This is a genomic window from Marinifilum caeruleilacunae (assembly GCF_013141825.1).
GTDB lineage: Bacteria > Bacteroidota > Bacteroidia > Bacteroidales > Marinifilaceae > Marinifilum > Marinifilum caeruleilacunae.
This window is the reverse complement of the sequence record NZ_RZNH01000001.1, coordinates 57,672-115,342: the sequence shown is the minus strand read 5'-3', so window position 1 is coordinate 115,342 and position 57,671 is coordinate 57,672. Positions and strand designations below refer to the sequence as shown.

At 37.0% G+C, this 57,671-nt stretch carries 57 protein-coding genes (1 of these 57 only partly in view); 15 read left to right on the top strand and 42 right to left on the bottom strand.

All coding sequences use genetic code 11. The features are described from left to right. Positions 1–69: 69 nt before the first annotated feature. The 12 genes from ELS83_RS00555 to ELS83_RS00500 all read right to left on the bottom strand — a co-directional run bounded on the left by ELS83_RS00555 (position 70) and on the right by ELS83_RS00500 (position 8,709). A complete protein-coding gene (locus ELS83_RS00555) occupies positions 70–1,500 on the bottom strand; it encodes an ankyrin repeat domain-containing protein (RefSeq protein WP_171593547.1) in 1,431 nt (476 codons plus the stop codon). A 12-nt stretch (positions 1,501–1,512) separates the two neighbouring features. Beyond that, a complete protein-coding gene (locus ELS83_RS00550; protein WP_171593546.1) occupies positions 1,513–2,244 on the bottom strand; it encodes an SDR family NAD(P)-dependent oxidoreductase in 732 nt (243 codons plus the stop codon). Between the two features lie 78 nt (positions 2,245–2,322). Further along, positions 2,323–2,910 (bottom strand): hypothetical protein, encoded by a 588-nt coding sequence (locus ELS83_RS22055; RefSeq protein ID WP_216616272.1) that lies wholly within the window; start codon positions 2,908–2,910, stop codon positions 2,323–2,325. A gap of 38 nt (positions 2,911–2,948) precedes the next feature. Continuing rightward, positions 2,949–3,539 carry a flavodoxin family protein gene (locus ELS83_RS00540; RefSeq protein WP_171593545.1) on the bottom strand — a complete coding sequence of 197 codons (591 nt, stop codon included), beginning with the start codon at positions 3,537–3,539 and terminating at the stop codon, positions 2,949–2,951. Positions 3,540–3,544: 5 nt separating this feature from the next. Continuing rightward, positions 3,545–3,829 (bottom strand): putative quinol monooxygenase, encoded by a 285-nt coding sequence (locus ELS83_RS00535; RefSeq protein WP_171593544.1) that lies wholly within the window; start codon positions 3,827–3,829, stop codon positions 3,545–3,547. Positions 3,830–3,971: 142 nt separating this feature from the next. After that, positions 3,972–4,430 (bottom strand): Rossmann-fold NAD(P)-binding domain-containing protein, encoded by a 459-nt coding sequence (locus ELS83_RS00530; RefSeq protein WP_249414385.1) that lies wholly within the window; start codon positions 4,428–4,430, stop codon positions 3,972–3,974. Positions 4,431–4,493: 63 nt separating this feature from the next. Beyond that, the gene (locus ELS83_RS00525; RefSeq protein WP_171593543.1) at positions 4,494–4,853 is read right to left on the bottom strand and encodes an SDR family oxidoreductase; all 360 of its coding nucleotides are present in this window, start codon (positions 4,851–4,853) and stop codon (positions 4,494–4,496) included. Between the two features lie 8 nt (positions 4,854–4,861). Beyond that, positions 4,862–5,962, bottom strand: coding sequence for an NADH:flavin oxidoreductase (locus ELS83_RS00520; RefSeq protein WP_171593542.1), 1,101 nt, complete (start codon positions 5,960–5,962; stop codon positions 4,862–4,864). Positions 5,963–5,968: 6 nt separating this feature from the next. Beyond that, positions 5,969–6,376, bottom strand: coding sequence for a nuclear transport factor 2 family protein (locus ELS83_RS00515; protein ID WP_171593541.1), 408 nt, complete (start codon positions 6,374–6,376; stop codon positions 5,969–5,971). A 47-nt stretch (positions 6,377–6,423) separates the two neighbouring features. Continuing rightward, complete coding sequence (locus ELS83_RS00510) at positions 6,424–7,362, bottom strand: NAD(P)H-dependent oxidoreductase (protein ID WP_171593540.1); 939 nt, start codon at positions 7,360–7,362, stop codon at positions 6,424–6,426. 98 nt (positions 7,363–7,460) lie between these two features. Next, entirely contained in the window at positions 7,461–7,892 is a 432-nt protein-coding gene (locus ELS83_RS00505) for a MarR family winged helix-turn-helix transcriptional regulator (protein ID WP_171593539.1), read from the bottom strand. A gap of 106 nt (positions 7,893–7,998) precedes the next feature. Then, entirely contained in the window at positions 7,999–8,709 is a 711-nt protein-coding gene (locus tag ELS83_RS00500) for an XRE family transcriptional regulator (protein WP_171593538.1), read from the bottom strand. 72 nt (positions 8,710–8,781) lie between these two features. Between ELS83_RS00500 and dinB the strand changes: the two genes are divergently transcribed. The 9 genes from dinB to ELS83_RS00455 all read left to right on the top strand — a co-directional run bounded on the left by dinB (position 8,782) and on the right by ELS83_RS00455 (position 18,367). Continuing rightward, complete coding sequence (dinB, locus tag ELS83_RS00495) at positions 8,782–9,996, top strand: DNA polymerase IV (protein WP_171593537.1); 1,215 nt, start codon at positions 8,782–8,784, stop codon at positions 9,994–9,996. Between the two features lie 40 nt (positions 9,997–10,036). Next, the gene (locus ELS83_RS00490) at positions 10,037–13,051 is read left to right on the top strand and encodes a DNA polymerase III subunit alpha (protein WP_249414384.1); all 3,015 of its coding nucleotides are present in this window, start codon (positions 10,037–10,039) and stop codon (positions 13,049–13,051) included. Positions 13,052–13,415: 364 nt separating this feature from the next. Beyond that, complete coding sequence (locus tag ELS83_RS00485) at positions 13,416–14,324, top strand: YitT family protein (RefSeq protein WP_171593536.1); 909 nt, start codon at positions 13,416–13,418, stop codon at positions 14,322–14,324. Between the two features lie 280 nt (positions 14,325–14,604). Continuing rightward, positions 14,605–14,847 (top strand): 50S ribosomal protein L28, encoded by a 243-nt coding sequence (gene rpmB / locus ELS83_RS00480; protein WP_171593535.1) that lies wholly within the window; start codon positions 14,605–14,607, stop codon positions 14,845–14,847. Between the two features lie 15 nt (positions 14,848–14,862). Next, positions 14,863–15,045, top strand: a complete 183-nt coding sequence (rpmG, locus tag ELS83_RS00475) for a 50S ribosomal protein L33 (RefSeq protein WP_054721833.1) — start codon at positions 14,863–14,865, stop codon at positions 15,043–15,045. Between the two features lie 9 nt (positions 15,046–15,054). Beyond that, positions 15,055–15,210 (top strand): DUF4295 domain-containing protein, encoded by a 156-nt coding sequence (locus ELS83_RS00470; protein ID WP_083464733.1) that lies wholly within the window; start codon positions 15,055–15,057, stop codon positions 15,208–15,210. 160 nt (positions 15,211–15,370) lie between these two features. Continuing rightward, a complete protein-coding gene (gene ftsY, locus ELS83_RS00465) occupies positions 15,371–16,321 on the top strand; it encodes a signal recognition particle-docking protein FtsY (RefSeq protein ID WP_171593534.1) in 951 nt (316 codons plus the stop codon). Positions 16,322–16,459: 138 nt separating this feature from the next. Further along, on the top strand, positions 16,460–17,758 hold the full coding sequence (gene rimO, locus ELS83_RS00460) for a 30S ribosomal protein S12 methylthiotransferase RimO (RefSeq protein WP_171593533.1): 1,299 nt from the start codon (positions 16,460–16,462) through the stop codon (positions 17,756–17,758). A 219-nt stretch (positions 17,759–17,977) separates the two neighbouring features. Continuing rightward, on the top strand, positions 17,978–18,367 hold the full coding sequence (locus ELS83_RS00455; RefSeq protein ID WP_171593532.1) for an HU family DNA-binding protein: 390 nt from the start codon (positions 17,978–17,980) through the stop codon (positions 18,365–18,367). Between the two features lie 139 nt (positions 18,368–18,506). Here the strand turns inward: ELS83_RS00455 and tpx are convergent, their stop codons facing one another. After that, the gene (gene tpx / locus ELS83_RS00450; RefSeq protein WP_171593531.1) at positions 18,507–19,022 is read right to left on the bottom strand and encodes a thiol peroxidase; all 516 of its coding nucleotides are present in this window, start codon (positions 19,020–19,022) and stop codon (positions 18,507–18,509) included. 121 nt (positions 19,023–19,143) lie between these two features. Beyond that, positions 19,144–21,642 carry an ATP-dependent Clp protease ATP-binding subunit gene (locus ELS83_RS00445; protein ID WP_171593530.1) on the bottom strand — a complete coding sequence of 833 codons (2,499 nt, stop codon included), beginning with the start codon at positions 21,640–21,642 and terminating at the stop codon, positions 19,144–19,146. Positions 21,643–21,942: 300 nt separating this feature from the next. Here ELS83_RS00445 and gyrA point away from each other — a divergent pair, with 300 nt between their 5' ends. The 3 genes from gyrA to ELS83_RS00430 all read left to right on the top strand — a co-directional run bounded on the left by gyrA (position 21,943) and on the right by ELS83_RS00430 (position 26,980). After that, positions 21,943–24,441, top strand: a complete 2,499-nt coding sequence (gene gyrA / locus ELS83_RS00440) for a DNA gyrase subunit A (RefSeq protein ID WP_171593529.1) — start codon at positions 21,943–21,945, stop codon at positions 24,439–24,441. Positions 24,442–24,542: 101 nt separating this feature from the next. After that, positions 24,543–25,712 carry a tetratricopeptide repeat protein gene (locus ELS83_RS00435; RefSeq protein WP_171593528.1) on the top strand — a complete coding sequence of 390 codons (1,170 nt, stop codon included), beginning with the start codon at positions 24,543–24,545 and terminating at the stop codon, positions 25,710–25,712. Positions 25,713–25,810: 98 nt separating this feature from the next. After that, entirely contained in the window at positions 25,811–26,980 is a 1,170-nt protein-coding gene (locus tag ELS83_RS00430) for a tetratricopeptide repeat protein (RefSeq protein WP_171593527.1), read from the top strand. A gap of 120 nt (positions 26,981–27,100) precedes the next feature. Here ELS83_RS00430 and ELS83_RS00425 read toward each other — a convergent pair whose 3' ends face one another. From ELS83_RS00425 to ELS83_RS00410, 4 genes are all read right to left on the bottom strand, one after another. Continuing rightward, complete coding sequence (locus ELS83_RS00425) at positions 27,101–28,807, bottom strand: hybrid sensor histidine kinase/response regulator (RefSeq protein WP_171593526.1); 1,707 nt, start codon at positions 28,805–28,807, stop codon at positions 27,101–27,103. A gap of 9 nt (positions 28,808–28,816) precedes the next feature. Further along, positions 28,817–29,914, bottom strand: coding sequence for an FIST signal transduction protein (locus ELS83_RS00420; protein WP_171593525.1), 1,098 nt, complete (start codon positions 29,912–29,914; stop codon positions 28,817–28,819). A 158-nt stretch (positions 29,915–30,072) separates the two neighbouring features. Further along, entirely contained in the window at positions 30,073–31,242 is a 1,170-nt protein-coding gene (locus ELS83_RS00415) for an adenylate kinase (protein WP_171593524.1), read from the bottom strand. 93 nt (positions 31,243–31,335) lie between these two features. Next, positions 31,336–31,710, bottom strand: coding sequence for a DUF7670 domain-containing protein (locus ELS83_RS00410; protein WP_171593523.1), 375 nt, complete (start codon positions 31,708–31,710; stop codon positions 31,336–31,338). A gap of 214 nt (positions 31,711–31,924) precedes the next feature. Between ELS83_RS00410 and ELS83_RS00405 the strand changes: the two genes are divergently transcribed. Genes ELS83_RS00405 through ELS83_RS00395 form a run of 3 tightly spaced genes read left to right on the top strand, consistent with a single transcriptional unit; the run spans position 31,925 to position 34,532 of the window. Continuing rightward, entirely contained in the window at positions 31,925–32,326 is a 402-nt protein-coding gene (locus ELS83_RS00405; RefSeq protein WP_171593522.1) for a hypothetical protein, read from the top strand. Between the two features lie 5 nt (positions 32,327–32,331). Next, on the top strand, positions 32,332–33,363 hold the full coding sequence (locus ELS83_RS00400; protein WP_171593521.1) for a glycoside hydrolase family 130 protein: 1,032 nt from the start codon (positions 32,332–32,334) through the stop codon (positions 33,361–33,363). Between the two features lie 8 nt (positions 33,364–33,371). Further along, positions 33,372–34,532 carry a glycosyltransferase gene (locus ELS83_RS00395; protein ID WP_171593520.1) on the top strand — a complete coding sequence of 387 codons (1,161 nt, stop codon included), beginning with the start codon at positions 33,372–33,374 and terminating at the stop codon, positions 34,530–34,532. Here the strand turns inward: ELS83_RS00395 and ELS83_RS00390 are convergent. From ELS83_RS00390 to ELS83_RS00275, 24 genes are all read right to left on the bottom strand, one after another. Beyond that, a complete protein-coding gene (locus ELS83_RS00390) occupies positions 34,529–36,016 on the bottom strand; it encodes a glycoside hydrolase family 130 protein (RefSeq protein ID WP_171593519.1) in 1,488 nt (495 codons plus the stop codon). The two genes, ELS83_RS00395 and ELS83_RS00390, sit on opposite strands and share 4 nt — an antisense overlap. Positions 36,017–36,099: 83 nt before the next feature. Further along, positions 36,100–36,705 (bottom strand): trimeric intracellular cation channel family protein, encoded by a 606-nt coding sequence (locus tag ELS83_RS00385; protein ID WP_171593518.1) that lies wholly within the window; start codon positions 36,703–36,705, stop codon positions 36,100–36,102. 199 nt (positions 36,706–36,904) lie between these two features. Beyond that, positions 36,905–39,166, bottom strand: coding sequence for an NADP-dependent malic enzyme (locus ELS83_RS22650; RefSeq protein ID WP_171593517.1), 2,262 nt, complete (start codon positions 39,164–39,166; stop codon positions 36,905–36,907). Positions 39,167–39,358: 192 nt separating this feature from the next. Continuing rightward, entirely contained in the window at positions 39,359–39,826 is a 468-nt protein-coding gene (locus ELS83_RS00375) for a hypothetical protein (protein WP_171593516.1), read from the bottom strand. 98 nt (positions 39,827–39,924) lie between these two features. Beyond that, positions 39,925–40,659, bottom strand: a complete 735-nt coding sequence (locus ELS83_RS00370; RefSeq protein ID WP_171593515.1) for a tetratricopeptide repeat protein — start codon at positions 40,657–40,659, stop codon at positions 39,925–39,927. Between the two features lie 105 nt (positions 40,660–40,764). After that, positions 40,765–41,634, bottom strand: coding sequence for a glucosaminidase domain-containing protein (locus ELS83_RS00365; RefSeq protein ID WP_171593514.1), 870 nt, complete (start codon positions 41,632–41,634; stop codon positions 40,765–40,767). A gap of 223 nt (positions 41,635–41,857) precedes the next feature. Continuing rightward, a complete protein-coding gene (gene cobC / locus ELS83_RS00360) occupies positions 41,858–42,388 on the bottom strand; it encodes an alpha-ribazole phosphatase (RefSeq protein WP_171593513.1) in 531 nt (176 codons plus the stop codon). A 5-nt stretch (positions 42,389–42,393) separates the two neighbouring features. Beyond that, positions 42,394–43,152, bottom strand: coding sequence for an adenosylcobinamide-GDP ribazoletransferase (cobS, locus tag ELS83_RS00355; RefSeq protein ID WP_171593512.1), 759 nt, complete (start codon positions 43,150–43,152; stop codon positions 42,394–42,396). A 31-nt stretch (positions 43,153–43,183) separates the two neighbouring features. Beyond that, a complete protein-coding gene (cobT, locus tag ELS83_RS00350) occupies positions 43,184–44,233 on the bottom strand; it encodes a nicotinate-nucleotide--dimethylbenzimidazole phosphoribosyltransferase (protein ID WP_171593511.1) in 1,050 nt (349 codons plus the stop codon). A 30-nt stretch (positions 44,234–44,263) separates the two neighbouring features. Beyond that, positions 44,264–45,304: a nicotinate-nucleotide--dimethylbenzimidazole phosphoribosyltransferase gene (gene cobT / locus ELS83_RS00345; RefSeq protein WP_171593510.1), complete on the bottom strand. Its 1,041-nt coding sequence runs from the start codon at positions 45,302–45,304 to the stop codon at positions 44,264–44,266. A gap of 3 nt (positions 45,305–45,307) precedes the next feature. Further along, positions 45,308–46,456, bottom strand: a complete 1,149-nt coding sequence (locus tag ELS83_RS00340; protein WP_171593509.1) for a BPL-N domain-containing protein — start codon at positions 46,454–46,456, stop codon at positions 45,308–45,310. Positions 46,457–46,474: 18 nt separating this feature from the next. Continuing rightward, positions 46,475–46,990, bottom strand: a complete 516-nt coding sequence (locus ELS83_RS00335; protein ID WP_171593508.1) for a bifunctional adenosylcobinamide kinase/adenosylcobinamide-phosphate guanylyltransferase — start codon at positions 46,988–46,990, stop codon at positions 46,475–46,477. A gap of 85 nt (positions 46,991–47,075) precedes the next feature. Continuing rightward, positions 47,076–48,023 carry an adenosylcobinamide-phosphate synthase CbiB gene (gene cbiB / locus ELS83_RS00330; RefSeq protein ID WP_171593507.1) on the bottom strand — a complete coding sequence of 316 codons (948 nt, stop codon included), beginning with the start codon at positions 48,021–48,023 and terminating at the stop codon, positions 47,076–47,078. Then, positions 48,005–49,030 (bottom strand): pyridoxal phosphate-dependent aminotransferase, encoded by a 1,026-nt coding sequence (locus ELS83_RS00325; protein WP_171593506.1) that lies wholly within the window; start codon positions 49,028–49,030, stop codon positions 48,005–48,007. The genes cbiB and ELS83_RS00325 overlap by 19 nt, the downstream gene beginning before the upstream one ends. Before the next feature lie 149 nt (positions 49,031–49,179). Beyond that, positions 49,180–50,094 carry a dihydroorotate dehydrogenase gene (locus ELS83_RS00320; protein WP_171593505.1) on the bottom strand — a complete coding sequence of 305 codons (915 nt, stop codon included), beginning with the start codon at positions 50,092–50,094 and terminating at the stop codon, positions 49,180–49,182. After that, positions 50,088–50,852, bottom strand: a complete 765-nt coding sequence (locus tag ELS83_RS00315; protein WP_171593504.1) for a dihydroorotate dehydrogenase electron transfer subunit — start codon at positions 50,850–50,852, stop codon at positions 50,088–50,090. The genes ELS83_RS00320 and ELS83_RS00315 overlap by 7 nt, the downstream gene beginning before the upstream one ends. A gap of 61 nt (positions 50,853–50,913) precedes the next feature. Then, positions 50,914–51,351 carry a helix-turn-helix transcriptional regulator gene (locus tag ELS83_RS00310; RefSeq protein ID WP_171593503.1) on the bottom strand — a complete coding sequence of 146 codons (438 nt, stop codon included), beginning with the start codon at positions 51,349–51,351 and terminating at the stop codon, positions 50,914–50,916. Positions 51,352–52,356: 1,005 nt separating this feature from the next. Then, positions 52,357–52,704, bottom strand: a complete 348-nt coding sequence (locus ELS83_RS00305) for an MFS transporter (protein ID WP_171593502.1) — start codon at positions 52,702–52,704, stop codon at positions 52,357–52,359. Beyond that, positions 52,705–53,427, bottom strand: coding sequence for a M48 family metallopeptidase (locus ELS83_RS00300; protein ID WP_171593501.1), 723 nt, complete (start codon positions 53,425–53,427; stop codon positions 52,705–52,707). Positions 53,428–53,477: 50 nt separating this feature from the next. Beyond that, positions 53,478–53,765 (bottom strand): hypothetical protein, encoded by a 288-nt coding sequence (locus tag ELS83_RS00295; RefSeq protein WP_171593500.1) that lies wholly within the window; start codon positions 53,763–53,765, stop codon positions 53,478–53,480. Positions 53,766–53,873: 108 nt separating this feature from the next. Beyond that, a complete protein-coding gene (locus tag ELS83_RS00290; RefSeq protein WP_171593499.1) occupies positions 53,874–54,368 on the bottom strand; it encodes an RNA polymerase sigma factor in 495 nt (164 codons plus the stop codon). A gap of 185 nt (positions 54,369–54,553) precedes the next feature. Continuing rightward, positions 54,554–55,444 (bottom strand): MerR family transcriptional regulator, encoded by an 891-nt coding sequence (locus ELS83_RS00285; protein ID WP_171593498.1) that lies wholly within the window; start codon positions 55,442–55,444, stop codon positions 54,554–54,556. Positions 55,445–55,547: 103 nt separating this feature from the next. After that, positions 55,548–57,335 (bottom strand): fasciclin domain-containing protein, encoded by a 1,788-nt coding sequence (locus ELS83_RS00280; protein ID WP_171593497.1) that lies wholly within the window; start codon positions 57,333–57,335, stop codon positions 55,548–55,550. A 120-nt stretch (positions 57,336–57,455) separates the two neighbouring features. Further along, a protein-coding gene (locus ELS83_RS00275; RefSeq protein ID WP_171593496.1) for a dicarboxylate/amino acid:cation symporter crosses the window boundary here: on the bottom strand, positions 57,456–57,671 show its 3' portion. The gene runs 1,089 nt beyond the window's last position; the window shows 216 of its 1,305 coding nt (coding positions 1,090–1,305); its start codon lies beyond the right edge, outside the window — the gene reads right to left on this strand; the stop codon is at positions 57,456–57,458.

Here is a 57,671-nt window from a genome sequence, read left to right as displayed (position 1 = left end):
CACCTGTTATAGTTACACAAATGTGTATTTTAAAGATTCACAGATAAATAGTGTGCTGTTAATGAAAAGTTAATCCTTTAGTAGCTTCATAATGTCTGAATAGTGTAGCTTTTTGGCCAAATCGTATGGAGTCATTCCATCCCACGCTACAATAGAGGTATCTACACCAGCATCAATTAAAATTTTTGCCGTTTGGGTATGACCATGCCAAATGGCATCGTGCAGTGGGGTGTAGCCATTGGTAGGACCTTGTGCATTTTTAATTTTCTCAAAATCCGGATGTTTTACGATTAAGGCCATGATTTCGGGATTTCCCATATATGCTGCTTTGTGCGCAACAATTGCTTTCATGTATTCACCATCCGCAGTTAAATCGGCTCCATTGTTAATCATTTCTTTAAAGAGCTTAATTTTATTGTCTCTAGCTGCAACCAATGCAGCAGTGTGCTGGCCGGCACCAACCTCATTATTTGGAATTCTTAAATTTACATCTTCAGGTAAATTTTTAGGTGTTGTTTTATCAGCTTCAAATTTATCTTGCATATAAGAATTATACTTGGCAAAATAATTTTTGTAAATCGATTGGATTTCTTTGTCAATTTTATGATAATCATCATAACCCTTTGCGATAGCTGGAAATTGATCTGCGCGACGCCCAAACTGATCTTTCAAATTCGGATTAATATGTTCCAGACTCAAAAGATATTTTATCATTTCAGGGTTTTGATACCATGTTGCTACCATTAAAGGGGAAAAGCTATTGCTGGCAGCTTGTAAGTTAATGATGGCTTCGGCACCATTATCCACCAATGTTTTCATTACATCAACATTGCCTCCCTGGGCAGCAAAATGAAGCACACTTGTGCCTGTAAGAGGATCGAGAGTAAATAGATTAGCTCCCTTTTCAATCAAGTCTTTTACCAATTCAGCATTGCCATTTCCTGCAGCTTTCATTAAGGCTGTTAAATGTGTATCCTGATGCTTGATATCCTTCATATAGGCTTTATGCTGTGTTATCTGTAAAATATCTTTTTTGCGAATCAATTCTACATCCTGATGAATGATCATCTCAAAGTGCTGATTTTGTTTGCCAATCGCTTTCCATTCTACATCATAGCTGGCTTTCCAGCCATCTTTTTCGTTTCCGCTAACCTGGATATTTCGAAGTGCATGACTGTTCCATGTAATATTGTCTTCAACACCCTTGTACCACCTTTTAAAATCATCTTTTGATTTAATTGGAAAATCAGGAAAATGCATATCGACAGGCTCTGCAATATGCTCTAGATAGTAATCAACTTCTTTTTGATGGTCGAAGGCTGCGAACCATTGATAAATAAATGCGATTACATCATTCACACTATATTCAGTACGAGCTTTCTGATCGTAGTCTGATTTACCTTCAAGCTTGCTGGCAACATTTGTTTGAGCATTGCTTAGGAAACTTACAAATAGGATGATAGAGAGCGATATAGTTATTCTTTTGGTTAATGTGTTCATATGCTTATGGTTTTAATAGTTATGTACTGCGGTAAGGCCTCCATCAATTAGGATGTCCTGACCATTAATATAACTGGCATCAGAAGAGGCAAGAAAATACACCATGCCACTTATTTCTTCAGGTTTTCCAAAACGCTTTACCGGAACTTGCAGCTTGCGTGCCTGGGCTGCTTTTTCCCCCAGCATCTCTTCATTAAATTGTTCTGTATTGATATAGCCAGGACTAATGGCATTGATATTAATTCCTCTGTCTGCCAGTTCGATAGATAAAGATTTAACCAGGTGACTAATGGCAGCTTTTGTTGATCCATAAAGGGCAGAGGAGTATAAGCCCCGGTGATGTGTCCAGGAACTGTTCACAATAATTCTGCTGTTATCAGGCATAATTTTTAAAGCTTCCTGAATGAAGAAAAAAGTGCCCTTGTAGTTGACGTTCACCAACTTATCGAACTCATCTTCTGAAATTTCTGTTAATGGTTTAAAAATTCCAACTCCAACATTGGAGAACAAAATATCAATATGGCCGAACTTCTTTTGTATTTCAATCATTAATGCCTTTCGTTCTTCACTAATGGAAACATCGGAAGCAATGGTATATATGTTCGGATATTTTTGTTTTACTTCTTCTAATTTTTCGCGATTACGTCCAGTAATAATTACCTGGTCGCCATTTTCAGCAAATTTGATAGCGGTACTTAAGCCCATACCTGCTGATCCACCAGTAATTAAGATATTTCTTTTCATTCTTCGTGTTTTTTTATTTTGGGTAAAGATATTTGCAAGCTATGCTCAACACTTATACTAATTGAGGGAATAATGGTATTAATTAGCGATTACCATTGGGTCATTAACTTTCGCAATATATTTTTCGATTACAGGAAGTTGTTTTCCTTCTTCTTCTCTCATAATCCATACTTGTCGAATCGTATTATCAAGATAAGTACCATCTTTGAACAAACCACGCCAGCGTACATCAAAAGTGACCTGATATTTTCCATTAACAAGAAATTCCACGTTTATCTTCTCGATATTATGATCATCGGACTCCAAAAGATTATGAATCCATTGATGCCATTCTACGTAGTCCTTCCATGATCTAATTTGATAATCAGGAAAGTCCACGTAAATATTTTCATCAATAAAGGGTTTGAATTCATCTACATTAACATGTACATTTTCACAAGTAGCTCTTTCGTACATGGCAAATACCTTATACACAAAACTTTTGATGTCATTTCTGGTAAATTGTCGGTTTCTGACTTCTTTCATTAAAGTGACATAACCTACTGTTGGTTCCAGGTATTTGTCTTGTTTAATTTTATTATTCTGTGCACTCATCGTATTTGTGTTCATGGTAAATACTACAATTAGTAAGATAGGTTTGAAGTATTGTGTCATCGTTTTATTCATTGAAATTTATTATTTGACTGAAAATCAAAGCCATGATCTTAAAAAGTATGCGTTCCATATGAGTAATGATTATGCATAGAGAATGGTGTTTCTTCTGATGTTTGCATCAATTTAATGGCTTCAACCATTTTTATCCCTAGCTGTTTTGCGGACTCAATACCTTTGCTTAGCTCTTGCTCTGTGTTGTAAGCAGAAACAAAGCCAAGATTGGCTATTCCTTGTACAAGAAAGAAGTTGCTGATCGTATTGATTGCACCCATATGTCTTAAACTTCCAGCTGTGATAATTGATGCTCCAAGCTTATTTCCGTTTAAGGGTTGAACGGCATAACTTCGGTCAATTATGATTTTACATTGTGCGTTAACGTCATAGAAATATACAGGACTAACCATTAGAATTCCATCTGCAGCTTTCATTTTCTCATGAAGTTCAATCATATCATCTTTTAATATGCACTTGTGTTTATTCACACAAGCCATACAGCCCGCACATACTTGGTGTTTTTTGTTTCTTACATGATAGATCTCCACCTCAATACCATTTTCCTTCAAGGCATTGATGCTGTGTTGTGCCAATGCCAGACTCGAAGATTTTGCTCTTGGACTACATGAAATAACTAATACTTTCATTGATGTTATTTCACTTCGTAAACTTGCATGTCATTTTCACTCTCAAACCATGGAGACACTTGTGCAAAGAAATCTTCCATGTGCTTTGTTTTTAAATGAGCATCCAATGCTTCCTTTGATTCCCAACGCTCGAAAAGAAACAAATCATTCGATTTTTCGTCTTTTTGGTAGATTTCATATTCAATACATCCTTCTTCCTTATACACCAATTCGGATACAGACTTAAAAGCCGATAAAAAATCTTCCTTATGCTCACGTTTAGGTGAGGCTTTAACAGTTACAATGATCATTTTATAATGTTTTTATTGATTTTGATACAAAGCTATGGTTTCGATAATGCAAAGAGATTTGTAACACAGGCCTTTCTTAGTTACATAAATGTGTAAAATGCACGTTTAAAGAGAATTAAGCCTGTGTTAATGACTTGTTAAACTATTTACCAAGCAATTCACTCTTATGAATTTTCACCCACTCTCTAAAGCTGGTAGAAGGAGTACCTGTTACATAAGGCACATCATCTCTGATGGTTCCCATATAGGTCATTCGCCCATCTTGAATTTGATGCATAATGTCAACTGCATTTTTTGCGTAGGTAATTTCTATATCCGTTTTCCCGCTATTAAAAAGAGCTTCTAATTCTTCTGGTTCCCTGGTATCACAAGTAATTTTAGTGCCCAGTTCTTCGCTAAGAATTTCAGCAGCTTCATCGCCGTTTAAAGCTTCAGTGCTTAACCAATAAGATTTGCTCGCATGTTTCTTTTCACCTTCTTCCAATACTCTTGCAGCAACTCGAGCCGCATCATCCAGTGCAGTCCAACCCCAACGTGCTTTCCCCGAAAACATAACAAACTGATTGTCTACAATAGGGGTAACATGAAGTAAATTTTCCATGAAGTAATTGGGATGCAGGTTGGTCCAGGCAATTCCGCTGGCCTTAATATAAGTTTCGACCAGCTAGTGCCATGCAAAATGACCTTCGGTACAATCCCAATTGGCAAATATTCCCCAATGTACAATGTGCGATACGCCAGCCTTTACAGCAGCATCGGTTAATGTTTTGCTTTGTAGAAGCATATCTACGGTATATCCCGTTAAAATAAAAAGTCGGTCGATACCAGCTAATGCAATTCCAAAAGTTCTGGGTTCATTTAAATCCAGATAAACCGCATCTTTTCCTTCGCTCTGCCACCTGTTCACTTGCTCTTGTCTTCTGGAGCAATACCTCACATCAACCAAATTATTATTCTCCAGCTGCTCAACAATTAGGCTACCGGTTTGTCCGGTACAACCAACTACTAACACTTTTGCTTTCATGATTCTACTTACTTTTTTCGATTCAAAACACATGATACAGGGACAGTATCCCAGCATCGATTACAGGATACACACTTTAACTGATAGGATTGGTTTTTCTGCCATTTATTAACCAAATCCGGTTCAGCAATAAATGGTCTGGCCATGGAAAAGAATTCGATGTTTGAATCATTTAAGATCTCTTCCATAAGGTCTGGCGTTCTATTTCCTCCTACAAATGAAATTGGAGCTTTCACCTGCGATGAAATTTTGATGGCGGCCTCTTTATAGTATGATTGTGCTTCAGGCGACTTTAATTTAGTTCTAACAATAGGAAGATCTGGTTTCCCCGATAGACTTCCTGCACTTAGTTCGATTAAATCGATTCCTATCTCATCCAATCTCTGACAAAGCTGTTGAGCTTCTTTAAATGTCATTCCTTCACCATTTTCCAGTAAATCATCAAAGTTCATTTTAATCATTACGGGAAAATCGCTACCAACTCTGTTCTGTACTTCTTGAACAATCTCATAGACTAACTTTGCCCTGCCATGAATATCACCGCCATATTCATCGCTTCTTCTATTGAAATAAGGAGTGAGTAACATGCTCAAAAAGTAGCCATGTGCGGCATGAAATTGAACGGCATCATAACCAGCTTGCTTTGCACGGAATGCTGCATCTCCAAAAGCTTTGGTAATTCTCCGAAAATCTTCAATAGTTGCTTCTTTTGGTGTAATACCTGTCATTCGGTTTTGTATAGCAGAAGGTCCAATAAATTTCATAGATCCTGCATTGGGATGAGTGCTAGCTGAGCCTCCATACACAATTTGAAGTCCAATTTTGGAACCATTTTCATGTACAAGGGATGTTAACTTTTTATGCTCTTCAATCAAATCATCGCTGTAAATTCCCAGCATATGTGGGTTTGGCTGTTCTTCCTTCAGGATATAAGCATATCCCGTCATCACCAGTCCGGCACCTCCTTTAGCCAAATCTTCATAAATCTTTAGAGTTTGTTCGTTTATCTTACCATTATCCTCGGCAGCATTCATCCATGCTGCCGATCGGATAATTCTATTTTTAAGCTCTAAAGAGTTGATTTTTACAGGCTCAAATAATCGTTTCATAGAATATTAATTTAGGCTGCCCGATTGATGTTTACACTGAAAAATCTCACCAACAATCTTCCAATGGCCATCCAGCTTACTAAGTTTGAATTCATAGTTTCCTACTACTTCCCAAACGTTACCATCGGTTTTGTAGTGGGTTGACCTACCATAGCAAGTTAAAATTGCAGATTGTTCATCCATACTTCTTAAAAGCATATTGCCAATTTGGTGATGAACCGATTGAAATTGCTCCATAATTGGACGCCATGCCGAAACAATCTCATTTGGAGTCATCCTGTGCTCACTTTCATTTCCTTCCAACAGGTGAAGCATGCTAACTTCAGGGGCAAAAACCGATGCCAGGCCTTCCCAGTTGTGTTCGTCGTTGTACACAAACATTTTTGTTACAACATCTTCTATCTCTCTTCTCATAATTTGTTTTAAAAGCCAGGTGGAGGATGTAAAACCCTCCTTTATACTTACACTGTTTTTACTATATATTCGTGGATTTTTACTCTGCCATCGCGGGTAATTTCTACCTTCCAGTTTTCTTTGGCATTAATCTGTATGCTTTCTCCCTCGAAAGTTTCAGCTTTTAATTTCACCGCCAGGTCAACATCAAAATGACCATTGTTTGCTGATACATTAATGGATTCGATGCGGTGTTCATTATTCGGTTTAATGTTTTTCTTCATGTTTGCATACCACTGGCTGAATCCTTCATGCCCAATAAATTCTCCTTCCGGAAACTGAAGTTTGGCACCATTGGCAATGTAATTGTTGAAATAGCCATCGTCAGCCATCAGGTCGAAATGTTCAAACCAGTCTTTTGCAAACTTTTTAATTTTGTTTTCCGGATTTTCATTTGCCAGGGCATCTAATCTTTCTACTAATCTTTGAACCTGAACATCAGATTTTTCCTCTACAGCTTCCTTGGTGTTGTAAACGCCAGGAATGTAAACCATTCCATGTTCGTAAACCGGTTCCAGGTAATTCATTTGTGCCAAATAGGCCGATTGTTCCATTGGTTTCAAAAAATCAGGAATTCTAAAATGATTGTAGCCCAAAGGAGAGTAGGCATCATCAGGACCACCAATGGTGAAGCTTAGCATGAAATTTTTTCCTTTTAATTTATCTCCTTCAGGACCATAGGCAAAATTGAAATTGAATACTTCGTCGAACCACACCTTTAAAATGGCTGGCATGTTGTACCAATAGAAAGGATATTGAAAAATTACGGTATCAGCATCAATTAATGCGTTTTGCTCTGCTTTAATATCAATTTTGTAGTCAGGGTATAAGTTAAAGATATCTCTGACTTCCAGCTTTTCAACTTTTGCTGATAATTGTTCTGCAATTCTTTTGTTTGCAATGGATTCATCCAGATTTGGATGTGCTAAAATTACAAGTGTCTTCATATTTTTATTTTCTTAGTTGTACATACAATAAAATGGATAAAAGTAAAAATATTTACATTAGTTGTACATACAAATTATATATTAAAAAATAAAGGATTTTACTCCTTTAATATTGTATTTGCTTTGTGGATATCTGCTGTCAGTTTCACGGCAAAATCTTTGCCCATCACTTCACAGTAATTATCGAATAGTATGCTTAAAGCCTGGTTAATCGATTTCTTTAGGCTCTTGCCACTTTCAGTAGGGTAGATATAAACCGATCTTCCTTCCTGCACTCTCTCTACATATCCTTTTTGCATCAATTTATCGATAAAGCGGGTCATGGTAGATGCTTTTAAATTCATGCGATCGCTTAATATGTTTTGACTTAAGCCTGGCTCTTCGATGAGCAATAGCATTAAATGTGCATAAGATGGCGCCAGGCCAGTAATTTTAAATGCATCTTCAGCCATTTCATTAACTTGTCGGGCCAGTGAATTTGCCGTAAAATACAGGCAGCATTCGTGATATGTGTTGCAAGATTCGCTCATTTTTTATCCTTTTGATGTGACAAATATATAGACATTAGTTGTACATACAAATAAAATATATACTTTTTTGGATCTTTTAACAATTTAGGATCATATTTAGAGGAGCTTACTCGATATCAAACCCATTATAAGTCTCAAATTTCCAAATTTCTACCACTTTTCCAATTGCCAGTTCATAAGGCTTGTAATTTCGGTTGGTCGATACCAAAAGAAGACTCTGGTTTTTCTCAAGTTGCTTGTATACTACTTTAAAAACGATTCCGTCATCTTGTGTAACAATAATACAAGGCGTACCATCTTTAATACTTTCCCAGTTTTGAATGTAGGAAGCCGTAACCCATGATCCTTCAGGAATTGGAAGCATTGAATCTCCTTCAATTTGAAAGCTTCGATAGGTTTTATCCTTTGGCAAAAAAGGAAGCGAGAATTTTGGCAGCGATTCGATAAAATCCAAGTCGCCATAGCTGTTTGTATATCCTGCCTGGGCTTTTAAAGGAACCATTTCAATGTTTTCATCTCCATTCTGGTTTACCGATATGGTAAGCAGTCGAAGTTTCTTTCCTGTTACATCGATGTCGAATCCATCTTCGATCTGCGAAAGCTGAAATTCCGATAATTCCTGCAAATTATACCTTATTAATGCATCAATGGATACATTAAAGTATTCGGCAAATTTCACCAGTACTTTAAAAGGGGGCTGAACATTTTTTTCGTAGCCGGCCAGTGTGGTTCGTGTAATCTCCAATTGCTCAGCCAAATCGGCCTGAGATTTCTTTCTTCTCTTGCGAAGAAACTTGATATTTTCTGCAAAAAACATGCTTTTTTCTTTCAAATATACGAACAATAGACTAAATTATTGACAGGATTATGACGAAAATATCGACATTTAATGAAAAGGACAATATTACATATGGATTTAGACACATTTTTTGTGTCGTGTGAGAGGTTGTTGGACAGTAGGTTGAACAACCGACCGGTATTGATTGGGGGAACATCAGACAGGGGAGTAGTAGCAGCTTGCTCTTACGAAGCGCGTACCTATGGCATTCATTCGGCCATGCCCATGAAAATGGCTCGAATGCTTTGTCCCGAAGCTGTAGTAATTAGGGGGAATAGCGGAACTTACAGTAAATTTTCCGACCAGGTAACGGAAATCATTCGGGAGCGTTCGCCTTTGTTCGAAAAATCATCTATCGATGAGTTTTATATGGACATTACAGGCATGGATCGTTTTGTGAAGGAGAGCTACCTGTGGTCAAAAGAACTTAGAGACAAGATTATAAAAGAAACGCATTTGCCCATTTCTTTTGGTTTATCAACCAGTAAAACGGTATCTAAGGTGGGAACGGGCGAGGCCAAGCCCAATAATCATATCAATATTAACAGTGGCGAAGAGATGCCTTTTTTGGCCCCGCTTTCCATTAAAAAAATTCCGATGGTGGGCGATAAAACTTACCACAAGTTGCGAAGCATGGGAATCGAAAAAGTGCGAACCGTACAAGAAATGCCTATGGAGTTAATGGAACGGGTGCTGGGGAAAAACGGACAAGTGATTTGGAAAAAAGCACAAGGTATCGATAACACTCCTGTGATTGCCTGGAACGAGAGAAAATCGATATCTACAGAACGAACTTTTGAACGAGATACCACCGATGTTGTGAAACTGCGCAGTATTTTGGTTGCAATGGCCGAAAATATGGCTTACCAGCTTCGAAATGGAAACAAACTAACTGCTTGTGTGACGGTTAAGATTCGTTATTCCGATTTTCAAACCTACACCAAACAGAAGCGAATTCCCTACACATCGCTCGATCATACGCTAATCGCTACAGTGCTCGACCTCTTCGATAAAATGTATGAACGCCGGGTTTTGATCCGACTCATCGGGGTTCGCTTTAGCAATTTGGTAGGCGGAACTTACCAGATTCGCCTGTTCGAAGACTCTGAAAAACTCATTAAACTGTACCAAAAAATGGATCATTTGCGAAACCGATTTGGAAAAAATGCAGTGAAACGAGCCATAGGAATGGATGTAAAAACCATTGGAGGAATGAATCCTTTTAACGGACAAGCACCAATTATTCCTGCTCATCGCCGACAGTAGTATCAATTAATAATTAAGAATGAATAATGAATAATGTGTAATGATACAAAACTCCAAACAAGGATTTACGAATTACTCATTATTAATTACTCATTATGCATTGCGTATGTTGTTGAATTGCCATTCATATTACAGTTTTAAATACGGAGCCCTTTCTGTAGAGGAGGTTTTAAAGGAAAGCCAGGCAGGAGGGCACGATGCCATTGTATTGACTGATATTAATAATACGGCAGTAAGCCTCGATTTTTTGCGGCAGGCAAAAGAGTTTAAAGTGCGGCCGCTTGTTGGAGTCGATATCAGGAACAGGGCAAAACAGCAGTATGTTTTACTGGCTAAAAATGCCGATGGATTTCGGGAAATCAACGAGTTTTTATCGGGAAATCTTCACACCAGTAAGATATTCGCGCCAGAAGCTCCCAATTTAAATGATGTTTTTGTGATCTATCCATACCAGGGCAGCCACAGAGAACTAAAAGCAAATGAATACATCGGAATCAGACCGCAGGATTTGCCGCACCTGCCTTTCTCGGAATGGATTGAGCAGCAGGAAAAACTGGTGATGCTGCAAACCGCCAGCTTTCGAAACAAGAAAGATTACAACATCCATAGGCTCATGAGGGCCATAGATGGAAACACTTTGCTGAGTAAGCTTTCGAAAGAGGAGCAGGCAGTTTTCGAAGATCAATACAGGAGCAAATCCGATTTGCTGGAGCTCTACAAAAATTATCCGAAAATTATTGAAAATACCGAGCTTTTACTGGCAAGCTGCAGTATGGATTTCGAATTTGGAACCAACAAAAACAAGAAGCTTTTTACCCAGTCGGAAGAGGAAGATTTCAAATTGCTCATGAAATTGGCCTGCGATGGTTTGGGCTATCGATACCATGATGTAACAGATGAAATTTTAGATCGCCTGAATAAGGAACTGAAAGTGATTCGACAGCTTGGATTTTGTTCCTACTTCCTGATCAATTGGGATTTGGTTCGCTATGCGCAAAGCCAGGGATATTATCATGTTGGAAGAGGAAGTGGCGCCAATAGTCTTGTTGCTTACTTGTTGAAAATCACTAATGTTGACCCGGTTGACTTAGACCTTTACTTTGAGCGATTTATCAACCCCTTTCGAACATCGCCTCCCGATTTTGATATCGACTTTTCGTGGACCGACCGAGATGATGTTACCCGTTACCTATTCGAAAAATATGGGTATGATCATGTTGTTTTGCTGGGCACCTTTATCACCTTCAATCACAAATCGGCATTTCGCGAAATTGGGAAAGTATTCGGTTTACCCGATGAAGAAATCAGTCGTTTGCAGAAAAATCCCAATCCGGCGCAAGCCGATGAGTATGGAAAATGGGTGATTCGATACAGCCAGTACATTAGTGGTTTTCCAAGTCACAATAGCATACACTCCAGCGGCATTTTGATTTCGGAAGAGCCCATTAGCAACTATTCGGCTACAGAACTGTTGCCAAAGGGATTTCCATCTACCCAATTCGATATGTACATTTCCGAAGATTTGGGTTTGCATAAATTCGACATTTTAAGTCAGCGAGGCTTGGGTAAAATCAAAGATACACTGGAAATTATTAAGCAGAATCATGGACTGGATATCGATATTAACGATACCAGCTTGTTTATGGAAGATGCTCGCGTAAAGCAGATGCTAAAAAAAGGGCAGGCCATTGGCTGCTTTTATGTAGAATCGCCGGCCATGCGCATGCTTTTAACCAAACTGAAAGCAGAAGATTACAAGCGTCTGGTTGCTGCCAGCTCCATTATTCGCCCGGGGGTGGCCAAAAGCGGAATGATGCGCGAATACATCGTCCGTTTCCAGAATAAGGAAAAGAGAGAGCAGGCAGAGCGCGACTTGCCCGAACTCTACAGCATACTCGAGGAAACCTATGGCGTAATGGTTTACCAGGAAGATGTAATTAAAGTGGCTCATTATTTTGCAGAGCTAAGTTTAGATGAAGCAGATGTATTGCGCCGCGGAATGTCGTGGAAGTTTAAGCAGAGAAACGAGTTTGCAAAGGTGAAAGACAAATTCTTTTCCAATTGCAAAACAAAAGGCTATGCCGATGCTGTGGTAAGCGATATCTGGAGGCAAATTGAAAGTTTCGCCAATTATGCTTTTGCAAAAGGACATTCGGCCAGCTACGCAGTAGAGAGTTTTCAGGCACTCTATTTAAAGGCATATTACCCCTTAGAATATATGGTAGCTACTCTAAATAATGGAGGAGGATTCTATTCGGCACAACTCTATCTGCACGAAGCAGTAATGCATGGTGCAAGGGCAGAGGTGCCTTGTGTAAACAGGAGCTCATGGGAAAATACCATCGATGGAAAAACCATTTGGCTGGGCTTTTACCTTTTAAGAGATTTGGAGCGGTCGACCGGCAAAAAATTAATTGAAGAGCGCAATAAACACGGAAACTTTAAAAGTTTACGCGATTTTGTGAAACGTTTCCCAATTAGCCTGGAGCAGCTGATCATTTTAATACGTATCGGAGCCTTCCGATTTACCCAAAAAGCAAAGAAAGAATTGCTTTGGGATGCTCATTTTTTATTGGGACACTCGAAAAAGACCAAGCCCGAGAAAACACTTTTCCAGGCCGAAGTAAAAGAATTTGAGCTGCCCGAATTGTGGAAGCATAAACTTGAAGATGCATTTGACGAGCTGGAATTACTGGGCTTATCGGTTCAATCGCCATTTCAACTGGTAAAAGACGATTTGCCTTCCGATTTAAAGGCTTGTCATCTGCCATGCCTAATCAACCGTTACATTAGAATCGTTGGTTTTTTAATTCATCGCAAGCCCACAAAAGCCAGTAATGGTAAAATTATGTATTTCGGAACCTGGATCGATTTGGACGGACACTGGCTCGATACCGTACATTTTCCACCAGTTGCCAAAGAGTATCCGTTTCGCGGACCAGGTTGTTATGTTATAGAAGGAAAAGTGGTGGATGAATACGGCTTTTTGAGTATCGAAGTAAGTAGAATGCAGAGAATGACTAACTTAAGTATTGATGATGTAATGCCGGGCTAAAGCACTTCATTCATTGCAGTTTAAGATGATCTATTTGCCATCGGTCAGGCAGATTTATCAATGTATTGCTAATAAACATCGTACTTTACTAACATAATTGTAAAGTTATATTCTACTTTTTAGCCAGTATTAAGGATTTAAAATCAGGATCACTAAGAATGGCTGTAGATTTCATAAGTGAAAAATTGACGTCTTTTTTGTCCAAATTTTAAAAACCTGCTAAAAAAAATATGCCAAACTTTCTTTCTTGTCTGATTATCTGATCTTTGCAAATGTGAGAAAAGTGAGAAAAAATCTTGCAAATAAAATACTCGAATCTATTTTTGTCGGCGAATTTTTAATCACTTTAACAAACACTTTTAAAATGGCTTTTATTACTAAAGAAAAGTTCTTGTCGAATGAATGGTTAACGGCATATACTTACCTGATTTTGGGTAGTATTATTTTTGCTGTTTCAGACATCCTATTTGTAGTACCTTACAAATTGGCTCCAGGTGGGGTTTATGGTATTGCAACCGTATTGAATACCTTGTTTGGCTGGAAAATTAGTTATTCAACCTTTGCAATGGAAATTCCACTTGTAATTGTAGGTACCATTATTTTGGGGCCTCGATTTGGGGTTAAAACAATTGTTAGTATTGCTACAATTCTATTGACTGTTTGGGTAATGGAAACGCATATTGTTCCAGGATATCCAAAAGTAATTGCAGATCCAATGCTGAATACCATTGTTGCCGGTGTATTTTATGGTATTGCAATTGGAATGATTTTTAAATCGAGAGCAACTTCGGGTGGATCGGACATTATTGCCATGATTTTAGCCAAATATACCAAACTATCGTTGGGTAAGTTGGTAATGATTGTTGATGGACTAATTGTATTATTTACTTTGGTACAGCCAACCGAAACAGGTGCAATCGGATGGGAGTTTGCCATCTACTCATTAATCATTATCTACATCGAAGGTAAGATTATCGATATGGTTGTAAGTGGTGCAAACTATCACAAAACTGTAATGATTGTATCTGATCAGTACGAATCAATCGTATCGAAAATTAAAGGCGATTTGAAGCGTGGTGCTACTGTACTTACAGGAACAGGAGCTTACTCGGGTAAGGAAAGAAAAATGGTTTACTCGGTAATGAGCCGCAGAGAGCTTGAGATTTTAAAGCTACACGTTAAATCGGTAGATCCTGAAGCATTTGTGAATGTAACCGAAGCAAATGAAATTATCGGTAAAGGATTTAAATCTCTTAACGAGGAAGAAGAATAAAGAATAATTCGATATAAATCGTTAAATCCCTCCCAAATCCGGAGGGATTTTTTTATTTTTGCATTTAGGATCACTTCAATTTACAATTCAAGAATTTATTGTTTGTTATTCGAAAATTGTACAAATCGTAGAAACGTATTGTTTTTGCAGATTAGAGGGTGTTTGGGGCTGATCGAAAATATATCTGTAAAAAGTTGTAAGATAATTTGATTTTTTAGAAAATTATTACGTATTTTGCGACCTGTTTGAAAAGCGTTTAAGGAAAAAAATAATCTGGACTATGTCAAGAGTTTGTCAAATTACTGGAAAGAGCGTAATGGTGGGAAATAATGTTTCTCACTCTAAGAGAAGAACTAAAAGAAGATTCTATCCAAATCTTTTCGTTAAAAAGTTCTATCTTCCTGAGGAAGATCGTTGGATTGAATTGAAAGTTTCTGCTGCCGGTGTACGTCTAATTAACAAATTAGGTTTAAAAGGTGCACTTACTAAAGCTCAAGAAAAAGGATTTATTAAAAATTATTAAAAAAAGGCATAGAAAATGGCTAAAAAAGGTAATAGAGTGCAAGTAATTCTTGAGTGCACTGAGCATAAGGAAAGCGGTATGCCAGGAACTTCAAGATACATCACTACTAAAAATAAGAAGAATACTCCTGATCGTATGGAGTTGAAGAAGTACAATCCTATTTTGAAGAAAGTAACCCTTCACAGAGAAATTAAATAATTTTAAGATATGGCTAAGAAAGTAGTAGCAACCCTACAGAAAGGTGAAGGCCGTGGTTACGCTAAAGTAATCAAAATGGTGAAGTCACCTAAGACTGGCGCATACTCTTTTAAAGAAGAGATTGTTCCAAACGAGAACGTTAAGGATTTCTTTGCTAAGAAGTAAGAAATTCATATCATACTGAATTATAAAAGCTTCCTGATTATTCGGGAAGCTTTTTTTTGTGCATTAAACTAAAACTTTCAATGTTTTAATTTAAATCGTTTATTGTTAATTGTTTGTCTTTATGTTTTTTTGTACTTTAGCAGCTTAAAATTTAGAAGAAATGGGATTATTTGGAAGTTTTTCGAAATCGAAAAAAGAAAATCTTAATAAAGGATTAGCCAAAACAAAGGAGAGTGTATTTAAGAAACTTTCCAGAGCTGTTGTTGGTAAATCTACCGTTGATGATGATGTACTTGATGAATTGGAAGAAGTATTGATCACCTCCGATGTTGGTGTAGATACAACTCTGAAAATTATTGAGAGAATAGAGAATAGAGTTGCTGAAGATAAGTTTTTGGGTACATCGGAATTAAACCGTATTCTGAAAGAGGAAATTGCCTCTCTTCTTGAAGAGAACAATAAAGGCAATTATGAAGCTTACGAACTTCCAAAATCAGATCATCCATATGTAATTATGGTGGTTGGTGTAAATGGAGTAGGCAAAACAACTACAATCGGTAAATTGGCTCATCAGTTTAAAAACTCGGGCAAAAAAGTAATGCTTGGTGCTGCCGATACATTCCGTGCTGCTGCAGTCGATCAGCTAATTATTTGGTCGGAGCGAGTAGGAGTGCCAATTGTAAACCAGGGAATGGGGGCCGATCCTGCTTCTGTAGCATTCGAAACCTTAACCAAGGCAAAAGAAGAAGGATCAGACGTTGTAATTATCGATACCGCTGGTAGATTGCATAATAAAGTCAACTTAATGAATGAGTTGAGCAAAATTAAACGAGTAATGGATCGCGTAATTCCTGAAGCTCCGCACGAAATTCTTTTAGTGCTTGATGGATCAACAGGTCAGAATGCGTTCGAACAAGCTAAACAATTTACCAAGGCAACAGAAGTAAATGCATTGGCAATCACCAAGCTTGATGGTACGGCCAAAGGCGGTGTTGTAATTGGTGTTTCAGACCAATTTAAAGTGCCGGTAAAATACATCGGAATTGGCGAAGGAATGGAAGATTTGCAAGTCTTTAACAGAGATGAATTTGTAGCATCATTGTTCGATTGATTCTTGCATTAAATATATACAGATAGGCTGCCATTTATGGTGGCCTTTTCTTTTCTTGTAATACTTGTACTGGCATAGGGTGGAAAAAAGAGTATTTTATCCTATTTTTGCCAAAATTTAATTTGTGTAGAGATTAATATGAGTCAAAATAAAATCAACATAGTGAGCCTGGGGTGTTCAAAAAACCTGGTCGATACCGAATTGTTAATGAAACAATTGGATGCAAACCAGTTTTCTGTTACCTGTGAAGAAGAGAATAGCGATGCCAGAACCATAATCATTAATACTTGTGGATTTATTGGCGATGCCAAAGAAGAATCGGTTGATACCATTCTGCAATATGTAGAAGCTAAAAAAGATGGCCGAATCGATAAGCTATTTGTGATGGGCTGTTTATCGGAACGCTATAGAGAACAATTGAGCGAAGAAATTCCAGAGGTTGATAAATATTTTGGAAAGTTCGATTGGAAATCGATGGTAAAAGAACTGAATAAAGACTATGTACCCGATTTCAAAAACCTGCGAGTGGTCACAACACCAAAGCATTTTGCCTACCTTAAAATTTCGGAAGGATGCAATCGCTCTTGCTCATACTGTGCCATTCCAATTATTACGGGAAAACACATTTCCCGTCCAATAGAAGATATTGTTGAAGAAGCACGAAACCTGGTAAAAGGTGGAGTAAAAGAACTTTTGGTAATTGCCCAGGATCTATCGTATTACGGAATCGATTTGTACAACGAGTCGAAGCTGGCCGAACTGGTAGAAGAGTTATCGAAAATAGAAGATTTGGAGTGGATCAAATTGCATTACGCCTATCCAACTCAATTCCCTTACGGGATATTAAAATTAATGCGCGAGAATCCTAAAGTTTGCCGTTACCTCGACATTGCACTTCAACATTCAAGTGACAACATGTTACATTTGATGCGAAGAGGTATTGATCGAGCAAAAACCATTGATCTGATCAAACAAATCCGTGAGGAAGTGCCAGGAATTACACTTCGAACCACAATGTTGGTTGGGCATCCTGGTGAAACAGAGGCAGATATGGAGGATCTGAAAAACTTCGTTCAGGAGATGAAATTTGAGCGTTTAGGCGTTTTCCCTTACTCCGACGAAGAAGATACTTATGCTGCAGATCACTACGAGGACAATATCCCACAGGAAGAAAAAGAGAGAAGAAAAGAGGAGATCATGCTTATTCAGCAAGACATTAGCATGGAAGCCAATAAAAAACGTTTGGGCGAAACATTAAAAGTGGTCATCGATAGAAAAGAAGACGATTACTATTACGGAAGAACAGAATTTGACTCTTACGAGGTAGATCCCGAAGTCTTAATCCCGGCTGAAAATGGAGATTTGAAAATAGGAGAGTTTTACCAGGTAGAAATTACCGACTGCGAAGATTACGACCTTTTCGGAATGGTAAAGTAAAGGAAGATATCAACATATTAGAAACCATCTGTAGAAATGCAGATGGTTTTTTTTATGCACTTACCATATCAGGATAAAAATATCACTGCATAATATCTTTTTAATATATATCAAATATTATTTAAGTATATATTAATAATTTTTTTAATATATGTTAGAAATATTTTTAATATACCTTAAAATTTATTATCTTTTCGATAAATAAAAAGAAAGAAGGGTATGACTGTAAAGTACAAAGCGGTAAAGATGAATTCGCCTTTAAAAAAGGAAGGTCGTAAGCAGCAGTATTATCCCAGAGTGGCATACCGCGAGAAGAAGAATTTAAGAGATGTTGCAGAGAGAATATCCGAAATGTCGACTTTTAGTACCATTGATGTAGTGGGTGTGCTGGAAGCATTCGTATCGGAAATTCCTTTTTTCCTGAAGGACAATTGCAGTGTTGAGCTTGGCGATTTGGGCACATTTTCGCTTCATGTGAGTGGAGAAGGGGTCGATCGTCCTGAAGATTTGAAGAGATCAAATATTAAAAATGTTAAGATGGCTTTTCGGCCAAGCACAAGAATAAAACAAGAGTTTAAACAGGTTGGTTTTAAAAAAATCAGTCAATAAAAGTGAATGTGAATTGAAAAAAGGGAACTTGAGCAGCTGGTTACTGCCTGGTTCCCTTTTTTAATGCAGTTTTTTATCCGCTTTAAGGCATAAAAAAAGCCCCCGAAGGAGCTTCATTATAATTTCGTTAAGCCAGGTATTAAACCAATGATTTGGCAACTTCTAAAGCAGCTTCATAGTTTGGTTCTTCTGTCATTTCAGCAACATACTCAACATGTTTTACTTCGTTGTTTTTGTCAATAACTACAACACCGCGAGCCAACAAGCGCAATTCTTCTACCACGAAACCATACTTATAACCGAAATCACACTCTTTGTGATCTGATAAAGTAAGCAGGTTTTCGATACCTTCAGCACCGCAAAAACGGCCCAATGCAAATGGAAGATCGTTCGAAAGAGTAATAATTTGAATATCCTTGTCTAAAGAAGCAGCTTCTTTGTTAAATCTGTGAGTTTGTGCAGAGCATACACCAGTATCGATAGATGGAAAAATGGATAAGATCTTTACTTTACCATCGAAATCAGAAAGTTGTACAGGAGCTAAATCTTGTCCTAAAGCCGTAAAGTTTTCAGCTTTCATTCCATTGTTTATTTCTGTTCCTACTAAAGTCATTGCATTTCCTGCGAATGTAACTTTGCTATTGTTTTTTTGCATAATTATGTATTTTGTTGTTTCGATCAAAGATAGAAATTGTTTTGATTTGTTCTAAATAAATAAAGCAGAAAAATTGTGAAAAAAGCATAAAAAAACCGGAGCTTAACCCCGGTTTAAATATTTACTCGATTGCTTTTTGAGCTTTCAGTATTTTTGTGGTGATTTTTTGTTTCGATTTGTCTAAACCTACCGAAATTGTATCACCTTCAGAGATGGTTGCTTTAATAATGACTTCGGCCATTTCATCTTCAAGATACTTTTGGATGGCACGCTTTAAAGGTCTTGCACCAAATTGTACATCATAGCCTTTTTCCGCAATGAAATCTTTGGCAGCAGTCGATATTTTAATGTTATAACCCAAATCGTTAATTCTTTTGTATAATCCATTAAGTTCGATATCAATGATCTTATGGATGTCTTTCTGAGTTAATGAGTTAAACATGATCAAATCATCAATTCTGTTAAGGAACTCAGGAGCAAAGGCTTTCTTCAGAGCTTTCTGAATAATGCTGTTGGCATATTCATTAGAATCGTTTCCACCAGTCTGGAATCCAATACCTTTACCAAAATCTTTCAATTCACGACTACCAATATTCGATGTCATGATAATAATTGAATTTTTAAAGTCGACTCTTCGTCCTAAACTGTCGGTTAACTGTCCATCGTCCAATAATTGCAGAAGAATGTTGAATACATCGGGGTGAGCTTTTTCAATCTCATCCAATAGTACTACCGAATATGGTTTTCTTCTCACTTTTTCTGTCAATTGTCCGCCTTCTTCATAGCCAACATATCCCGGAGGAGCTCCTACCAATCTCGAAACAGCAAATTTTTCCATGTATTCACTCATATCGATACGGATTAGTGCATCTGAGCTGTCGAACAGGTATTCGGAAAGAACTTTCGCAAGTTGGGTTTTACCAACACCTGTAGGACCAAGGAAAATAAAGGTTCCAATTGGTTTGTTAGGATCTTTCAATCCGGCTCTGTTACGTTGTATGGCCTTCACAATCTTGGCAATGGCATCGTCCTGGCCAATTACTTTACCTTGTAGTTCGTCGTCCATTTTAAGCAGACGAGATCCTTCTGCCTGGGCGATACGTTTCACTGGAACTCCAGTCATCATGGCCACAACTTCAGCAATGTCTTCTTCCGACACTTTTTCTTTCTTCAGACTAAGCTCTTGTTCCCACTTGTCTTTCTCTTTTTCAAGATCTTCAGAGAAGTTTTTTTCCTTATCTCTAAAGCTTGCAGCCAATTCAAATTTTTGCGCTTTAACAGCCTTTATTTTGCTTTGGCGTGTCTCCTCAATCTTCTTTTCCAATTCCTCAATAATTACAGGAACATGAATGTTTGAGATGTGAACACGAGAACCTGCTTCATCCAGGGCATCAATGGCTTTATCCGGAAGATACCTGTCGCTAATGTATCTTGAAGTTAGCTTAACGCAAGCCTCAATGGCTTCTTCGGTATAGTATACATTGTGATGATCTTCGTATCGTTCCTTGATGTTATTCAGAATTTCGACAGTCTCCTCAGGAGAAGTTGGTTCCACCATAACTTTCTGGAATCTTCTTTCCAATGCGCCATCTTTCTCTATATTCTGACGGTACTCATCTAATGTGGTTGCACCGATACATTGAATTTCGCCTCTTGCAAGGGCTGGCTTTAACATGTTTGCAGCATCGAGTGATCCTGTAGCTCCACCGGCACCAACAATGGTGTGAATTTCATCGATAAACAAGATGATATCGCTTGTTTTTGATAACTCGTTAAGAATGGCTTTCATTCTTTCCTCAAATTGTCCGCGATACTTTGTACCTGCAACAATTGAAGCCAGGTCAAGGGTAACAACACGTTTCCCGAATAAAACTCTCGAAACTTTCTTTTGAACAATTCGAAGTGCTAAACCTTCTGCAATGGCAGATTTACCAACACCAGGTTCACCAATCAGAATTGGGTTGTTCTTTTTACGACGACTTAAGATCTGAGCCAGTCGTTCAATTTCGGTTTCGCGCCCAACAATAGGGTCAAGTGTACCTTCTTCGGCCGATTTGGTAATATCGATACCGAAATTATCAAGCACAGGAGTTTCCGATTTTCCACGAGCAGTTGAACCTTTCGATCCGCCACCCATGCCGCCTTTTCCTTCGCGTTCTTCCGAAGGGTAGTCGGCTTGAGCCTTCGGGAATAAGGTTTTTAAATTCTCTTTTACCTTATTGTAATCGATGGTTTGTCCTTCGAGAATTTGAGTTACCATGCTCTTGTCATCCTTTAAAATGGCAAGCAGCAAATGACTGGTGTCAATTGTGTTATTTTTTAAGGCCTTGGCCTCCAAATAAATTAACTTTAAAACTCTTTCGGCTGAACGTTGCAAAGGAATGTTGTTTTGATCTAAATCAGTAATTGTATCTGATTTGATTTCCCTTTCAATACTTTTTCTGATGTCGTAAAGATCAACACCCAAAGAGATCAGGATATCAACAGCAATGCCTTCACCTTCACGAAGAATCCCTAAAAATAAATGTTCGGTTCCAATAGCACTGTTTCCAAGCCTTTCAGCTTCTTCTTTGCTGTACGAAAGAACATCTTTAATACGAGGTGAAAATTTTGAATCCATATAGTAGGTCTTTTAATTAAATTCTAAATGATTGTCAATATTCGACTTTATTTTCGTCGATTTGATTAAAGCAACATTAAAATAATGAAAAAATATTAGATACCGCCTAATTTCTGCATCAAATTTCAATTAAAAACTCAATTGGAATCGGAATTAAACTAGAAATCAAGCTGTAAAGAAAACTGTGCGAATATTTATCTTAATCCACTTGTAAATATAGCTCCTTTTCTTACGCAAAAATCACATATTTTGTTACTTTTGTAGATCTGAGAAAAGTTTAGAATTTTAAATTAATTATAGATGACTACGGGAGAAAGAATTATACGTATCAACATCGAGGAGGAAATGAAATCAGCCTATATCGATTATTCGATGTCGGTTATTGTTTCCAGAGCCTTGCCAGATGTTAGAGACGGCTTAAAACCGGTTCACCGAAGAGTACTTTTCGGAATGGGCGAGTTAGGTATCACAGCAAATAAACCGTATAAGAAATCAGCAAGAATTGTTGGTGAGGTATTGGGGAAATATCACCCACATGGTGATAGCTCTGTATACATGACTATGGTTCGTATGGCCCAGCACTGGTCTTTGCGTTACCCATTGATTGACGGACAAGGGAACTTTGGTTCTGTAGATGGCGACAGTCCAGCGGCTATGCGTTATACAGAGGCCAGAATGGATAAGATTGCAGAAGAAACTTTATCTGATTTGGATAAAGATACTGTTGATATGGTTCCTAACTTTGATGAATCATTAAAGGAGCCAACTGTACTTCCAACCCGTATTCCTAACCTTTTGGTAAATGGTGCTTCAGGTATTGCTGTGGGTATGGCTACAAATATGCCTCCACACAACTTGTCGGACACCATTGATGCCATTATTACCACGATTGATAACAAAGAGGTGGAAATGGACGAGCTGATTCGAATTGTCAAGGCTCCAGATTTTCCTACCGGCGGTACAATTTATGGTTACCAGGGTGTTAGAGAAGCATTTGAAACTGGTAAAGGTCGTGTAGTTGTACGCGCTAAAACAAATATTGAAACCGACGAAAAAGGTCGCGAAAAAATCATTGTAAACGAGATTCCTTACATGGTTAATAAAGCAGAGCTGATTATGAAAGCCGCTGATTTAATCAACGACAAGAAGATTGATGGGATTTCGAATGTAAATGATGAGTCGGACCGAAAAGGTATGCGTATCGTTTTCGATTTGAAAAGAGATGCCATTGCAAATGTTGTTTTGAATAAATTGTTCAAATACACACAGATGCAAACTTCATTTAGTGTGAACAACATTGCACTTGTGAAGGGTAGACCAAAATTGCTTAACCTTCGCGACCTGATTGATAATTTTGTAGAGCACAGACATGATGTTGTTGTTCGCAGAACTCAATATGAATTAAGACAGGCCGAAAACAAAGCTCATATCCTTAAAGGATTAATTATTGCTTTAGATCATATCGACGAAGTGATTGCTTTGATTCGTGGGTCCAAGACTCCTGAAGAAGCGAAGAATGGCTTAATGAGCAATTTTGAGCTGGATGAGATTCAGGCGAAAGCAATTCTTGATATGCGTTTGCAGAAACTTACCGGTTTAGAGCGTGAAAAACTGCATGCAGAATATGAAGAGTTGATGAAGTTGATCGACCATTTGAATGCAATTTTGGCCAATGAATCGATGAGAATGGATATCATTAAGGAAGAATTACTGGAAGTGAAAGCTAAATACGGTGATGAAAGAAGAACCGATATTGTTTATGCTTCTGAAGAATTCAATCCTGAAGATTTCTACGCTGATGAAGAAATGGTAATTACGATTTCGCATATGGGTTACATTAAGCGTACGCCACTTGCAGAATTTAAAACTCAGAATAGAGGAGGAGTAGGTTCTAAAGGATCGATTACCAGGGAAGAAGATTTCCTTGAGCACATGATTATGGCAACAATGCACAATACCATGTTGTTCTTTACCGAAAAAGGAAAATGTTTCTGGCTGAAAGTATACGAAATTCCGGAAGGAACGAAGCAGTCGAAGGGTAGAGCCATTCAAAATCTGTTGAATATTGAACCTGACGATAAAGTGAAGGCATATATTAATGTATTGAATCTAAAAGAAGAAGAATACATTAACAACAATTACATCGTTCTTTGTACGAAGAAAGGTGTTGTGAAGAAAACTCCACTAGAAGCTTATTCTCGTCCGAGAGTAAATGGTGTAAACGCAATTACTGTTCGTGAAGGCGACCAACTTTTAGAAGCGAAATTAACCAATGGCAAAAATGAAATTTTGATTGCTGTGCGTTCGGGTAAGGCAATTCGATTTGCTGAAGATCAGGTTAGATCGATGGGTAGAACAGCTTCTGGAGTGCGCGGTATTACTCTGAAAGATGACAAGGACGAGGTTGTTGGCATGATATGTGTAGAGAATGGAGAAGAAGACATTCTTGTTGTATCGGAGAATGGTTATGGTAAAAGATCGAATATTGAAGATTACAGAATTACCAACAGAGGTGGTAAGGGTGTAAAAACAATTAGCGTTACCGAAAAAACCGGAGACCTGATTGCAATCAAAAATGTTACTGACAACGACGATTTGATGATCATCAATAAATCAGGTATCACCATTCGATTGGCAGTTTCGGATCTAAGAGTTATGGGACGTGCAACCCAGGGTGTTCGTTTGATCAACTTAAGTAAGAAAAGTGATTCAATTGCTGCTGTGGCTAAAGTGAACTCATCGAACGAAGATGAAGAAAATGAGGCACCAGAACAACAGACTGAGGGTACTGAAGAGTAACATTTGATACTTAGAATAATTATAAAGTGATTAATCTTGTTCGAAATTTCAAAGAAAGATCTATTTTTGTTCGAGATTGTTATAAAAACTAAACATTGATTATGAGAAAATTATCATTCATTTTGGTTATGCTTTTATGCGTTTCTACTGTATTCGCACAAAAAAGCAAGGTAACTGGAGCTCAAAACTACCTGAACTCAGGTAAGTTAGATAAAGCGAAAGATGCTATTGATCAAGGAATTCAAGATGAGAAATGTGTTGCTTATGCAAAAGCATATCTTGTTAAAGGTAAAGTTTACCAGGGAATTTTTGAAAGCCCACTTCCTGCATATAAAAACCTAGAGAAGAATCCTTTGGATATTGCATATGCTGCATATTTGAAAGCTTTGGAATTAGATGAAAAAGGAAAGATGGTTAAGCCAGTTAAGGCTCAGATGACTAACATGATTCCTGATTATACAAACGAAGCGGTAAACCGTTATAACGCTGGCGATTTTGCTGGTGCTTTAGATGCTTTCGAAAAAGTTCTTGAGATTGAAGCTATGGATATGTTTAAAGATAACCCAGTTGTTGATACTGCTGTTATTTTTAATGCAGGTATGGCTGCTCAAAAATCAGAAAACTATGACAAAGCAATTAAGTATTACAAGCAATCTATCGATTACGAGTATGGCGGAGCTAAATCATACGCAAACTTATCACACGTTCTAAAGAATGCAGGTAACGAAGAAGAGGCAGTAAAATACCTTCACAAAGGTTTTGAGTTGTTCCCAAATGATTCATGGATGCTTGTTGAGTTGATCAATTACTACATGCTAGGTGGTGAGCCTCAAAAAGCTGCTGATTATCTTGATAAAGCGATTGCTTTAGATCCAAACAATGGTTCATTTTACCGTGCAAAAGGTACATTATACGAGAAAACTAAAGAGTATGACAAAGCTGAAGAAATGTATGTTAAAGCTTTAGAATTGTCTCCAGAAGATTTTACTTCTCAGTATAACCTTGGTCTTTTGAAATTGAATGCTGCTATTGCTAAGCACCAGGAAGCAAACGAAATTATGGATGCTAAGAAGTACAACGAAGCAATTAAAGTTGTTTACACTGAGTACGAAAAGGTAATTCCATATTTCGAAAAAGTTCTTGAAATGCAACCAGGAGAGAAGAATTCATTGATTACTTTGAAAGAATTGTATTTCAAGTTAAGAAATGAAAACGAAGCGTATTTGGAAAAATACAACGAAGTGAAAGCTCAGTTGGACGGAATGGAATAAGGTCTAAAGATTGACATAAAAAATTTAAAAAGGGAAACGTAATGTTTCCCTTTTTTTATTACATTTAAACATTATTAAGTTTAATTTAAAGACCTTATATGAAAAAATTATCACTCATTCTGCTAGTGCTTTTGAGCTTTTCTGCTGTATTCGCACAGAAAAGCAAAGTAACCGGAGCACAAAACTTTCTTAATTCTGGCAAATTGGATAAGGCTAAGGAAGCTATCGATGAAGGAATCAAACACGAGAAGTGTGTGTCTTATGCTAAGGCATATCTTGTGAAAGGTAAAGTTTACCAAGGCATATTTGAAAGTCCGCTTCCTGTATTTAAAGATTTGCATCAGAATCCTTTGGATATTGCTTATGCTGCATATTTGAAAGCCCTTGAATTAGATGCGAAAGGGAAGATGTTAAAGCCGGTTAAATCTCAAATGACCAATATGATTCCTGACTATACAAACGAAGCTGTAAATCGTTATAACAGGAAAGATTTTTCTGGTGCTTTAAATGCTTTCGAAAAAGTTCTTGAAATTCAGGCCATGGATATGTTCAAAGACAACCAGGTGATTGATACAGCCGTTATTTTTAATGCTGGCCTGGCTGCTCAGAAATCGGAAAATTATGAGAAGGCGATTAAATTCTATAAGCAATCAATCGATTATAATTATATGGGAGCAAAATCGTATGCAAATCTGGCTAATGTTTTAAAGAAAAATGGCAATGAGGATGAAGCGGTAAAATATTTGCACAAAGGTTTTGAGTTGTACCCAAATGATGCCGAAATGCTGGTTGAATTGATTAACTATTATATGTTTGGAGGAGAACCAGAAAAAGCTACAGAATATCTTGATAAAGCGATTGCTTTAGATCCCAATAATGCTTCATTCTATAGTGCTAAAGGTATGCTATGTGATAAGATTGGTGAAAGTGATAAAGCAATTGAGATGTATAAAAAATCGATAGAATTAAATCCAAATAATTTTAATCCAAGATACAATTTGGCAATTATCGAAGCCAATAAGGTAAGTGAGCTGCATAAGGAGACCAATGAAATTGTAAATGCCAAGAAATACAACGAAGCCATGAAAGTTGTATATGCAGAGTACGAAAAAGTAATTCCATACTTCGAAGAAGCATTGCAAGTAAGGCCAAACGAGAAGAATTCTTTGTTGGTTTTAAAAGAGATTTATTTTAAGCTAAGAAACCAAAAGGAAATGTATATGGAAAAGTACAATGAGGTGAAGGCCCAGTTGGATGGCTTAGAATAAGAAAATATGAAGGGAGCTCATGGTTCCCTTTTTTTGCATGCATCCAATTTAACATAATATGAATTATAAGACTCGAATTAAGAAATGCGTATACTTACCCATTTTCCATTTGAATTGCTTTTATAGATATTCTTGAAGAATTTTCATGAGTTTTCTTGGATCAATTGGCTTTGTGATGAATTGATCTGCTCCGGCATTCAAACACTCTTCGCGTTCATTATTCATTGCATAGGCGGTTTGTACAATCACGGGAATCGATTTGTTATTGCTCTTGATTTGTTTTATGGCTTCCATGCCATCAACTTCAGGCATTCTTATATCCATAAGCACCAAATCAATTTTTGGATTGTTGTGATTGCAGATTTGGATCGCATCCTTGCCATTTTTTGCCCAGATTACAGTTGCGTTTGTTAATTCAATAATGGCGTTGAGATAATTGAAATTGGACTTTACATCTTCAGCAATCAGTATGTTCTTTTCAGAATACTTTAAATCGCCTATATCGTTTAATTTACTGCCTGTTTTAGATGTAATTTCATTTAGGAGATTCATTTTGATTCTGCCGGTTCCCGAAAGCCTAAAATAGAAGTTTGTGCCAATATTCTCTTCAGAATCAAACCACAATTCACCGTCTAGCAGATGAACCAGCTTTTTGCTTAGCGTTAAACCTAATCCCGAGCCTTCAAACTTTCTGTTCGCCTCATAATCCAGTTGCCTGAAAACATCAAAAATATGATCTTGCTTCTCTTTAGAAATTCCAATCCCTGTGTCTCTTATGTAAAACACTGGAATGGAGTTATCATCGATATAATAACCTAGTTCTACTTTTCCTGACTTGGTGAATTTCAGCGCATTATCAAGTAAATTATCAAGAATTTGGATCAATTTATCCCTGTCCGATTTAATTTGTAATTCTTCAGAATTTATCGGAAAAATCAATTTAAACTCAACATCAGGTCTACTTAAAATCATTGAGTTTAAGTGGGTTTGTACCTCTCTTAAAGTTTCATTAATGTTAAAGAATTCGATGTTGAAGTTCAGCTGATTTGAATCCATTTTGGATACAAACAGAAGATTATTCACCATTTTCATCAGCTTGCTACTGCTGTTCAAAATATTCTGCACAAAATTAGATTGTTCCTTTTGATCCAAATTCGGCTCATTCAGAAGGTTAGAAAATCCAATTATTGCATTTATTGGAGTTCTGAATTCATGGCTTATATTGGAAAGAAAAGCCGATTTTAATTCATTGGATTCTTCAGCTTCCTTTTTGGCTTTCTCTAGTTCTTTCTGAGTTTTAGAAATCGTTATTAAATCCAGAATCGATTTTTCATGAAATAAGCAGGCTTTAATGGAAACGGCAAATTTATTAATTACATTTTTCAGTTTTCTCTGTTCCAGTTGACTCCATATTCTATCTTTGGCAGATGGGAACAGTACTACAAAACCCATATCCTGTAACTTGAAAAATGTAATGGCGCCTCTCTCCTTCTTTTTAAAGCCCAATGCTTCTCCAAGCTCTGGTGTAAGCTCAATTGAAAATGAACTGGACTCATCGAAGCAATGATCTAAAAAACTTGAATCGGGAATTTCAGTTTGATCCAACTTGATTTGAGGATGAGAGTAGATTACCGTATATCCAGTTGTTTTTGGCGAATATGGAATGCTGTAGTTGCGAAGCCAAACACCTCCGAACTCTAGATTTTTACGAGACATTAATGTGTGCAAAAATCTTTTACAATTCTCTTTTTTATCTAAGGATTGTCCTACAGATAGAGAGAGTTCATATAAAAATGATATATCAGTAATTAAACTATTTGTATTCATTGTCAAATTTTAATAGGCCAAACCTAAGACGATCGATTTGTTTAATAGTTCCAAATATCCACTGCCACTTGAATATATTTCTCCAATTGATAATGCACCTTCCAGTTCGCTTTCAGGAAAATGTTTCAATAGCTCAGAATTAAAACCTTCAAGCTCTTCATCAAAGCGATCTTGAAGATGGGTAAATCGGGAAATACAACTAAACAGAACAGGTAACGGTTTAACTCCAGTTTTCATGATACAATTGGAGATCATTTTTTCCGGAATTTCCCTTAGTTTATCTTCTTCTACAGATAGTATATCTATCAAAGAATTTTCTGGAATATTACCAACACAGGTAATGTGTCCTTCATTATTTACTTCGAAAGGATCGCGCACGATATAGTCTCTCTCCTCTTTGAAAATCCCAAATGGGAAATGAATCGAATGCTGCGAAAAGCTCTCCTTTGTTAAACTTATATTTTGAGTTTCTTTTAGGCAACGTTGGTACACTGTAAAGGCATTTTCCCAATTCAATTCTTTAATCAGGTTTTTCTCCGATTTTGTTACGATAAAAGGCCCGACCGATTTTTTCCATCCATGTTTTGCATCTATTTTCGTTTTAGAAGATAAAAAAACTACCATGGTGCCAGTTTGATAGATGCCCTCGTTGCTTATTAAGATGCCTTCTTTTGCGCTTTGAAGTCGTCCAACACCTCCTCCAAAAAACCTGACATTATTACCCAAATGTGTAAATAAAGTCATCAATTGATCTGAGGCTCGTTCAGAAAGTCCATCTATTAAGGTAAAGGCGGTTGTAAATTTGTGATCCTGGTAATCGGAAAATTTATTCACAAATTCGCTTTCTGAATTAAAATAGATGGGAACCAGTTCAAGCTCGATTTTTTTAATTACGATGCCTTTGTCAGATGTAATCTTCTGGTGAATTACCTGGGGAAAAATTCCTCCTATAAATAGGATATTTTCATTGTTTAAGCTGTTAACCAATACCTTCAGGTCGATATCACATTTTTCGCCTATAAACAATAGTACTTGAGAATTTTCAGTTGCAGAAAGTTCTTTTAATCCAGAAATAATATTGCTAATTGTTGGATTTTCCAGAAACATATGATGAAATGAAGATTGGTAAAACATACAATTTTAACAAATTTACAAACTTGTTAAAATCTGATTTGACTAAATGCTCTCGTGAGCTTGTCAAGTAGTGATTTTTATAATTAATCGCAAAAAAAATGCCGGTTTTAATTGTAAAACCGGCAGCTGTATTATCTAATCTTTTTAAATGAGTCAAGAACTGCATCGCTAAGCCTGTTCGCCACGGTGTCTTCATCTCCAACTCCATCTACCCGCTCAATCTTATTTTGCTTGGAGTAATACTCACTCACTTTAGAGCTTCTTTTTTCGTGTTGCTCCAACCTGTGAATAATAATATCGGTATCGGCATCGTAAGCACGCTTGCTTTGAGTTTTGCTACGAGCTGTTAATCTTTTAATCGATTCCAGGGTAGGAACATTCAAATTAATAGCAGTTGTAACTGTTGATTCCAATTTTCTTAGCAAACCATCCAGTATGTAGGCCTGTACAATGGTACGCGGAAAACCCTTGAAAATAAATCCATTGGCGTTTGGATGTTTTTTGATCTGACGCTCAATTAATTTAATGGCGATTTCATCAGGTACGATATCCCCTTTCTCGATGTAAGTTTTGGCATTTTTACCCATTTCGGTACCTTTCTTGATTTCCTGACGCATCAGGTGACCAGTAGAAATGTACACAAGGTTGAATTTTTCAGCCAATCTTCTTCCTTGGGTCCCTTTACCTGATCCAGGAGGGCCAAGAAGTACTAGGTTGATCCATGATTTTTCAAGCGTTTGATCAATTACATTCGTCAAACGATCAAAAATCTGGTTGATTCCACCCATTCCATCAATGCCATGGTAGATTTCTTTCTCTTTGTAAAAATTAGCTACCGGAGCAGTTTTGGTATCATATTCCTGAAGCCTAACATTGATTACCTCTTCTGTATCGTCAGGTCTGTTCTCCTTAGTTGCTCTCTCAAGCAAACGATTGCGTAGTTGCTCAGTAGGAACTTCCAGACTTAACATACAATCCAATTTGGTATTCATTTTTAGAAGCAATCCTTCCAAAATGTATGCCTGCACCGTTGTACGCGGAAATCCATCAAACAAAAAACCTTTTACTTCTGTATTTGTTTTAATTCGTTCCTCAATGATTTGAACTATAATTTCATCGGGTACCAATCCCCCTTTTTTGATAATATCTTTAGCTTGAAGCCCAAGTTCAGTACCTTCAGCAATTTCGCTTCGAAGAATATCACCAGTAGAAATGTAAGCCAAATTGTACTTTTCTACCAGCATTTTTGATTGGGTTCCTTTTCCGGCACCAGGAGGGCCGAACAATGCAATGTTTAACATGTGGTTAAATTTATGTTTTTAAGTTAGTCAAGATTCAAAATTAGTAATTTTTAGGCTACATCCGCCTAAATTAAAGGATTTATATCCTACTTATTATTTCAGGAAGAATCGAAATGAGAACTTGTCAGTTTTCGAAAATCTTAAAACATCAGAAAACCAACAAAATATATGAAGTATCCCGATGAGCGAAAAAATTGGAAAAACTGGTCCAATCCAGAATGAATAATTCACGATTGAAAAAAAGATGTAGCCGCCTAGTAAGAACAAACTTCCAATAAATTCAAATTTCCATACTACGATTAAGCCAATTAGCATCAACAGGTTGGCTGTGAATAACTTCACTTCCTGATTGCTCATCATATCCAAATCGGGAGCACCAATCTCAATTGCAAACCACAGAAAAAATAGGAATAAAAATATTCCTAAAAACCTGGCCACCCAACGAATTATACTTACTGCTAATTTCAAATCTTTAGTTTTTGGCAATTTGTATTCTGCCTCAACTCAAATATAGCCGATTTAATATGGAATTAAAAGCGCTGCAGAAACTTATTCATATCCCAATATTGTCATGTAATAAAGATCTTGTTTCATAGTATTGATTATTAATGGATTTAAATTGACTTTCTACCCAGAATAGCGTATATTTTTTATAGGAATCGAACTACTAAAACTTACTGTTATGAATGCAAATTATATATGTCCACATTGCCGAAATTACTTGAATGTAAACGACAGAATCGTTATCTCTGCAAAAAATGAAAAAGGACAGCGTGGAGTTCTTTTATTTAGTATCCATTTGGGAGATTATGAAATTTTGAAACATGCAAATTTCGAAATGGAAGAAAATGAGAAAATTAGCATGTTCTGCCCTTGTTGTCATAAAAGTCTTATAGACAGAAGAATCCATGATAACATTTACAAAATTCTGATGCAGGATGAAGAAGATCAGGAATACGAAATATTATTTTCTGGAGTTTATGGTGAAAGATGCACCTACCAAATTACAGAAGAAAAGGTACATACTTTTGGAGAGCATGCATCCAAATACCTGAATTTCACGAACCTGATTGACATGTCTTGATCCCCATGAAAAGACATTCGTGTAATCCATTGATTTCACCGAAAGATGTAATGGCTTCCCATCCTTCTTTCCAGGTGTTGGGTGCCTTTAATCCGGGTGCTGTAAAATATCAAGGTGAAACGATATTATTGCTTCGCGTGGCTGAAAACTGCCTGCCCGAGAAAGATCACATTACCATTCCCTATTATAATAAGGGTGAAGCCTTGGTAATGAAAGTTGATAAGGATGATCCTGACTTAATTTACAAAGATACAAGAGGTTATTTCTATAAAGGAGTTGATTATTTAACCACCATAAGCCATATTCGTTTGGCTCGTAGTAAAGATGGAGTCAATTTTGAAGTGGAAAATCAGCCATTTATCTACCCTACTTTAGATTGTGAGTGTTTTGGTGTTGAAGATGCCAGAATTGTACATCTGAATAATACCTACTATATCAACTACACTGCTGTTTCGGGTGATGGCTATGTTACCTATCTGGCCGAAACTAAAGATTTTAAAACTGTTAAAAAACTTGGAATTATATTTCCACCACTGAATAAGGATGTTGCATTTTTTCCTGAAAAGATAAATGGAAAATTCGCAGCCATTCATCGACCAGACAACAAAGGCTTTGGATTGCCTTCGATATGGTATGCAACTTCTCCCGATATGATGAATTGGGGCGAACATTTTTGTTTGCTTCGCCCAGATAACACAAAGTCGGAACAACAAAAAATTGGCGGTGGTTCTTCACCAATTAAAACTGAAAAAGGTTGGCTGGTTCTTTATCACGCCAAGGGAGAAAATAGTGTGTATACTCTAAAACTACTACTACTTGATCTGCAAGATCCTACAAAAATTATAAAAAAGGCAGATGTACCCGTTTTGCTGCCAGAGACTGAATACGAAAAAAATGGCTTCTTTCCCAATGTGGTTTTTACCAACGGAATGGTGGAAGAAGATGATGGAGAATTGTGGGTTTATTACGGTGCTTGTGATGAGACAGTTTGTCTTGCCAGAACAAGCATTACCGATTTATTAAATCATTTTAATTAAGCTTAATCATGAGAATTACATATGTATCTACTTATCCGCCAACAGAATGCGGAATAGCAACCTACACCCAATACTTAAGTAATTCGGTTGCCAATTATGGAAAAGAGATAAGGGTTTTAGCACAAATTGGAGCGAAAGGAAATCATGTATTTGAAACTTATGCGCCACATGATAAAGACATTGCTGCCAAACTCTTTTTTCATGTCGAACGGCATTCGCCTGATATTGTACATGTTGAACATGAATTTGGTTTATTTGGAGATCAGCGTGGAGTTCAGATTGTAGAATTCCTGATTCGATGCCAGCTTGCGGACACTCCCGTGGTTGTAACTTTGCATACCGTATTCGAAGACCTGAAATATGAGGAAAAAAATATCCTGCAGCACATTCTTAATTTCAGCACAGCTATTGTGGTGCATGAGAGCTTTCAGAAAGAGATTCTATTGCAAACCTACGAATGTCCCAAACCAATTGTTGTGATTCCTCATGGTGTACGAGAAGTTGAAAGAGTAAAACATGCCAAGAATTTATTGGGTTTAGAAGGAAAACAGGTTCTTTTGCTGGCTGGTTATATGAGGTCGACAAAGAATTTTGAGAAAATTATTAAGCTGATGCCACAATTGATCGAAAGAAACAAAGACCTGGTATTGCTTATGGCTTCAAGAACCAGAATCAATGAGCACTCCATGTATAAAGAGAAACTATATCGGGAAATCGATCAAATGGGTTTGAAAGAGCATGTTAAGATTCTTTACGGAAAGTTTCCTCAATATACCTTAGACACCATATTAAGTGCGGCCGATGTAATGGCTTTGCCTTATTCAAAAGGTGCGCAGAGTGGTGTTCTGGCGCAGGCTGCAGCCATGTTACTGCCTGTGGTAACCTCTGAGTTAATGAGCTTTAAAAACTGGATAAATGAAGTGAGAGGCGGATTTTATGCAAGTTCGGATGATGAATATGTGTCTCATATTAGCCATTTACTTCAGGATGATGATCTTAGGACTGAATTCCAGAATAATATCAGGGAAAACAACAAGAAGATTAGCTGGACCAATATTGCCAGTAGACATATCAAATTATACAGGAACTTGCTGAAATCACCTGTTGCAGGCGCTCAGTTCTATTTTCGTTCAGAATCAATTAATTCTGGCAAGGAAATCTTGCTTTAATAAAATACCATATTATCCAGAAGATCCTGAACCTTAAGCGAGGCTATTCCCGAACGAGAATCGGCCATTGCATATGGCAGTACCAGCATGTCTTTGTGTACAATAGCTCCACATGAGTAAACTACATTTGGAACATATCCATTTCTCTCCTTTTCATCAGGGGTTAAAAATGGATCTTTCAACAAGCCAATTACTTTGGTAGGATCGTCTAAATCGAGAAGAATTGCACTAATGGTATAGGTTCGAACCGGACCTACACCATGAATTAATAGCAGCCAACCTTTCTCGGTTTCAATGGGCGATCCGCAATTGCCAATTTGGAAAAACTCCCAGTAAAATGCCGGGGGTTTTAAAAGAATTGGCTTTTCCCAGTACTTAATATTATCAGAAAACATGATGTACAGGTTTTCATTATCATTTCTGGATATGGTAGCAAACTTGCCATTTATTTTTCGTGGGAACAAGGCCATACCCTTTCCTTTCGATCCTTCGCCCAAAAGGACAGATACTTTGAAATGACAAAAATCTACCGTTTCGATCAACTGAGGCAGTGCATTAAATCCATTGTAAGCTGTATAGGTTGCATAGTACACATGCTTTCCTTTGCCATTTCCATTTTTGAATAATACAAACCTGGCATCCTCGACCCCTTTAACCTCGTTGTTCGAAACCGGGAATATTACCCTGGCACTGATATCCAATTCTGGTGAAAATTTGATCTCATAATTAGCGTTTGCCAACCATAGTAATGTTTCGATGGCCTCTTCGCTGCTTCGTCCGACTTTTTTGTGTTTGATATCCTTCTTTTTTCTAAAAATCTGAATGGCTTCATTCAGTTCTTCAAAGGTGAATTCATCCAACAAATTGTCTAATATTTTTGAGACCAGATCGTAGGTGCCCAACTCCTTCAATTTTAAAGAGAAGTCGCTTTTGAGATATATTGGATCAGGAGTTCTATTAACACGCTCTACCAAGGCACTGTTTTTTTGTACCAGCAAATCGCCATTGGAACGAATGACACCTCGCCTGAATACGATAGATGAGATATGACCTTCTCCAACAGCCCGAAAGCTGAGTAATACTTTCAATCTGCCCGAGTCTGAATCAATGTCTTCGGGATGTACCACAATGGACGGATTGAATAAAGCAGCCGATTCTATGGAATACTCCATGGTAAAATACGAACCTATCAGTAATTTTTGTTCCAGGCTAAAATCATTGCTGAAATTTGTAGTTTTTACGATCTCATCGAAGTTATCCTTAAAGATTCGTTTGATATTTCGATGACGTTTTGAGAAACTTTTGATGGTATCATCCAGAATTTTTTTTGCCTCCTTATCGGATAATAGAAAGATTCTTTCAAAAATATTTTCAATACGTTTTTCGTTACCAGGTGTAAAAAAACGAGTTACCACCCTGGAGTCGTCAGGAGTAAAATGAAGAACCTGCTTGTTTATGGGAATGGGTTTGTTGTTTTTGGCCATTTTCATCCGTTTTAGCGAGCTTACTAAATATACGAAATTCGTGCTCGTTAATGAAATAAGAATGGCTTACAGGTTAATATCGATTAGTATTTTAATACTGGAAGCGATATTTTAAATCGGATGCAAAGTAATCTGAAAAGTATAATGCAGGAAATGGTAAGGAATTGATTCAAAGCAGAATTAATTTCCAATGAGTTGAGCAAAATGAACAATGCTCCACCTGCCAGACATGCAGTTGCATAAATTTCCTTTCTAAAAATCAATGGAATATCGTTACATAAAGTATCGCGAATTACACCACCCATTACTGCCGAAAATAATCCCATAATAATGGCAAGGAATGGATGAATACCAAGACTTAAAGATTTTTCGATACCAATTACGGTAAATACGCCAATTCCAATGGTATCAAATAAAAACAAGGTGCGCTTTAAGGACATGATCACATTTTTGAACAGGAAAGTTAAAATCACACCCAAGCTGATTATAATGATATAATTTAAATCACTGATCCAGGCAACTGGAAAATTACCCAAAATTACATCTCTTAGTGTACCACCGCCAATGGCAGTAATAAATCCGGTGAAATAAGCACCGAACAGATCCAGCTTTTTATTTGCAGCAGACATGGTTCCACTAATTGCAAATACAAGTGTTCCAACAAGATCGAGAATATAAATTACACTCATGATTTAATTTTTTTGCAAAAATAGAAAGTCAAACGAGAAAACAATACCAATTATCAATAAAAATAATCATAAAATGAACTTCGTTTAGAGCTAAGGAGAAATTGCCTGTCGAAAACAAACAAATAAGAATGTCAATTCGAAAAAAGGATGGAACAGAATTCCACCCTTTTGTAACGATCATATGATTTAGGTAAGTTGATTATCCTTGTGCATCCACCACAGCAATGGCTGTCATGTTGATAATTTCACGAACCGAACAACCCATAGGAACAATATGGAATGGTTTTGCTGTTCCCAGCAAAATTGGACCAATGTTTTCCAGTCCACCCAAATCCTGCATCAATTTGTATGCAATATTTCCAGAGCTTAAGTTCGGAAAGATAATGGTGTTTACATCCTTTCCTTTAATTTTATTAAATGCGAAGGTTTCATCGCGCAATTTCTTGTCAAGTGCAAAATTCAACTGCATTTCGCCATCAACCTGTAGTTCAGGGTGATGTTCATGTAAATGCTCAATAGCCAGGTTTGCCTTAACCGGACTACCCTTTCTAACCGATCCAAAATTAGAGTAAGAAACCATTGCCATTACAGGATCTACATTGAATGTTTTCAGAGCTCTAGCAGTACTAATAGTAGTATCTACCAATGATTGTGGTGTGGGTTCCGAGTTTACTGTAGTGTCCGAAAAGAAAAGTGGTCCTTTCTTGGTCATGATGATATTCATACCCACTAAGGTTTTCATGTCATCTTCGATACCAATTACTTTGGTTGCAATTTTAAGTGCTTCGAAATACCTGGTTGCATAGCCCGAAATAAAGGCATCAGCGTCGCCATTTTCAACCATCATGGCACCAAAATAATTTCGGTCATACATTTTTTCTGCAGCTTCTTTATGGGTTAATCCTTTACGGCCGCGTTTCTCACATAAAATATCTGCGTAACAATCTCTTCTTTTTCTCTCTGCTTCGCATCTTACATCAATAATATCAGCGCCAGCTAAATCCAAATCGTTTTCATCTACAATTCGCTTGATATTTTCAGGATTACCAAGAATGATTGGCTTTGCAATTCCCTCGTGTAGTGCGATTTGCGCTGCTTTAAGAACGTTAAAGTTATTCCCTTCGGCAAATACAACTCGTTTAGGGAATCGTTTTGCTTTGTTGAATACAGTTCTTAATAATTCATTTTCAGTACCCAAACGTTGTTTCAACTCTTCGGCATATGCATCCCAGTCTTTAATCTCTTTCTGAGCAACACCAGATTCAACAGCAGCCTTTGCAACTGCTACCGCAACGCTCGATACCAGGCGAGGATCAAGTGCCTTAGGAATGATATAATGCTTGCCAAACACAATATTTGCTTCGTTATATGCTGCATGAACCGCTTCTGGAACAGGTTCTTTGGCCAATTTTGCAATGGCATGTACCGAAGCAATTTTCATTTCTTCGTTAATGGCTGTTGCTCTTACATCAAGAGCTCCACGGAAAATATATGGGAAACCCAATACATTGTTTATCTGATTTGGATAATCGGAACGACCAGTGGCTACAATCACATCTTTTCTGGCATCGAAGGCATCGTCGTAAGAAATTTCCGGATCGGGATTGGCCAAAGCAAATACGACCGGATTTTTTGCCATGGACAAAACCATTTCTTTGCTCATGATTCCACCTACTGATAATCCAAGGAAAACATCTGCGCCAACAAGAGCTTGTTCCAGTGTATCCACATCCTGGTCAGTCATAAACTGCTTTTTCTGCTCGTTAAGGTCAGTGCGTCTGGCGTTAATTACACCTCTACTATCGCACATGATTACATTTTCGGGCTTAACGCCAAGCGAAATGTATAGTTTGGTACATGAAATGGCAGCGGCTCCTGCACCATTTACAACCACTTTAACCTCTTCAATTTTTTTATTGCCCAATTCTAAGGCATTTAACAAACCTGCTGCCGAAATAATTGCTGTTCCGTGCTGGTCGTCATGCATTACAGGAATATCGAGCTCTTTTTTCAGTCTCTCCTCAATTTCAAAGCATTCAGGTGCTTTAATATCCTCAAGGTTAATTCCTCCAAAGGTTGGGGCAATTGCTTTTACAGTTTCTACAAATTTGTCTACGTCTGTTGCATCTACTTCAATGTCGAATACATCGATATCTGCAAAAATCTTAAATAGCAGACCTTTACCTTCCATCACTGGCTTCCCTGCCAGCGCACCAATATTTCCAAGGCCCAAAACTGCGGTTCCATTTGAGATTACAGCTACCAGGTTTCCTTTTCCGGTGTAACGATAAGCGTCGGCTGCATTTTTCTCGATTTCCAAACATGGTTCAGCAACACCAGGGCTATAGGCCAAAGCCAAATCGCGTTGTGTTCTGTATGGTTTGGTTGGAATTACTTCAATCTTACCAGGACGCCCTTCTGCGTGGTATCTTAAAGCATCTTTTGAACTAATCTTTGCCATTTGTTTGATTTTCGTCGTGCAAACGCACGGTTAATAGTATTTTGTGAAATGCAAAGATGCTAATAAATGGGCGTACGAAATGAAGGGAAAAGCTTAAAAACTGTAAAGATATCAGTATCTTACTGAATTACTTTTAATTAAGACTAGTGATAAATAACGGATTTTTTCTTGAATAATATGAAATAAAGCAGCTTACCTTTTGCTTTTAATCATGAGGGAATGTGTGAATTTGTTTTCGGCGAGAAACTCTTTATCGTAAGTGTGCGAGTTGCCTTCAAGATCGACCACTACAATTTTATTGATCTTCCATTCTCCACTCTCAGATTTTTTCTTGAAAAGGATTCTTCCCAGAAGCATTCCCACTTTTGTCTTCTTTTTATTACTGCATGTGGTTTGGATCAGCTCATTACCCGATGGCGATTCAAAATAAACATCCACCCTGCTTAAGCCTTGTAGTGAATAGGCACGCAATGAAAAGTAAAGGGTTTCGTCTGATTTGCTAACATCAATTGAGTTTTGGACGAAGTTCACAGAGTGCAGGTTGAATTTGCCTTTCAGCTCCTTTTTATTTGCTGTTGCAGATATTGATGCACAACAAAGCAGCAAGAGTAGAAAACCCTTGCAAAACAACTTGCAAATCTTATAAAAACTCAATTTCATAGTGGGATGGTATGAAAATACAATTTCCTATACGAAAGAAAACAAAAAGGGATACTCAAATTTGAGTATCCCTTTCTATTTATATTATTTCTAAGAAATTACTTGATTTCACCTTTTACAGTAGCCATTGTTTTAGTAATATCTTCTCTTGATGGAGCAATTGCTTTTGCTTTAGTCAATTCAGCCATAGCTTTTTTGTAGAAACCTTGTGCTTTTGCCGATTCAGCTTTGAATTTTTCTGGCTCGGTGTTTGCAATTGGGTTTGCTTTTTGCATAATTGTTGCACCCTGGTTGAAATATAACATTCCTAATCCAACCAATGCATCAGCCTGGTATTTTGATTTAGCTTCACCAGCTTTTTTGTAAAGACCTTCAGCCGCATCAACTTTGTTTGCTTTTTGAGCTTTCTGACCTTCTACAAGGTAATGCTTAGATAAAGTAGCAATTAACTTTGAGTTTTTAGTTGGACATGCTTTGATTCCTTTTTCCAAAGTAGCTACCATTTCGTTCATCTTTTTCTGTTTCTTTTGAACAGATGCAAGATACTGGTATGATTTAGAAGCCTTGTAGTTGCTTGCTACCGATTGAGCAAAATACTTTTCCGCTTTTGCGTAATCTTTCAATTTATTTGCGCAATAAGCAGCGTTAAATACCAATGCTGGATCTTCAAAAGTATCTTCAGCTCCTAAAAATGCTTCATATTTTTCAAGTGCAGTTTTGTAATCTTTTGATTTTACTGCAGCGTTACCTTCATTCTTTAATTGAGCAGCAGATTGTGCGAATAAACTTGTAGCACAAAAACATACCGCGATAAATAAAATAAATTTTTTCATACTTTAATTTTTTATGATTATTTGATTTTAGATTTTTCTGTCAAAACAAGCCTAAAAATAAATATTTCAGAGAAAATTCAAATAGAATTAACACAAAAATATTCTTCAATAGAGTTTTTTTAGAGGGAATTTATTTAACTGGGCCAGCTCAATGGTTTCTTTCTGCAAGTACTTTTTATCAATTGAATAATTGTCGTACTGACTAAGATTATTGTTCTTTATTAAGCGATTCAGCTTTCTGGTGTAATCCTCTCCTATTTCGGAGTAACGATGCAATAATGGTACCAATTTGTTGGGATCGTTACTTAAGGCTCTTTCAAGTCTAAATTCTTTATAGGCTCTTACCCTTGCAATGGTCTGGTAATAATCGCTTACCGATTCCTCTATGCTTGTGTATTTTCGTACATATATGTTTGTGGAATCTCTTCCAACAAGTGCTTTAATTCTGTTTTCACCGGCATTATACGACCAAATTCCAAAAACATTATTCCCTTCCTGGAAAAACCTTGAAGATCCCCATCCCGATTCCAAAGCTGCTTGTCCTAAAACAATACTTGCCGGATGCGGCTTTAGCCTGTTTTTTAGTTCGGTAATTTCGCAACACTTGTATTGTTCGTATAAATTGAAAAGAAAAACACTATCACTTTCAATATAATGGGGATGTTGGGTCAACCAGCTTTCGATATGTTCCAGTCTTTTTATTTTCTGATTCAGATTGTGTTGTGTGAGTAGTACCGCCGGTAGTAGCATCTCAACAAATTTCTGCTTTTTTTCATCTACCGGAAGCATTCGCAATGAAATTACTTTGGTGTAGATGTACGGCGTAATCACGGTGTCGGAAAAAGCATGAACATCATTTTTACTTTCGATTTCGGCATATTCTGGGCTTACCTTTTCATTGGTGAAAAGAATACGTTCTGTGCATGCCGAAGACAGTAAAATCAGGCAAAATAAAGAAATAAACAGCTTTTTCATGTTGAATTATTGTTAATTTCAGTCTGCTAAAATAGCATTTTATTTTTGTAACGCAAATTGAAGAATGATCTGCTCTGCTTGTTTATTCTGAGCCGTTTTACACTATAAAAATCATTGTAAAATATTGATGCTGTGGACGAAATACAATTTATGAAAATTGCGAAAGAGCAAAAAAAAGCAGAACCCGATAAAGAATTCTGCTTTTGATATCATGTAAATGTATTTATACACTAAGAATGGAAATTTCGCCAAAGGCTGGCGTTGGAATATTGAATGAATCTTCCAGTTTTACGTTTTTTTCGATGGCCTGTATGGTGCGAATTACGCCACCATGCGTGAATATGGCTACTTTCTTATAATCTTTTGATTTTAATTCGTTCCAGAATTCAAGAACACGATCGCGAAGCATTACAAACGACTCTCCATTTGAACATTTCAGGTTTACGAAATCTTCCATCCACTTTTCTAAAAATGGATCTTTAATTTCGTCCCAAACTTTTCCTTCCCAGTCGCCAAAATGCAGTTCCATCAATCTTTTGTCTTCTTCTGCCTCTTCGGGATAAATATCGTTTGCCAGTTTTTTAGCTCTTGATAAAGGACTGGCATAAATTTTATCGAATTCTACTCCATCAAGATTTTTCTTTACCGTGTTTAATTCTTCAGGATATGTTTCGGCCAGGTCAACATCTTTTTGTCCGTAGCAAACTCCCTGATCTACTGCAACTGCCGTATGTCGTATTAAATAGATTTCCATATGTATTATAAATAGTTTAATAGTGATAAATAAGAAAGATAGAATACAACTTCACAAACTTGTTGAGTTGCGCCAATGCAATCGCCGGTGTATCCATCAATCCATTTGTTATAATATCTTCCCAATAAAACTTTGCAAAGGTAAACAGGAATGAGAATAAGAAAAAACTTTAGATTCCCCAAGAGTGCCAAAGGCAGTATTCCTGTTATCAGCATGAAAATGAAATTGCCTGGGCTCAGCTTTTGAGAATAATCTTTTGCCTTAGAATTTCCTACTCTTGCATATTTATGAGTGTTCACCAGGCTGGCGGCAACCATTCTGGTTGATGAATGAGCCGCAATCAAAATCAATGGAAGCTGGTTCGCTGATATGGAAAATTGACAGTAGAATTTTGTGATAATCAGAAAGATAATTCCGGTAACACCAAAGGCTCCAATTAAAGAATCCTTCATAATTTCGAGAATTCTTTCCTTGGTCCAGCCACCACCAAAACCATCGCATACATCCATAAATCCATCTTCGTGTAAAGCACCTGTTAAGAGTGCTGTTGCTGCCATACTTACTATCACCGCAAGGTTAAAAGGCAAGAGTAAATTAAAAAGATAGAAAACAAAGGCCGCTATACCACCAATAATGAGACCAGCTATTGGAAAATATTTAATTGCTTCGTGCTGATATTCTTCCTTAAAGCTAGCCCACTTTGGAAATGGGAGTCGCGTAAAAAACGATAATCCTGTAAAGAAAATATTGAGTTCTCGTTTCATTGGATTTATTTTTCCGGGCATTGAATTGATATTATTCACTTACAATTTGATCGCTATTGCTTACTCCTGCATCTTCGAAACTTGCCATTTGATTTAGGAAATTAACTGCCGATTCGATAATTGGATATGCAACGGCTGCTCCTGTTCCCTCTCCCAAACGCATGCCCAAATCGAGAATGGCATTGGCTTGCAAATGTTCCAGCATGTGTTTGTGGCCATTTTCGTTCGATTTGTGAGTGAAAATGCAATATTCCAAAATATTTGCATTCATTTTGGACGCTGCCAGCAGAGCTGAAGTAATAATGAAACCATCAACCATAATGGTCATTTTTAGTTCGGCTGCTTTTAGCATTGCGCCAGCAATCATCACTATTTCGAAACCACCAAAATGTGTAAAAATATCTTCGACAGAATCATCACCTTTGTAGTTTTCGACTGCGCTTTTTAAGATTTCATATTTTCTTTTCAAGCCTTCATCGTCCCATCCGGTTCCGCGACCTACGCATTCCTTTAAATCTACTTTTGCAAGCAAATGTAAAAGAACGGCAGCCGAAGAGGTGTTGGCGATACCCATTTCGCCAAATCCGATAATATTGGTGCCGTTTTTATGGGCTTTCTGAACCAGTTCTGCTCCTTTAGCAAGGGCCTTCGTGAACTGTTCTTTGTTCATGGCCGGACCATTTAGGTACGATTGAGTTCCATGTGCAATTTTGGCATCAATTACATTCCAATCTTTGTCAAAATCGTAATTTACTCCGGCATCAACAATTTGAATGTCGATGCCATTCTGACGACCAAATACATTAATTGCAGCTCCGCCAGCCATAAAATTGGCAACCATTTGCCAGGTTACTTCCTGCGGATAAGGGCTAACTCCATCCAATGCAATACCATGGTCGCCAGCAAATACCATAATTACAGGCTTGTTCAGTTCCGGGGATAAGGTATTTTGGATGCAACCAATTTTAACAGCCAATTGTTCAAGCATACCCAAAGAACCAATTGGTTTGGTTTTAAAATCTATTTTGTGCTGAAGTTGTTCAATCAACTCTTTCTGAGGAGTTTTGATGTCGAAATTCATATGTATAAGATTGTATTTCTAAATTCGTATTTATTCCTTGGCCTCACTTACACCAGCATCCTGGAAAGAAGCCATTTGGTTCATAAACTGGGCTGCACTTTTAATTAATGGAAAACATACCATTGCTCCTGTTGCTTCTCCCAAACGCATTCCAATGTCGAGTATCGGATCGCCACCCATAATATTCAACATTTTAATGTGTGCCTGTTCGTTCGATTTGTGAGCAAACAAGCAGTAATCTTTCACTTTAGGGTTAATTCTAAATGCAGCCAAAAGTGCCGACGTAATAATAAAACCATCGATTAAAAGTGTCATTTTTAGTTCGGCAGCTTTGAGCATTGCACCTACGATCATTACAATTTCGAATCCGCCAAAATGAGTTAAAACGTCAATTGGATCATCAGATTTGTTGTATTTCGAAAGTCCTTCGTTTAAAAGGTCAAACTTACTCTTAACACCTTCTTTATCGAGACCTGTGCCTCGACCAACACATTCTTCCAGAGGGATATTACCCAATAGACTCAAAATCAATGAAGCCGAAGATGTATTTCCGATCCCTTTTTCGCCAAAAACAATAAAGTTACAGCCTTTTTTGTGAATCTCTTCAATAACCTCGGCACCTCTTTTAATGCCTTCTATGCATTGCTCTTTTGTCATTGCCGGTTCGAATCGATAGTTTTTTGTGCCATAGGCCAATTTACGATTCAGAATTGGAAGGCTTGGATCAAAATCATGATCGACACCTGCATCAACTACATTGAACTGAATGCCATGCTGTTTGGCAAATACAGTGGAAGCAGCTCCACCTTCCATGTAATTGTAGAGCATTTGGTAACTTACAGATTTAGGATAAAAACTAACTCCATCATCAGCAATACCATGATCGCCTGCAAAAACAACAACATTTGGTTTGTTGATTTCCGGTGTCATGCTGTTTTGAATTCTTCCCAATTGGAATGCAATTTGCTCCAATTTTCCCAACGAACCAATTGGCTTGGTTTTCGTATCAATCTTCTCCTGTAATTCTTTATTTAAATTGTCTGATAAAGAATCAATTTTAAATTCTATCATCTCTTACTTTCTGTTTTTACCAAGAATATTTTTTAGCTCGATTAGGCTTTTGCTTAGCTGCTCTTTACAATCGTCGTTCTTCTCGTTTAGGACAGCCATTTCCAAATCAGGAATTGCATCTGTTCTTTCCAGTTTGATTAAGGCAATTGATGCTTTGCTTCTTACATCAGCATCTTTGTCGCGTAACATTCCTGGAATCCATTTTTTTGAAGACCAACAAGCCATCTCTATTACCTTATCGATTGCAGCAAGTTTTTCTTCTTTCGAACCCGATAGATTATTGTAGTATTTCGATTGTAAATCTTGAATGTCTTTGGTGTAGATGATTTCATTGCTGAAAAAATCAGGGCGAACTACGGATTCTGGGTAGCTTACCATTTCTGAGTTTGTTGCCCAACGAACAATACGAGGCAGCATCCAACGCATTCCAGGTGTACATTCCGGGTGGCCTACGAATGAGGCAACTTTACCTTTTCCAATAGAGTTGGCTACAATAAACGGACGATTGTTGGTCATGTTGGCAGGAGACCCTTCTACGGTATGAACATCAGATAACATGGTACCCAACGAAATTTCTTCTACTGCGTCTTCTGCTGATACCAACACCGGACCTTCATAATATTGACAGAATGAAATTTCGCGATCTTTCAATTCAGGGAAGATTTTTTGACCTTCTTCTGTTAAGGAGAACTTTGCCAATCCGTGTCCACGATGATCGTGCTCGATATCAATAGCTTTATAACCTGTTAGTTGTAAACAAGGATAATCAGGAGTATTTGTCATGATATATGCACCAGCACAGATACCGACTACAGCAATTCCCTTGTCTTTAACCAAGGAAACTACTCTTTCAATTCCTGATTCTCCCAAGCTCATGGTTTCGCTTCTTCCGCTTCCACCAGGGAATACAATGGCGTCAAAATCAAGAATTTCATCCGATACAATCTGACTTGCACGAATTACTTCACAATCAATTTTCGGATCTATTTTTAAGGCTTCCATAGCATCGGCAATACACCAAGGGCTATCGCCGTTTTTATCGAAAACGCCAACTTTAATTCTTTGTTCAGCTTTGGTTTCAACTCGTTTGCACGAATAACTTGTAATTAAAAGTGTAAGTAAAATTACACCAATTGTAAGGAATTTGTTCATGTTAGTTTAGTTAGTGGTTTATTTTAGTGTGTTCTTTATTTCAAGTGGAATGCCTGATATAACCATCGTTACAATTTCAGCTTTTTCAGCAATGTACTGATTGATATATCCTTGAATATCGTTGAAGCGTAAAGCCATTTTGTTACCCGGATGGCCTCCCAAACCCAATTCATTGCTTACAATAATCCAATCACAATTCTGGGCAAATATTTTATCCAGTTCTTCTTTGGCTTGTTCAATGGTTTTATCGTCATCTTCGCCATTATCGAAGAAAAAATTATTTAGCCAAAGAGTAATGCAATCCAGCAAAATAACTTTGCCATTTACATCATGCTTGCTCAAAAATTTTTCCTCTTCAATGTTTAACCATTGGTCCCCACGGCGGGCTTTATGGGCTTCAATTCTTTTTCTATGATTCTCGTCCCAAACACGGGAAGTGGCCATATATACAGGTTGATCTGTTTGATTCAGGATTAATTTTTCGGCATATTCACTTTTCCCTGATCTTTGTCCTCCTGTAATTAAATGAATCATAGTGTTTTGTAAATTATATATATAAATTATTTGTTATGGTGAATTTACGAATTTATCAATCCGACAGGAAGATTTTTTTTCTTTTTTAAAACAGGCCATTCCAGGCTAAATAGCATGTACTAATCAATACAATGCTTACAAAGCAAACTGCATGGTTGATGTATTTGATTTTATTGATTTCTTCATTCTTTAGAAGTCTGTCGTTCTCACCAATAAAAGGCTTATCAACACTCTTCCCTCCATAATCGTGAGCACCGCCGAAACGACAATTTAAAATTCCCGCTAAAGCTGATTCGGGATAACCTGCATTTGGACTGGTGTGAGCCTTACCATATTTAAAAATAAATTTTAGCGAGCGGTAATTTAGAGTAACCAAGGCCATTAGCAATGCGGTTATTCGTGCCGGGATGAAATTTACAAGGTCATCAAGACGTGCAGCAAACCTTCCAAAGAGAATGAATTTTTCATTTTTATAGCCAATCATGGAGTCCATGGTGTTAATCATTTTATAGCACATCATGCCTGGAACACCTCCAATTGCATAATAAAACAATGGAGCAACAACGCCATCTGAAAGATTTTCTGATAAGGTTTCGAATACAGCCAGGCGGATTTCCTGTTCTGACAATTGTGAAGTATCGCGCCCAACAATCCAGGACAACCTTTTTCTTCCGGCTTCCAATCCCATGGTATTTAAATGGTGAAATACTTCGACACCTTCTTGTAATAAACTTTTATTGGCCAAGCCATAAAATACAAATATCGATGTAAATATAAGATATGCGTACTGGTCAATTTGTAGTAGTAAATACGACGAGAAGTAAAACAATGCAAATACCGATGATGCCAGGAACAAACACATGAATGCACCTTTGATCAGGCGATTTTTACCATTGTTTAATAATTTAGTTAGAAAAGAGATTGAATTACCAAAACCAACGATTGGGTGAGGTAATTTTCTAGGATCTCCAAAAATCAGATCTAAAACATATCCGATAAGGAGAGGTATGATAATTAATGTAATTTGCTCCATTTTTGTAATGCATCAATTAGCAATTGATTTTTTTCTTCGCTTAATGTTGCAACGCGAATATAAGAAGAATTTAGGCCACGAAAATTTTTTGCATCACGAATTAGGATGCCAAATTCCGAAATCAGGTAATTTTTTAGTTCTGTTGAGTCACCTTTTTCTAGTTCGATTAAAAAATAGGAAGTTTTTGTGGGGTGAATTTTAATTCCTGCAATCTGACTTAAATTTTTAATGAATTTTTCCGTGCTTGATTTATAGTGTTTTACAGGAGGCAAAACTTCGCTTTTGTGCTGAACAAGGTATTTTCCGGCTTCAATAGCCAGCGAATTAACCGTCCAGGGAGCCTTGTAGAATTCAATTTTCTGTACCAATGCACGGTTTGCGATCAAATATCCCAATCTCAGGCCGGGAATTGCAAAGTTTTTTGTGAGCGATTTTACAATGATCAGATTTTGGTGCTTTTTGATTAAATCTATGGAAGATGAAATTGAATCGGTGAAATCTATATAGGCTTCATCCAATACAAAAATCGAATTTGGATGATTCTTTAATAAAATATCAAGATCTTTTTGTTGCAAGACATCACCAGTTGGATTGTTTGGGTTGCAGATCCAGATCAGGTCTGAATTGAAAGTGGAAGAAGAGGACAATTCCTTCCAATTAATAAAATTTAGCTCGTGTTTGTTGATATTACAGGCATCTTCGTATTCCGAAAAGGTAGGAATTACAATGGTAGAACTCTTTTTATTATAGCATTGTGCAATTAGATAAAAAGCTTCGGTGGCACCGTTTACAGCCATTAACATAGCAGGATCTACATCAAGATCTTTGGCCAATACATGAACAAAGCTCTCTGCCGATGCTTCAGGATAGGAGTCTATGGCATTCCAATTCTCGATCAGGTGATTCTTTAAAGCTTCGGAATATCCACCATACCAAACATTTGTGCTAAAATTAGCTTTAATGTGTTGTTTATATTTGTATCCATCGTCTCCGTGTCCTTGTAACATGTTGTTATATAGTGTATAAAGATTAATTTTTATAAAGATATTACATCTTGTGATTTCGATCAAAAAAGAATGAGTTTACAAATGTAATTACAAATGTAAACTCATCATATCTGAATTAAAGAAATATTTCTTTAATTATGTCTTCTGAATTACCGAACTTGCAAAGCTCCAATCAAGTCGTTGATATCTTGAATGTTATGGCGCTTCATATAGTCTTCGATACCCACTACAATCTTTTCTGTAACCTGAGGATCGATAAAATTCGCTGTTCCGATCTGAACTGCAGTTGCACCAGCAAGCATAAACTCAATGGCATCTTTTGCATTCATAATGCCGCCTAAACCAACAATTGGAATCTTAACAGCATTAAACACCTGCCATACCATTCGTAAGGCTACTGGTTTTACTGCCGGACCCGATAAACCTCCTGTAACTGTAGATAGTAGAGGTTTTCTTGTTTCTGCATCGATGGCCATTCCCAATAAGGTATTGATCAGTGATACAGAATCGGCACCTTCTGCCTCTACAGCTTTGGCAATTTCGGTAATATCTGTAACATTAGGCGATAGTTTTACCATTAAGTGCTTCTTATACACCTGGCGAACCGCTTTAACTACCTCGGCTGCCGAAGCACAGCTTGTTCCAAATGCCATTCCGCCTTCCTTAACGTTTGGACAGGAGATGTTCAGCTCAATTGCAGGAATGTGTTCCAAATCGTTAATCATAGCAGCTGTTTCAACGTAATCTTCAATTACTGATCCTGAAACATTTACCAGGATATTGGTATCGTAGTGCTTGATTCGTGGGTATATTTCGCTGCAGAAATTTTCTACACCTTTATTTTGTAATCCTACTGCATTAAGCATTCCTGAAGGCGTTTCGGCCATTCTAGGGTAAGGATTTCCTTCTCTGTGATGTCTGGTGGTACCTTTTACCAAAATACCGCCTAAGTTGCTTAAATCGATAAAATCTTCGAACTCTTCACCAAACCCGAAGGTTCCCGAAGCAGTCATTACTGGGTTTTTTAAGCTTAGATCTTTAAGTTTTACTCCTAAATTTACCATTTCAGATCGTTTATATTGAATACCGGTCCTTCGGTACAAGTACATTTATTGCCTTCTGTTGTTTCGGTTACGCAGCATAAACATGCTCCAAATCCGCATGCCATAGTGTTTTCAAGCGATACTTCGCAAGGAATATTCTTTTGGGTAGAATAAGCCGCAACAGCCTTCATCATTGGCTCCGGACCGCATGTAAATACGTAATCAAACTTCTCTTTTTCGAGGATAGAGTGTTGAGTTGGATATCCTTTTTCGCCAAAAGATCCATCTTCGGTTGTTACCAGGATGTTGCCATACTCCTTGTAGGCATCTAGTTCTACAGCATCTTTTTCGGAGCGTACGCCCAGGAGGGTAGTCACCTTGTTTCCAGCCTGATTAAGATGTTTTGCCAGGTATAGCAGAGGAGCTACACCACAGCCTCCTCCAACAAGTAAGGTATTGGCGTTATTTGGAATGGAATACTGGTTACCCAATGGGTAAACAATGTTTAATGTGTCGCCTTCCTTTAATTCACCCAGTTTTTTGGTGCCATCGCCAATCTTTTTAATGTATAAGCTGATTGTATTTCGCTCATAATCTACAAAATGGATTGATAATGGTCTTCTTAGGAAGGTTGTGTTCGAATCTTTAACCAAAACGTTCACAAATTGTCCCGGACGTATTTCAGGAAGAGGCTCTAATGCCTTTACATCCAGCACAAAATGATCGTCGTTTAGCTCTTTTCTTTGTAGTACTTCAAAGTCTTGTACTAATTTTTTCATGGTGCCTAGCAATATTATATCTGTTAAGAATAAATCCAGGCAAAGATAATTTAAAAAATGCTTAAGATGGGTTGTATTCTCTAAAAGTTTTATCAGTATAAAACACAACTACCTTTTCGATCTGCTTACCAGGCACAAAAGCATTCATTTCAGGGAATGATTCAGGCTGATTAACTGGCTTAGAAGCAGGCTCTTTCTTTAATTTAGGAGGTTGTGGTGTAATCGCAGAAGTGTCTTCTTCCTTTTCGAATTGTATCGCATCATTTTCGAATAGGCTTGCACTTTCCTGACTTTTATACATTTCACCTTCACCAAAAATAATCCAGTCGATGTTTACATGAGGGAAGGAACGTCGTATTTTCTGCACAAAATCAAGACTTGGTTTGTTTCTTCCTGATAGTATATGTGAAATGCTGGAGCGTTGTACACCTATTGTGTCAGCAAATTTAGAAGATGTTAAGCCTTCACTGTTTATTAATTGAACGATTCTGTCTTTCATGTTTTAGTATTTTACAGATGTTAATTATCTCGATTGATACAAAGGTAAAATTTAATTTACAAATGGCAAGATTATAGAGAAAAAATATTTCACCTTTGTAATTTATAAATGTAAACAATAAACAATATAGGTTACAAGTATCAATTTACATTGTAATTTACAATCGTAAGCATTCTAAACATCATTATTCCTAATTGTTTAGCTAAGAAAAGAGGTATGGACATGTTATAAGATCTTATTTAAATCAATCAGTAATAATATTGAAATTTCTAATGAAAAAGCTGAAGTTTCGAACAATTAGCCTGTATATCAGAGTCATAATATCTATTTACAAAGGTAATTTACCAAATTTACTTGTTTTTTAGGCATTCGTGAGAAGTCATGCGCGATCACTATTAAATTAATAGGTAAGATAAATCACTTAATACACTGAATATAAGAGATTTGATGCGCAATATGTTACAAATATAATCGCTTATTCACTATTCATATATCATTGTAAACTACAATATTAAACTAACACTTTACCGAATTAATTCAAAACAACTGGTAATTAGAACTTTATGACGAAAGGTTTAGTGGACTGTTATTGTTGTAATCATGAATTATTAATCGATAAGGACAGGATTTATTAATTACAATTGTCAATATGCACTTGAAATGAGAGATTACAATATTCCTTATTTTTTGGTTACAAAGTGCAATAAAAAGTGTGAGGATTCAGTTCACAAAGGTAAATAGTAGTTGCATTAAGATTTTACATGATTAATTCATTAATGTAAACCGAAAGTGTAGATGAAATTGTATTTTGTGACTTGTAGAATGTAAATCAATAAGATTTTAAAGCACTTTTTACACTGTGTTTACAATTATTAAATTCTAAGGAGTTTAAAAGCGAGGCGCAATCACCCTAAATGGCAGATAGAGTGCAGTATAGGAGACAATGAAGAGGTGATAAAAATAAGCCTGTTGTAATGAGATAAGAAAAATAAAAGATAAGAAGGCCTATTTTGACTTTCTTATCTTCATAAATCCCATAAATAGAATATATATTGCAAATGCTACAATTAATATTCGAAGTATGAGGTTTTCGCTTATGTTCCCATTGTGAGTTAATAGATCTCTGGATAATGCCGGGATCATAAAAATTACAATTCCAAAAACCAATACCAGCATTGCAATGGTAAATATGCGGCGAAGCTTGATTTGAGTTGGAGAAACTTCCTTTTTGGCAGGCTTGGATTTCCTTTTGGTTTGCTTCTGTCCTTTAGAGTTTAAAGCTTTTTTAAGGCGACCTCCCAATAGAAAGGCAAAAACACACAATCCGATAACAATGTATATTTCTTTGCTCATTTAAATGATGTTTATAGCGTATTTCTTGATTTGATTCTTCTTCTCAGTAAGCCCAGGACAATGGCTAGCCAAAAGCTCCCAAAAGGTTTTCGAATGATTTTTAACCTTCGTATGGCACAATTCGTGAAGAATGACCATATCGGAAAGCTCTTCGGGCAACCTCATTAAATGCAGGCTTAGGTTGATTTTATTATCATGCGAACATGATCCCCACCTGCTCTTTGTGTTTTTAACTTGTACCGATGTATAGGTAAATCCATGTTTCCTGGCTAAATACTCTAACCTTTTGGGTAAATAATATTTGGCTTCACGGCGTAGAGTTTCGACTATGGAATTGCGTATGAACTGTTGCAATTCTTCATTGTTCACATCCATACCTTTCGGATAAATCACTTCAAGTAAGCCATTGTTTAGTTTTGAATCATATGATTTTGTAGCTGCAGGCTTAATTCTTAATTCGTGGTATTTTGTTCTAAATACTGATTCCTCGCTAAACCTGGTTTGTTGATTCTCCTTTTCTTCCTTTTTTTTCTTTGCTTGGATGATCCAGTTTTTATTTTCAATGGCAAATTGGATTGCTTCATCCTGGCCAATACCATAAGGAAGGTTGATCCAAATGCCTTTTGTGGGTGCCATTCGAATTGATAAGCGTTTGAATCGCTTATCCTTCCTAAGGTGCACTTCACCTATATCTTTAATATGAACAACTGTTTCGGTAGGCATAAAAAAAGCTTTGCAATATGCAAAGCTATCAAAATATCTAATTCTGGAAATTACTTTTCCTTAATTAAGGTGCTTAAGCGAGTAAACGATTCGTCTACATTTTTAATCAAGTCTGTAAAAATAGACTTATAGTAAGCTTTAACCATTTTAGGATTATCTTTTCCGTCAGGATGGTTCACTCTTGCAATTAAATTATTTCTGGCAACAATGGTATCCTTAATGATTTCCATTACCTCTTCCTTGTTTTCCGGGTGCAGGTAATTGTAGTTATAACAGTCTGAAATAACTTCAAAGCAAAGATAATCAATGTCTTTTTTTAAGCGTCTTCTACTAGCCATCTTAATTGTTTTTGATGAATAAATCGGGATTTTCCCTCTGTTCGGTAGCAAAGGTAATAAACACCAATTAATTTATCATTTAAAATCGCGTAAAACTTAAATCTTGCTTTATGAATAATCTGCCAATTGTTCCGATAATATCTTACGGCCCTGGAAAATTCTACTTTTGATGGTACCAATTGGTAAATCGGTTTGTTCGGCTATTTCCCTGTATTTAAAGCCTTCTAAGAACATTTTAAATGGCGTGCGTAAACTTTCTTCAAGTTTGTCTAATTCTTTCATGATATCCTTGTAATTCTGGGTTGAATAAGGATTGTCAAAACTCACATTAACCTTTCCAAGATTTTGATTGGTTTCATGGGCCATCCATTCTCTTTGTTTAATCCTTTTTCTGTAAGCATTAATAAAGAGGTTTTTCATGATGGTATAAAGCCATGCCTTAAGGTTATTGTGACTAAACTTAGCCTTGTACAAAAAAGCTTTTAAAACGGTCTCCTGACACAAATCCAAAGCATCTTCTCTATTGTTTGTTAATCGATAAGCGTAAACACGTAGTTGCTCTTCTAAATTAACGATCGTATTATTAAATTCAATTGTTGTCATGATTGTATCTTTTTCTGTTTTGTCTAATAAAAATACAAAAACGTTAGACAAAAAACAATCAATCATTAAACAAAACCATTAGAATTGCCTTGCATTCTAAATAAAAAAGGCCTACAAGTGTTTAACTGTAAGCCTTTTGATGGATTTATATCTCCTATTCTAAATAAGACAAAGAAGTCTTTTATTTATTTCAGTTGCAGTAAATCTTTAAATTTCTGTGGTGATGTAATCAGATCCATAGAATTGGGCACTACTACCCCGTCTTGCTTTAGTTGCAGACCAGTAATCATGATTGTTTTGCCCTCAAATGATTTTTCCATATTGATAAGATAAGCATTAATATCTTCCGGATTGATTGGAGAGATAAAGGAGCTGATTATATAATCAGGATTGTAATCATTTACAGCGTTTTTCAAATCCTTAAAAGGCAGATCTTGTCCAAGGTAAAGTGTGCTATATCCGTTACGTCTTAAAATATAATTGTAGAATAAGATGCCCACTTCGTGTAGTTCACCCTCTTTTAGGTAGATCAATACTTTCGACGCGCCTTCGAGCGATTTGCCGGAAAGAGAATCTATTGATGCAAATAATTTTTGTCTTATCAAATTTGAAATAAAGTGCTCCTGGGCTGGACTAATTGAGCCAACCTGCCAAAGTACCCCTATCCTTTCGAAAAATGGGAAAAGAACATCTGTAATGGTCGATTCCATACCACTTTCCAATACACATTTTGATAGGATGGATTCAAACAACTCTTCGTTGAAGTTGACAGTTGCAAGTGTGAGTTTTTCAATATGAAAACCAATGCTTTTGCTGGATCTGGATAGCTCTAAAATCTTAGCTTCAAGATCGATACTGCTTAACTTGGCGAGGTGAGAAATCTTAATTCCTGATGAATTAAGCATAGAGATATTGAGTAGTTTACGAAGATCACTATCAGAATATGAGCGAATATTAGTCTTGCTTCGTTCAGGCTGAATGATGCCATACCTTCTCTCCCATATTCTAATGGTGTGAGCCTTTACTCCGGTTATTTTTTCAAGGTCTTTTATGGAATATTTACTCATATTTTTCATTTGGTGAGAAGATTGTAAGTCTACTCTTTTTAATAATTATTAAAGCTAATCAAAAAAACCAAAACCTGCATTATTACGCAGGTTTTAGTGAGTTATTTATGGTTTATTCAGGCAATAAAACCTTATCGATTACATGAATTACACCGTTGGTTCCTTGTATATCTGTAGCAGTTACATTCGTATCGCCATTAATGGTAACACCTGAGCTTGTATCAATGTCAAGCATATTACTTTCATTAAGAGTTGGTACCATTCCTGTTGAAACCTGATCTGCTCTTACATTACCCGAAACTACATGGTAAAGTAGAATTGGTGTTAAGGTTTCTGCACTTAAATCATCTATTCCATTAACACCCAGAGCTTCGAATAGTGCTTCAAAAGCTGCGTCGGTTGGTGCAAAAATGGTAAAAGGTCCATCTCCGCTTAAAGTGCCGGCAAGATCGGCTTTCACAACTGCTGCTACCAAATGCTCAAAACTATCATTTGCAATGGCAATATCAACTACGTTTGGTGGTAATAATACCTTATCGATTATATGTATTACACCGTTAAAAGCTTCAATATCAGCTGTGGTAACCATGGTTTCCTTGTTTAGTTTAACTCCGTTATCCAATGCAATTTGCAACGAAACCGGATCCATATCAGGACTATTGGTAGCAAGTGTTTCCACATATCCCGGACTAATATCACCCGACATTACCTTTGTCCCAAGAACATGATATAAAAGAACTTGAGTTAAAGTTTCCTTTGATAGCTCATCGATTCCTGAAACACCCAGGTTATCAAACAGATCTTGGAATGCCTGGTTGGTTGGAGCGAATACGGTAAATGTTCCTTCTCCATCCATAGTTTCAACCAATTCGGCTTTGGCTAGTGCTGCCACAAGACTGGTAAAATCTGCATTTGCTGAAGCAATATCAGCTATCGATTGAGGCTCTTCATCGGCTCCTGGAATTAATACCTTATCAATTACATGTACTACTCCGTTGGTACCTTGTACGTCTGTTGCAATTACATTGCTCGATCCATTTAGAATTACACCACTACCGTCAGCATCAATTTCGATATCTGCTTCAGTATTAAGAGTTGGTACACTTCCTGTGCTTACATCTGCTGCACGAACATTACCAGCAACAACGTGGTAAGTTAAAATTGGAATAAGATCTTCCGCTGATAAATCTTCGATTCCACTCACACCCAGTTCTGTGAAAAGTGCTTCGAAAGCTTCGTCGGTTGGAGCGAAAATTGTGAATGGTCCATCAGCTTTAAGTGCGTCAACCAGATCTGCTTTGATCACGGCATCCACCAAGTGTGAGAAGCTTGCGTTTGCAATGGCGATGTCAACTACATCAGGAGGGAGAATTACCTCGTCGATAATATGAATTACACCGTTTGATGCCATTACATCTGCTGTAGTTACATTTGAACTTGAGTTAAGCTGAACTCCCGAATCAAGGGTGATTAAGAGATTGATACCAAAATCACCCGGAGTGAATGTACTAAGAGTTTCTACATAGCCTTCGCTCAAGTCGCTTGATTTGGCCTGAATGCCCAATACATGGTACAATAAGATTGGAGTTAATGCCTCAGCACTTAAATCATCAAGGCCGGAAACTCCTAAATCGGTAAATAACTGCTCGAAAGCTGCATTTGTTGGTCCAAAAACTGTAAATGGTCCTGCACCGTTTAAAGCTGAAACTAGATCTGCCTTTGTTAAAGCGGCAGCTAAAATTGAAAAGTCACTATTGCCTACAACAATGTCAACGATATTTTCTTCCATCGGCATTGGCTTAGGCATGTCATCATCATCATCTTCGCATGAAACATTTACTATTGCTGCGATCATTAGGAGAAATAATCCTAAACTAAATTTGTAATTCCTGAAATTCATGTCATTTTTTTTTAATGGTTCAATCAGGAAACAAATGCAATTAATTTTTGTTCATGAAAAAGTGAAAAAGTTTAAACAAAAAATAAGTAAGCAGCTTGAACAGCCCTATTTATCTATGAATTAAGATTTTACTTTTCTTGCAATTACTTGCGGTGGATAGCTTAGTTTTCCTTCAGTTTTTGCAACGATGGTTGAAACCGTAGCATCTCCTGTAACATTTACAACAGTTCTAAGCATATCTAAAGGACGATCAATTCCTAATATCAATGCAAGTCCTTCAATTGGAATACCAACCGATGTAAGTACAATAATAAGCATTACAATGCTTCCTCCTGG

Coding starts and splice junctions, on each gene's coding strand:
- ELS83_RS00555 (WP_171593547.1), bottom strand. CDS start 1,500: ATGAACACATTAACCAAAAGAATAACTATATCGCTCTCTATCATCCTA.
- ELS83_RS00550 (WP_171593546.1), bottom strand. CDS start 2,244: ATGAAAAGAAATATCTTAATTACTGGTGGATCAGCAGGTATGGGCTTA.
- ELS83_RS22055 (WP_216616272.1), bottom strand. CDS start 2,910: ATGAATAAAACGATGACACAATACTTCAAACCTATCTTACTAATTGTA.
- ELS83_RS00540 (WP_171593545.1), bottom strand. CDS start 3,539: ATGAAAGTATTAGTTATTTCATGTAGTCCAAGAGCAAAATCTTCGAGT.
- ELS83_RS00535 (WP_171593544.1), bottom strand. CDS start 3,829: ATGATCATTGTAACTGTTAAAGCCTCACCTAAACGTGAGCATAAGGAA.
- ELS83_RS00530 (WP_249414385.1), bottom strand. CDS start 4,430: ATGGAAAATTTACTTCATGTTACCCCTATTGTAGACAATCAGTTTGTT.
- ELS83_RS00525 (WP_171593543.1), bottom strand. CDS start 4,853: ATGAAAGCAAAAGTGTTAGTAGTTGGTTGTACCGGACAAACCGGTAGC.
- ELS83_RS00520 (WP_171593542.1), bottom strand. CDS start 5,962: ATGAAACGATTATTTGAGCCTGTAAAAATCAACTCTTTAGAGCTTAAA.
- ELS83_RS00515 (WP_171593541.1), bottom strand. CDS start 6,376: ATGAGAAGAGAGATAGAAGATGTTGTAACAAAAATGTTTGTGTACAAC.
- ELS83_RS00510 (WP_171593540.1), bottom strand. CDS start 7,362: ATGAAGACACTTGTAATTTTAGCACATCCAAATCTGGATGAATCCATT.
- ELS83_RS00505 (WP_171593539.1), bottom strand. CDS start 7,892: ATGAGCGAATCTTGCAACACATATCACGAATGCTGCCTGTATTTTACG.
- ELS83_RS00500 (WP_171593538.1), bottom strand. CDS start 8,709: ATGTTTTTTGCAGAAAATATCAAGTTTCTTCGCAAGAGAAGAAAGAAA.
- dinB (WP_171593537.1), top strand. CDS start 8,782: ATGAAAAGGACAATATTACATATGGATTTAGACACATTTTTTGTGTCG.
- ELS83_RS00490 (WP_249414384.1), top strand. CDS start 10,037: ATGATACAAAACTCCAAACAAGGATTTACGAATTACTCATTATTAATT.
- ELS83_RS00485 (WP_171593536.1), top strand. CDS start 13,416: ATGGCTTTTATTACTAAAGAAAAGTTCTTGTCGAATGAATGGTTAACG.
- rpmB (WP_171593535.1), top strand. CDS start 14,605: ATGTCAAGAGTTTGTCAAATTACTGGAAAGAGCGTAATGGTGGGAAAT.
- rpmG (WP_054721833.1), top strand. CDS start 14,863: ATGGCTAAAAAAGGTAATAGAGTGCAAGTAATTCTTGAGTGCACTGAG.
- ELS83_RS00470 (WP_083464733.1), top strand. CDS start 15,055: ATGGCTAAGAAAGTAGTAGCAACCCTACAGAAAGGTGAAGGCCGTGGT.
- ftsY (WP_171593534.1), top strand. CDS start 15,371: ATGGGATTATTTGGAAGTTTTTCGAAATCGAAAAAAGAAAATCTTAAT.
- rimO (WP_171593533.1), top strand. CDS start 16,460: ATGAGTCAAAATAAAATCAACATAGTGAGCCTGGGGTGTTCAAAAAAC.
- ELS83_RS00455 (WP_171593532.1), top strand. CDS start 17,978: ATGACTGTAAAGTACAAAGCGGTAAAGATGAATTCGCCTTTAAAAAAG.
- tpx (WP_171593531.1), bottom strand. CDS start 19,022: ATGCAAAAAAACAATAGCAAAGTTACATTCGCAGGAAATGCAATGACT.
- ELS83_RS00445 (WP_171593530.1), bottom strand. CDS start 21,642: ATGGATTCAAAATTTTCACCTCGTATTAAAGATGTTCTTTCGTACAGC.
- gyrA (WP_171593529.1), top strand. CDS start 21,943: ATGACTACGGGAGAAAGAATTATACGTATCAACATCGAGGAGGAAATG.
- ELS83_RS00435 (WP_171593528.1), top strand. CDS start 24,543: ATGAGAAAATTATCATTCATTTTGGTTATGCTTTTATGCGTTTCTACT.
- ELS83_RS00430 (WP_171593527.1), top strand. CDS start 25,811: ATGAAAAAATTATCACTCATTCTGCTAGTGCTTTTGAGCTTTTCTGCT.
- ELS83_RS00425 (WP_171593526.1), bottom strand. CDS start 28,807: ATGAATACAAATAGTTTAATTACTGATATATCATTTTTATATGAACTC.
- ELS83_RS00420 (WP_171593525.1), bottom strand. CDS start 29,914: ATGTTTCTGGAAAATCCAACAATTAGCAATATTATTTCTGGATTAAAA.
- ELS83_RS00415 (WP_171593524.1), bottom strand. CDS start 31,242: ATGTTAAACATTGCATTGTTCGGCCCTCCTGGTGCCGGAAAAGGAACC.
- ELS83_RS00405 (WP_171593522.1), top strand. CDS start 31,925: ATGAATGCAAATTATATATGTCCACATTGCCGAAATTACTTGAATGTA.
- ELS83_RS00400 (WP_171593521.1), top strand. CDS start 32,332: ATGAAAAGACATTCGTGTAATCCATTGATTTCACCGAAAGATGTAATG.
- ELS83_RS00395 (WP_171593520.1), top strand. CDS start 33,372: ATGAGAATTACATATGTATCTACTTATCCGCCAACAGAATGCGGAATA.
- ELS83_RS00390 (WP_171593519.1), bottom strand. CDS start 36,016: ATGGCCAAAAACAACAAACCCATTCCCATAAACAAGCAGGTTCTTCAT.
- ELS83_RS00385 (WP_171593518.1), bottom strand. CDS start 36,705: ATGAGTGTAATTTATATTCTCGATCTTGTTGGAACACTTGTATTTGCA.
- ELS83_RS22650 (WP_171593517.1), bottom strand. CDS start 39,166: ATGGCAAAGATTAGTTCAAAAGATGCTTTAAGATACCACGCAGAAGGG.
- ELS83_RS00375 (WP_171593516.1), bottom strand. CDS start 39,826: ATGAAATTGAGTTTTTATAAGATTTGCAAGTTGTTTTGCAAGGGTTTT.
- ELS83_RS00370 (WP_171593515.1), bottom strand. CDS start 40,659: ATGAAAAAATTTATTTTATTTATCGCGGTATGTTTTTGTGCTACAAGT.
- ELS83_RS00365 (WP_171593514.1), bottom strand. CDS start 41,634: ATGAAAAAGCTGTTTATTTCTTTATTTTGCCTGATTTTACTGTCTTCG.
- cobC (WP_171593513.1), bottom strand. CDS start 42,388: ATGGAAATCTATTTAATACGACATACGGCAGTTGCAGTAGATCAGGGA.
- cobS (WP_171593512.1), bottom strand. CDS start 43,152: ATGAAACGAGAACTCAATATTTTCTTTACAGGATTATCGTTTTTTACG.
- cobT (WP_171593511.1), bottom strand. CDS start 44,233: ATGAATTTCGACATCAAAACTCCTCAGAAAGAGTTGATTGAACAACTT.
- cobT (WP_171593510.1), bottom strand. CDS start 45,304: ATGATAGAATTTAAAATTGATTCTTTATCAGACAATTTAAATAAAGAA.
- ELS83_RS00340 (WP_171593509.1), bottom strand. CDS start 46,456: ATGAACAAATTCCTTACAATTGGTGTAATTTTACTTACACTTTTAATT.
- ELS83_RS00335 (WP_171593508.1), bottom strand. CDS start 46,990: ATGATTCATTTAATTACAGGAGGACAAAGATCAGGGAAAAGTGAATAT.
- cbiB (WP_171593507.1), bottom strand. CDS start 48,023: ATGGAGCAAATTACATTAATTATCATACCTCTCCTTATCGGATATGTT.
- ELS83_RS00325 (WP_171593506.1), bottom strand. CDS start 49,030: ATGTTACAAGGACACGGAGACGATGGATACAAATATAAACAACACATT.
- ELS83_RS00320 (WP_171593505.1), bottom strand. CDS start 50,094: ATGGTAAATTTAGGAGTAAAACTTAAAGATCTAAGCTTAAAAAACCCA.
- ELS83_RS00315 (WP_171593504.1), bottom strand. CDS start 50,852: ATGAAAAAATTAGTACAAGACTTTGAAGTACTACAAAGAAAAGAGCTA.
- ELS83_RS00310 (WP_171593503.1), bottom strand. CDS start 51,351: ATGAAAGACAGAATCGTTCAATTAATAAACAGTGAAGGCTTAACATCT.
- ELS83_RS00305 (WP_171593502.1), bottom strand. CDS start 52,704: ATGAGCAAAGAAATATACATTGTTATCGGATTGTGTGTTTTTGCCTTT.
- ELS83_RS00300 (WP_171593501.1), bottom strand. CDS start 53,427: ATGCCTACCGAAACAGTTGTTCATATTAAAGATATAGGTGAAGTGCAC.
- ELS83_RS00295 (WP_171593500.1), bottom strand. CDS start 53,765: ATGGCTAGTAGAAGACGCTTAAAAAAAGACATTGATTATCTTTGCTTT.
- ELS83_RS00290 (WP_171593499.1), bottom strand. CDS start 54,368: ATGACAACAATTGAATTTAATAATACGATCGTTAATTTAGAAGAGCAA.
- ELS83_RS00285 (WP_171593498.1), bottom strand. CDS start 55,444: ATGAAAAATATGAGTAAATATTCCATAAAAGACCTTGAAAAAATAACC.
- ELS83_RS00280 (WP_171593497.1), bottom strand. CDS start 57,335: ATGAATTTCAGGAATTACAAATTTAGTTTAGGATTATTTCTCCTAATG.